The organism is Echinicola strongylocentroti (assembly GCF_003260975.1).
In the GTDB taxonomy this organism is placed as follows: domain Bacteria; phylum Bacteroidota; class Bacteroidia; order Cytophagales; family Cyclobacteriaceae; genus Echinicola; species Echinicola strongylocentroti.
Window position 1 is genome coordinate 2,479,388 of the sequence record NZ_CP030041.1, and the last position, 57,671, is coordinate 2,537,058.

Consider the following 57,671-nt stretch of genomic DNA (forward strand, 5'->3'; position numbering starts at 1 on the left):
ATCATCAGTCAGCTTCATGGCATAATTGTCCAGTTCTAGCTGTAGGTCCTCCGCCAAGAACATCCGGGAAGAATCCTGCTCGATCCCTTCATCTACCGCAAAATTCTCCAAGACCATACTGGCCTTTTCGAAAGAAACGCTGTCTTTGTTGATTTTCAGGTTGTTATTTAAGGTCATATCCCCTTCGATCAGCTCTAGGCGGTCGATATAGATGGCCCGCAAAAAATTCTTGGTCAATTCCTGAATCGTCTGCCCCTTTAACTCTCCTTGTTTTTTACGAATATTACTGAACTTAACAGTAGGATTGCGAAACACCATATCCTTCACGTCCAGCACATTATGATTGTACACCTTCTTAAGATTGGCATTTTCAAGGTTAAACTCGGGGATTTCTATTTCAAAAAGCGGTATTTGTTCATTGACTTCCCTGAAAGGCTCCACTTTGGCACCTGAAACTTTCAGTTCATCTTCTTTAGAAGACAAAAACACTTGATCACCCGTAATCCAGTGTACTCCATCGGCCAAGACTACTTTCACCTTGGACAGGGTCAAGGCAGCATCATCAGCATAGAAAAACTGATTCTGAGACCGCTCCACATCTGGACCGATATACACCCTGTCCATTTCAAAGTCTATTCTCTCGGCTTCTATCCTGTTCTTGTACTCATCATTTACCCCGCGCTGCAAAAACTGCCCCTCCTCTATCTCTAAATGATCTATGCTGATGGAAGCTAAAATATCCTGAATAAGCGGATATAAACTATAATCCAATAAAGATTGGTCGGCCACATCCGGAGACAGTTCTGAATACACCAAAAAAGAGGGATTGTTTAAGTTAAGGTTGCCGACATTGACATCAGTGGTATAAAACACCTGATTGATATCTGCATCAGTGAGCTTAAGATCAGCCAGTTCCATGTTGTAATAAATTTCCCTTGGCTTATCAAGATCAGGCTTAAGGGCCACTTGCTTGGCCGTGATATGATTGTCCAATGAAGAAACCTCTATCTGTTTGGCGTACAACGTATGGACACTGTCTGCCAAGAGCATCTCGAAATTTTCCAAGGTCAACCCAAACCCTTCTGCATTAAAAGGAGTAGGACTGGGACGTGGATTAAGTAAGCGAACGTCTTTAAGGTAAAAATTGGTATTCTCTGCTTTTATGGATTTTTGGCTGACAAAATTCTCGATCAGCAGGTCGGCATGGTCCAAGTACAGGTTCTTGATGACAATTTCTTCTAAAGGAACTCCCTCCAGTGAATTTTTTATCTCATGCTGTAATTGTTCCAATTTTGATGAGGACCCCAGGCTATCCAGTTTTTGACGGGTCTGGATCATGGGATTGGCAAATCTCAGGCTCCCTACTTCAAGTACTTTTTCCGAAAAATCGTACCCTATTCCTTTTACTGCTATCTCCGGAACTTTGATTTTATATAGTGGTTGCTCATGAGACAAGGAGTCCTCTATAGCCCTGTTCGGACTAAGAACAAAGCCTTCAAAATAGAATCCACGCTGGAAGATAGAAAGGTGAAAACGATCAAATCCTACCTCATACTTTCCAGCGGATGCCTCATTTACTTTATTCTGTACATAACTCCGTAAAAATAGATCAGACCCAAAATAGAGCCCCACCTGTAGCAGTACTAAAAACAAAATACTAATGGCAAAAAACCGGATCAGCCTTCGCTGGGATCGTTTCAGTTTTTTTTTATTTCGGTTCTTTTTCCCCATAGATTAAACCATATAAAGCAAAATAAACTTTATTCTGTATAAAATAAAGTTGAACAAAATAAAGTTGCATATACCCTGAAAAATAGAGTTTGAAAAGCAACGGGAGAGCAATACCTCTAATGTAGACAAAAGAGTTTAACACCCCAATGTTCACTTTGTTAAACAATTTATTTCAAATTTCATGCCCCGAATAATATCAGACGTAAAAAATCACACTATTTAGAAAACTACAAACTAAATTCTCCCTCCGAGAAAAAACCCTTTTTAACCTAGTTCTCTACTGTTTTTTACACCTCCTAAGTCCCAAAGCTGTTTTCCATAAAATTGACATCCATTTACAAAAAAGCTCCTCTTGCATGGGACAAAGATGTCACATTTACCGAAAAAATAAAAAGAGAACGTTCTTATGCATAATGGTTTCCCATTCTCCTTTGCCATAAAAACATTCTCTCCAAATAATTTAACACAAAGCTGTAGGAGAAGGATTCGAACCTCCACGGAGAAGTTAGGCAACACAAGAGCTCTATGTGTGCTTTATCCCATAATCTCCACCCCCGAGACAGGAGGGCTTGTCTGCCAGTTTCAACATCCTACAGTATAATTAGCCTCTTTTTGCTAAATGGTGCTCCAAAGGTAATAAACAGGATCAAATTTTAAAATTTACACAAAGAAAACGATTGAATTTTACACTATTTTTAATTTTCACCTAAAAAACCGCACAAATAAGCAACACAATATATAAAAACAGTATAAATTTTAATAAATCCTTAACAAGCAATTCATACAAGGTACATATCTAAAATTCAAGAAATATAAAATCACTTAATTATAATTTTTCGAAATATAATATCAAATCGCAATCAACTCCACACCCCCTACAAAATAAACACCTAGCAAAAGAAAATGATATTGATCCGACTATTTGCGGATCAAGCGGAAAAGCTGGAGACTCATGGAACGCTGATGACGCAGATGATTATGATTTGCACTGATTTTTTTCTTGAATTGGAATAGCCAAGTAGCATAAAAAAGCTATGAAAGGGCGTAACATCCTTAGCCATGGGCATCGCTCATGGTAAACATCAATAATAAGGTCGTTGTTTTAGCAGTAATTACTTTCCTAGTGCTTATAAATTCACGCTAAAACCCATTGCACACCAATAGCGGATCAAGCGGAAAAGTTGAAGGATAGTGGTTCGTTTTAATGGAACGCTGATGACGCAGATGATTATGATTTGCACTGATTTTTTCTTGAAGTGGAATAGCCAAATAGCATAAAAAAGCCCTGAAAGGGCGTAACACCCTTAGCCATGGGCAACGCCCATGGTGAACAATAAAAATAAGGTCATTGTTTTAGCAGCAATTACTTTCCTAGTGCTTATAAATTCACGCTAAAACCCATTGCACACCAATAGCGCTCTATTCCAATAATCAAGGACCAAGCGTAAAAGTTGGGGACTGCCAGTTTGTTAATGGTAAAACCAAGAATAAATAAAAAGGGCACATAGTCCCAAAGGCAGCAAGTGCAAGCTGAAACCTGTACTGAAAGGGATTTATAGTTGCTTTGTGCCTTGGTGGCGTATCATTGTTCTGATAAAAAAATTATCGTCCCCCAGAAATATTACCTGATCCAAAACATCACTTAATAGGCATAAAAAAAGCTATGAAATAGAATCTCATAGCTTTAGTCAATTAACAATAAACCCAAAATAACCTGTTGTAAGAAAAGGATTCGAACCTTATAGTGTGTTTTCACTTCCCGGGTGCAGTTTATCTGCCTTACAATGACATGACCAAATTCCTGTTCTGGTCATTGATTACTCTACAAAGATACATCGAGATTATTGATCTCAAAAATTTCGCAAAAGGTTTAACATATTTTTACATTTTTTTTAATGGTAACGTTTACTATTTGAAAATATTACCTATCAAACCTATCAATCTAAGCGATTTATTGAAAACTCGATAATGAATTTTGGGTTTCCTTTTGAAATCCCTTCAATGTTCATGTAGTAAAGTTAACGTATAGGTAAGTATAAAGTTTATTTTTTAACATTTTTTTAAATTTCATTTTTACAGATCAAAATTGACGTAATTTTCCCATTTGTCCAAAACACCTTGCATATCTTCTGGAAGGCTGGAGTCAAACTGCATAAATTCTTTGCTTACAGGATGGACAAAACCCAATGATTTGGCATGCAAAGCCTGACGAGGAAGTGCCTTAAAACAATTACTGACAAAAGCCTTGTACTTCGAAAACTGCGTTCCCTTCCGGATTTTATCCCCTCCATAAACGGCATCATTAAACAAAGGATGCCCTAAAAACTTCATGTGTGCGCGAATTTGATGTGTCCTTCCTGTTTCCAGATTACATTGGACCAAAGATACATAGCGGAGCCGCTTGAGCACCTTCCAATGGGTAATGGCATTTTTTCCCTGATCACCATCCGGAAACACATCCATGACCTTCCTATCTCGAGCACTTCGCCCGACATGCGCATTGATGATCCCCGCATCCTCTTTGGGCTCACCCCATACGAGGGCAAAGTAAGTACGCTCTATGGAATGATCAAAAAACTGCCTTGCCAACCCAGTCATGACCATCTCCGACTTAGCGATCACCAACAGACCACTCGTATCTTTATCTATCCGGTGAACCAATCCTGGCCTACCGCTATTTCCCGGCATTTCGGGCAATTGGTTAAAGTGGTACACCAAACCATTCACCAAAGTACCTGTCCAATTGCCATATGCAGGGTGGACGACCATTCCCGCCGGCTTGTTCACCACCAAAAGCACATCGTCTTCATATACTATATCCAAATCGATTTTCTCAGGAAGCACCTCTGTTTCCCGGGCTTCTTTTTCCAACACCACTGTGATCACATCCCCTGGCTTGATCTTGTAATTGGACTTGGTATTTTTATCATTGATCTTGACACTTCCATCACCGATGGCCTGCTGCACTTTATTCCTAGTGATATTCGCTACCTTATCGGTCAAGAACCTATCCAACCGGATAGCTGCCTGCCCTTTATCGATCTCTATCCTTAGATGCTCATATAGCAGTGCACCATCTTCTTGTCCGTCGCCAATAGCACCACCGACATCAAACAACTCGTCATCCATTTCATCATTCATTCTGCAAAAATAACGGTCTCTTGACAAATTTTTTGATAATTTTGAATGAATTCAATTCTTATTGTTGTGTCGACACCTGTTTCTCCCCCTTCCCAAGAAGTCCATTTGCCCGAAATCAATGATCACCCCGTACGTCTTTTTGTAAAAAGACTGGACCTCATTCATCCTTTAGCAGGCGGGAATAAATACTATAAACTTAAATACAACCTTGACGCCGCCAAAAAAGCCGGACACAGCACCTTACTCACTTTGGGGGGGGCTTATTCCAATCATATTTTTGCTACGGCAGCAGCAGGACATCTAGCAGGCTTTAAGACCATTGGCGTCATTCGAGGAGAGCAGCCCCAAGAGCTGAACCCCACCTTGGCAAAGGCACACTCCTATGGTATGAAGCTATCTTTTATGGACCGGCCCACCTATCGCAAAAAAAACGAAAAAGCAGTCATCGATGAATTACACAAAAAGTTTGGGGATTTTTACCTCATTCCAGAAGGCGGCACAAACCAACTGGCCATTCAAGGAACCCGTGAAATATTGACTGCTGGAGATAAAACGATGGATTATGTATGCTGTAGCATTGGGACAGGCGGGACGATAGCGGGGATCATCCAATCCGCCATGCCTCATCAAAATATCTTGGGCTATAGCTCATTAAAGGGGGATTTTATCCGTAAGGAGCTACAACAGCTCTTAGGAAAACACCAAATCCCGTTTCCCGCTCGGCATCATATTTTTACCAATTACCATTTTGGCGGCTACGCCAAACATCAACCGGCATTGATCCAATTCATCAAGGACTTCAAGGAAAAAACGGACATTCCGCTGGATCCTATTTACACAGGAAAGCTGGCCTTTGGAGTGATCGATCAGATCAAATCCGGTTATTTCCCAAACGGTAGTAAAATTCTCCTGATCCATTCAGGTGGGCTTCAAGGGATCACTGGTTTCAACCAACGCTTTGGAGAAACATTGGACGTGGAATAAGCCGAGTTTTAACCCGGATTATGCATTAGGAATCGTAGTGAGAGCTGAAATTGCAAGAAAATCAATTAGTTTGGAGGCATTAGCCTAGCACCGCTACGGTTATGCCGAAAACTAAAGTGAAACGGCTGATTTTGAAGCAGTTTAAGGTCGCAACAGATAGGCTAATGCATATTCCGGGTTTAATGCCCCATTTTCGCCAATCCCAAGATATAGCTCAGAGTTTAGGCAAAATTTTATGGGCACGGCTCTTAAAACCTGCGCTTGCATACGGCAGAGATGCTTCGATAATGCCCTTTAGCTCTGGTTTTATTGCTGGATATCTTTCCGAAAGGTTATACACTACTTGCATCGAAAAAACCCTAATGGCAATGGGCTCACGGGTGTCTTCCAATAACTGGAACGTCCTATCCAAGACCCCTCCTTCAAATTCCTCAGGTATTTCCTGGTATTGCAAAACCCGAAGAATATTCCGCTTTATCCCCGGAAGGATTTCAGGCTTTCCCAATAGGGAGATTACTGTTTTATAATAAGGCAAGAGCAAGGCAGGGTATTTCTCCACAGCCAAGGCCATCGGCCAAGATGCTCGCTGGGTAATCCTATATGGGCCAGCCACTAATATTTTCATCAGCTCCTGAAACCGAAGAGGGTCATCACCGATATAAGCAACAATCTTACTCGACACCTCCTTGGAATGCTCTCTTTTTAATTCACTTCTGATGTCCATCCCTCGTCTATTTGCGCACCCTATTGAAAACCCTTGTCGTAAACCGTGGTCTATCCTCCATCACATTAAGGTCATCTTCGCTGATCCTTTTGACACTCTCAATGGTATAAAATGCTTTGTCATTAAGCGATTTGATCTTGGTCACAAAACTTTTTAGGCTCTCTCTTTTCATGACGGTAAACAACAAGTTCACTTTTCCATACCTTCCTTCAGCACCGACGTTGGTAAACCGAAAATCCCGCTCCTTCATGTATTCAATCAGTTCGGGCATCGGCTCTTTGGTAATCACCCTGACCAGCACCCTGCCCAGCGCCAATTTCTCCTCGAAAACCATACCGATATATGTCCCCGCTCCAAACCCACCGGCATAGGCCAAATATGACATGGGGTTATCGATATTCTGAAAAATCTGCCCGATGGCCAGCAACCAAATCAAGGCTTCAAAAAAACCCAAAATGGGAGCCACATTTTTCTTACCGTTGAGGACAAACATGATCCGTAAGGTGTTTATGGACACATCTCCTACCCGGGCCATGAAAATCAACAGGGGCATGATGACATAGGTAAACATATCGTCATCCATTCCCATTCCACTAAAGAACTCCTGCATAATTCAGCTGCTTTAATTTTTTTGGATTAAACTTTTACATTCCTGCCCACCTTCGTCCCTAACCACGCAAAGGAAAGCGCACAAATAACCATCAAAATGATCAGAAGGTTATAATTGTGAAACAAATCGAATAAGGCACCAATCAACAATGGTCCCAAAGCGGCCAAATAATAGCCTGCTGACTGCGCCATACCTGATAGCCTTGCTGTAGTAGCCCCTTCTGTCCTCAGACCGATCAAAGTATAGGCCAAACTGATACTTGCCCCAAGGCAAAAGCCTATCAATGTCAGCGCTATATAAATCACCCAATTATGATCAAAAAACAGTCCAAGAAAACCTACTAAATAGATCATCCCTATCCCAAACGCTATCCTTCGCTGCGTGGTATACTTGACAGCTACCAAAGGCGCAGTAAAGGACCCGATCAGTCCTACTACCTGCATCAGGCTCATCATTAGACCCGCTTGTCCAGCGGTAAATCCTCTATGAATCAGTAAATCCGGCAACCAAGCGATCAGCGTATAGAACATGGTGGATTGGATCCCCATAAAGATACTAATCTGCCAAGCGAGCTTGGATTTCCACACATTTTTACCTCCTGTCAGCCCCTCATCAGGGCCTTTTACTTTGCTGGGCTTCACTTGTGGTAGCCACACTACGATCGCCAGCACTACCAATGCCACCCAAGCCAATAAAGCTCCTCGCCACCCAAGCGACATCCCCACTGCCAATGGCACACTCAAACCAGTCCCTACCGCCGCAAACCCGGACATTCCTGTGGTATAAGAGCTCGTCATGATGCCGATTTTATGGGGAAGTTTTACTTTAATCAATGGGATGAGGAGAACATTACAGATCACGATACCAATCCCTGACACCGCAGTACCAAAAAATAGTAAAAAAGCACCGCCTTGTACACGAACAAAGATGCCAAAAGCAATCAAAACCAGGCCTAACAAAATGGCACGTACATTACCTAGTCTCGCTCCTATGCTGGATGAAAAAAGCGAAAAGGTAGCAAATGACAACAAAGGCAAGGTGGTCAAGAATCCTGCCCAAGCATTGGAAAGGTCAAGGTCTTCGCGAATCATAGGTATCAACGGCCCTACCGATGTAATCGAAGGCCTCAAGCAAAAAGACACCAATATGATCCCCGTAATAAGTAGCCCTTCAGATAATCCTTTGGATGGCGTTGTCATTTTCATAAGCCTACAAATTTCAGCAATAAAGAAGTACCAACAACCATCCGAACGACAAAAAAATTCTGCTTTTGCCAAAAAATTTCTGTTTGGAGTTACTGGCTCATGACATCATCATAAAACCATCATCGCCAACCAATTGAGGTCATTCCATACGATGGGAACAGGTTACTAGCATCACTCTTGCTCTAACACCAACGCTTTCACACAATCCACCCAGGTGTCGTGGGAATTCAAGCAAGGAACCAAATCCCATTGCTGGCCACCCTCTTCTTCAAAAACCTCCTTATATTCCTCTCCCACTTCGACCGTAGTCTCGAGACAGTCTGCCACAAAGGCAGGGGAAAAGGCCAGTACTTTTTTGGCCCCTTTGCGCGCCAACTGCCGGATGGTATCTTCGGTATAAGGCTGTATCCAGGGATCTTTGCCAAGCCGAGACTGAAAAGCTGTATGGACCTTCTCTGCTGGCAATCCCAGTTTATCGACCAATAACCGTGTATTGTAAAAACACTGTGCGCGATAGCAGTATTGATTGGAAGGGGTCTGACGGGCGCAGCACTTATCGCTCAGCTGGCAATACCCTTCACAGGACGCTTTGTGGATTTGCCGTTCGGGAATCCCATGGTAGGAAAACAAATATGCATCATATTCTTGCTTCTCAATATATGCAGCAGAAATATCCTCCCAGGCTTGCAAATAAAGTGGATGATCGACAAACCTTGGCACATAGCTGATCGCAGGAATGACCTGCCATTCCTTCACGATTTCCATGACTTTATCGATTACTGACCCGTTCGTAGCGGAAGCATATTGTGGAAACAAGGGGAGGACGATTATTTTTTTGACACGCGCTTTTTGGAGCGCTCTTAGTCCCCGTTGGATGCTCGGAGACTGATAACGCATCGCTATTTCGACATGATATTTTTCAGTATCCAGTCGTTGTATGAGTTTCTCTTTCAGGTCTTCAGTGTGAAACAGCAATGGAGAACCACGATCTGTCCAGAGCTTCCGATATTCAGCTGCTGATTTCGGCGCCCTAAATGGTGCAATGATACCGTTTACCAACAGCCAACGAGACAAAAAAGGAATATCAATCACCCGTTTATCCATTAAAAATTCCCTTAGGTACTTTCTTACATCTGGTACTGCCGTGCTGTCGGGCGTTCCTAAGTTAACCAGTAATACTCCTGTTTGTGCCTCTTTACGCATAGGTTTTGATCTCTTTACTAGAAATATACGTGGGATTACCTACAATAGGATTTCAAAAATCCCGGGCAATCTCCCTATTCATCCAATTCCCTTTTATGGAAACCAAAAGTACAACCTATTGTTTCAAAATGCCAATGGATTAATTCACCTGCTTATAGACGGAGTCTATGAGTCGGGAGACATTCACCAACAACTACTATTCCTTGGACTGTAGTAGCAAGTGGGAGCTGTAGCGTATTTGATAAAAGTGGCCGTCGATCTCTTCGCTTTTGTCAAGGAATCATTGGTTCTATATGATTTGAGTGACTGGACACCAGCTGACTGCTCCACCTTTTTCATTTAATTCAAAACCTATTGTGATTATAGGTTTTATTGCTCACGAAACGCACAGAACCCCCAGAATGAAATAAGGCTTTTCTGAGATTTCCATGTTTTCTGTGAGCAGCTATTTAATTTCCCTGTGATTACTGGTATCATTGCGGATAATCACAAAACCTATTTACCTTTTGCCTTGAACCAAAAAAAAGCACCCGCCAGGCGGATGCTTTTTCAATCTATAATAAACACGTGATAACTTATTGTTCTTCCATCTTTTCGCTGATCAGCGTATCCACTTTGGCACGTACTTCTTCGCTTTGGTTATAGGCCATGGACATTTGTTGGAATTTTTGCACGGACAAGTCATTTTCTTCAATCAGTCCTTGCGCTTTGGTCTGTACTTCCTTTTGGATGGTCATGACCTGTTGGCCAGCCTTATTGAACTTTCCAATTTCCTCCGGATCATCCGACGCATCTTTCAATGACCCTGACTGTTGGGCCTGCGCCAGTTCCTGAAAGCGCTGTACTTCCAGCCCCTCTGCCTTGATGGCATCCATCATTTTGCCTTGCACTTCCTGCTGTACAGGAATCAATTCGGCATTAATGCTTACAAACTTGTCATACTCCTCATCTGTAAAGTCTGAGGCTTTGGCAGGATTCTGTGGTGCCTGTGGGCTGATTCCTTGAGCATGAAGACTGAATCCCAGCATTACCAATAGCGCGGAGAACAGACTTACCTTTGTCATTTGCTTGAAATTAATCATAATCGGTTGGTTTTTCATTTACGATTTTTTGAAGGTACAAAATTTTCTACCCTTTGCCATAAAAACGAAAATTCTGAAGTTAAATTATCCTAAAAAAATAAAATAATACAAAACTTTCATTTTATCTGAACAAGACACTTGCACTTAAGCCTTTGTCACCCAAATTTACCGCAAGCCGTATGCCAATGGCCAAAGTCAAAAAAGAAATGTCATTTTTTCAGGATCAAAAATCACTCTCACCTAGCATTAAGTCTAAAAATGAAACATTAACTCTAACTAACCACAAAGAACTCAAAGGCCCGCACAGAGTTCACAAGGTTTCTTTGCGCACTTGGTGACTCCTCCGTGACCTCCGTGGTTAAAACCTTAACTAACCACTAAGAACACTAAGGCCCGCACTAAGCTCACAAGGTTTCTTTGCGCACTTTGTGCCTCCTTCGTGACCTCTGTGGTTAAAACCCTAACTAACCACTAAGGAACTCCCCCTAAACAAAGCCTTTCAACTGCTGCAGTAGCTCCCGTTTGGTCATCAAACCGCCCTTTCTCCATAGTATTTTCCCTCGCTTAAAAAGTATATAGTGGGGAATCGACCTCACCGCAAAATGGTAGGCAGCCTGTTGGTTTTTGTCTATGTTTATCTTCACTATCTTAACTTTACCATCCAACTCTTTTACGGCTTCTTCCAGCACGGGGGTCATGGTCTGGCACGGCCCGCACCAATCCGCATAAAAGTCCACCAATACAGGGACATCAGATTGCCGAATGATATCGTTGAATTTTTTCTTTGCCATAACGACCTTAAGTTTGATTTATAACTTTCCCGAAACCTCGTTGATACTTTTGGGGACTAACCGCTGATATACATTTATGATAAAAAAATTTGCTCCGCTCACTATGACGGGTTAAACCCGGAATATGCATTAGCCTATCTATTGCGGTATGAACCTACTTCAAAATCAGTCGCTTCGCTGCTGTTTTCGATTTCACCATAGCGGTGCTATGCCTCAATCTCCAAACAGCCTGATTTTCTTGTAGTTTCAAACCTCATCACGATTCCTAATGCATAAACCGGGTTAAAGAATTGTATAATTACACTTTGCTAACCACTACCTCCACCTCGTTAACATCCATAAACCAAAAAAGCCCGGAAAACCGGGCTTTTCAATAGATTGTTTTTCGCTATTTACTGAGGAAGATCAGCTTCTTCTGGCATCTGCTCAGGAAGCTCGATACCCAATTTAGCAGCCACCAATTCGGTGAATTTATCTGCTTCTTTGGTGTATAGCAGCACGGGAGATTGTCCGGCTGTCTCTGACAAGATATGCGTATAGTTATGCTCGGCAGCTACCGAATTAATAGCATTAAACACTTTGGTTTGTACCGGTTCAAGTAGCTCGCTCAACTTTCTTTGGTAAGAAACCTGCGCATCTTGCTCATATTTTTGAACCTCTTGTTGCAATTTCTGCAACTCTTGTTCTTTAGTAGCTCTCGCTTCTTCCGTCATGGTCTGGGCGGCCTGCTGGTAAGACTGTACTTCTCTTTGGAAGTTTTGTGTTTTTGTCTGTACGTTAGTTTGCAATTGCTTGCCATAATCCTGCATGTCGGCGTCGATCTGCTGCATCTCCGGCATCAGGCTCATCAGTACCTCCACATTCGTATAGCCAATTTTGATATCTTGCTGGGCTTTTGCCGCAAAGCTCAAACAAAATAAAGCAACGGCTGATAAGATAATTCTCACTTTCATAATCTGTTGTTTAATTAAGTTATTTGTTTTCTTCTGTTGTATTTTCAGTTCCTTGCGCTTCTTTTTCCTTATTCACGCTACTTTCATCTATCCCCAATTCATCAATGACAAAATCCGAATAATCATGCACCGGATTGGTATAGATCATGGACAGATCAGCCGCCTTGTCAAACATAATGGCGATGCCATTCCGCTTGGACACACGATCGATAGCATCAAATATCTTGGACTGCAAGGGCTTCATCAGCTCATCCTGCTTCTGATAGTACTCACCATTCATGCCAAAGACCCTGGTATTATAGTTGCTGGCGGCTTTTTCCTTTTGGCGGATATCCTCCATGCGTTCCTTGTACATGTCCTCCGTAAGCAAGACTTCCTCTGCTTTCAGGGCATTGTACATTTCCTTGATCTCTTTCTCCAAATTCTGTGCCTCTTTTTTCCATGCTGTGGCTTGCTTCTTAAGCTCTTCTTGGACTATTTTATAATCCGGATGCTTGTTCAGGATGTATTCCGAGTCCACAAACCCGATTTTTTGGGCCTGTACTGCAGAAGTCACTAACAGCAGAAAAAATACGATTTTAAGACACTTTAACATCTTTTACCTGAATTGTTGTCCAATTGTAAAGTGAAACATTCCTCCACTTGGCTGCACAGTTCCAGGTGCAGCATCAAATCCATAACCCCAGTCGATCCCTAGCAGCCCAAAGGCTGGCATAAAGATCCTAGCACCAAACCCTGCGGATTTTTTCAAATCATACGGGTTAAACTCCGCATAGTCCCCCCAGTTATTTCCTGCCTCGGCAAAGCCCAATAGGAAAATCGTGGCTGATGGATTTGGCGATACCAAGTAACGCAGTTCCATTACGTATTTATTATAGACTATACCACCATATGGATCTGCTCCTTCTATACCCCTTGTATTCCTACCCGGCGTCAACACCTGATTTTCATATCCTCTCAGACCGATAATATCTTGTCCCAAGGAGAAGTTATTGAAGGTCATTCCGTCACCCCCCATCACAAAGCGTTCCACCGGAATCATGCCCACTTTCTTGCTGTAGGATCCCAAGAAGCCCATATGTGTCCTGGCACTGACCACAAATTTACTGGAGCCAAATATAGGTGTATAGAATTTGGCATCAAACATCCATTTATGATATTCCAACCATTTATACTTCTCCTGATCAGGGGAATCTTCTGTGATATTCTTGTTCAACGATGCATACGGCGGCGTGAAGTTTACCCCAAGGGAAATATTGGATCCCATTCTAGGGTAAATCGGGCTATCCACATTGGATCGGGAAACGGTGGTGTTAAAGACAAAACTCTTCAGCCTGCCGGTCGGGAAGCTCAGTCCAAAACTGGTTCCGTATTGATCAAATTCATATACCTGATATTGGAGGGAGTTACTAATACTGAAGTAATCATCTGGCCAGGTCACCCGCTTCGCTAGCCCCACGGTAACGCCGGTAATTTTAAAGAACCCAAGCTCATTACCAAAATTGGATTGATTATAGATATCGATCTGGCGCTGTACAGAGTGATTAAGGCTTACGCTAAGGGCATTGGGTTTCTTGCCACCAAACCAAGGCTCAGTAAAAGAGAAGCTATAGTTCTGAAAACTTTTACCATTGGCCTGTACCCTTAGGCTAAGTTTCTGGCCATCGCCCACCGGAAGTGGTCGCCACTTGGAGAAATCCCCAATGTTACGAACGGAGAAGTTATTGAACACCAGCCCGACCGTACCGACGAAACCATAGAAACCTCCCCAACCACCAGATAATTCGATCTGGTCATTTGGTCTTTCTTCCAGCTGAAACACGATATCCACCGTGGCATCCTCAAAGTTTGGTCTCAAGTCAGGGTTGATCGTTTCAGGATCAAAGTACCCAATCTGCGAGAGTTCCCGAATGGTTCTTACCAGAAGTGATCGATCAAACTTCTGCCCTGGCAGAATCCTGATCTCACGCATCACCACATGGTCAGACGTCCGTTCATTTCCTTCGATAGACACACTGTTCACCGTCACCTGTGGCCCTTCGAAGATCCGCATCTCGATATCGATGCTATCTGCAGCCACATTCACCTCCACTGGATCAATCTGGAAAAACAGGTAACCATCATCTTGATAAAGTGAACTGATGTCATCTCCCTTGGTAGGATCATAATTCAGTCGTTTATCCAGCAATTCCTTATTATAAGTATCCCCTTTCTGTATCCCTAGCTTCGCCAAGAGCTCCGCATCGTCATGGATATAGTTACCCGTAAAAGAAATTTCCCTGTAATAGTATTTCCTCCCTTCTTCTAGGTCAATATCGATATTGACCGTGCGCTCATCAAAGTCATACACAGAATCGGCTAGGATTTCTGCATCACGGTAACCTTTGGTCTGATAGAAGTTGATGATATTATCTTTATCGTTACGGTACTCCTTTTTGTTGAACTTCGAGCTATTGAAGAAATTCAGCTTAAAATTCTTGTTGATGTAGGTTTTCACCTCTTCATCAGTCACAGGATTACGGTGGGCAATGCTATTGCCTACCTTTTCGGCATCTGCATTTTTGATCCTTTCGAAGACATCCTTAAAGATCCATACACGAGCATGCTCGTTGGTCTTTTTCATCTTCTTTTTTATTTTACCATCTGTGATTTCCTCATTTCCAGTAATGGCGATCTCATTGATCTTTACCTTGGACTTCTTGTCCACGTCAAAGCGCAGCTTCACACTATTGGGGAAGGAGGTGTCCCTTTCCTGAACGATCTTGACCTCCGTATTCAGGTAACCTTTCTCCACAAAATAGTTGGTGATTTTTCTTTTGGAGGAATTCAGTACATCTTCACGCACCACACGCCCCCTGATCTGCACTTTGTCACGAAGTTCGCTTTCTTGGGTAGAGCTCACTCCTGTAAACTCCACAATGCTAAACCTTGGACGCTCTGTCAGGTCTAGCAACAGGTGTATTTCATCGCCTTCGATCTTGGTCACCAGGATTTTCACGTCTCCGATAATACCCTGTTGCCATAGTTTTTTCAATGCATCGGAGATGGCATCTCCCGGTACGCTGATCTCATCACCGACTTTCAGGCCGGATAATGAGATAATCGCCGTCTCATCCAAGGTAGAAAGCCCCACCGCTTTGATTTCTGCTATTTTATATTTCTTTGGCTGCGCATAGTTCAGCTCAAGAATATCGACAGGCTTTTGTGCGGAATAACGACTCTGTCCCAGTCTAATCTGGGCCTGCGTGACACCGGTAATCCCGATAAACATCGGGAGGAATAAGCATATTACAAGTAAGCTCCTTCTCATTAATCTCATGATTTTATCTGGGCACCTGTTTTGCCAAAGCGTCTTTCTCTACGTTGATAATCCGCTACGGCTTCCATCAGGTGCTCTTTTCTAAAGTCCGGCCATAATACCTCTGTAAAATACAGTTCAGTATAGGCCAATTGCCAAAGCAGAAAGTTACTGATCCGCAACTCTCCACTGGTCCTGATCAGAAGTTCTGGATCAGGATAATCCTTGGTCAGTAGGTGAGCGGTGATTATATCTTCTGTAATCTCATCTACATCAATTTCTTTGTCAGCTACTTTTTTGGCAATGTCTTTTACGGTATTGGTAATCTCCCATCTTCCACTATAACTCAGCGCCAGGATCAAGGTCAAGCCTGTATTCCCTGAAGTTTGTTTGATGGCTTCTTTTAGTTTTGCTCGTCCCCTGGAAGGGAGCATATCCATATCTCCTACCAAGGTGAGTTTTACATTATCTTCCATCAGGTTGGGCACCTGATCAGTCAAGGTCTTCACCAACAGCTCCATAATGGCTTTCACCTCGAGCTTCGGTCTGGACCAGTTTTCGGTAGAAAATGTATAAAGCGTCAAATACTCCACACCCAAATCATTGGCTCCGGTAATGGTCTCTCTGACGGCTGTAATGGCATTTTTATGGCCAAACACCCGTTTGGCTCCTTTGCCTTGGGCCCAGCGGCCATTACCATCCATGATTACAGCAATGTGCTTGGGAATCCTTTCCTTGTCTATCGCTTCCTTCATTCCAGTTTTATCCGAGCTTAATTTTTTTGGAGGTACAAAAATGCTATTTCTTTTTTAATATTCTATCCCCGATGCCAATTAATTAATAATTAAAGCATTCGATCTTGTGAAAGGAGTAGCTGAGTGTCACACCTAAAAAATAATACCAGTCTTTATCGGCTTTGTTACCGTAGTTAATTCCGTAAGGCACTGTGCTGGCACCTCCCGAACCATCATCTGGATCTACAGGAAAGCGAGGAAGGTGGGTTTCATCCGACTCGATCTTATCCAAAAAGTCGGACAAGGTCGGCCTAAAACCAAACTCCAAAGACAAAAACAAGCGTTCTTGCAGTTGGTACTTTACTCCCAAGCCAAACGGGATAACGGGAGTGGACAAGGAATAATCCCCGTCTTCATCCGGAGCTAGCTCGCCTTGATAGGCTTGGCCCTCTCCGAAAAACATGGTGTAGCCTATCCCAAAGAAGCCGTAAGGTGAATACCTTACAGGCGAATGCGGAGCCAGATAATCGAGAAAATGATACTCCATCATCACGTGGCCTTCTACCAGTAGTCCTTTGAAATAGGCATTACGGGCTTGGGCCACGGCATCCAGCGGACGCACACTGTCAGCGGCATTTAGCCCGGCCAGTGCGATACCATATCGTAAACTCCAGACATTGTCAAATTTTCGTCTGCCAAATAACGTACCTTGAAGGCCGATCTGTGAGGGATCCAATTTCCTGATGATATCACCAGAATAAGTAGCCACTCCAAGACCGAAGCCATATTCTTTTGTCTTTTGCGCATATCCGTTCTGTACTGACATGGACATTAACACCAAAATCAGGAACGAAAAACACAATAACTGAAAATTGACTTTTTTCAAGACGCTGCAATTTATAAAGTACTCAACGAATAAAAAACCCTGCTCAGTATTCTCAGGGTTAATTTATGTTAAAACTAATTTCTCATATCAAAGCCCCAATTCAGCTTTTTGCGCAAGGTATCGAAGAAGCTGTAATCGTGAAACTTAACCAGTCTGGCGACAAATTTTTCCCGTTTTACTTTCAGCTTTACCGATGCATCCACCGCCGTGGATCGAGAGTCCAAGGATATCAAAAATTTCTTGCTCCTTCCTTCTATCGAAAAAGAGATTTCACTCTCATCAGAAACGATCATCGGTCTCACGTTCAAATTGTGCGGACTTACCGGGGTGATCACAAAATTCTTTGCAGACGGGGATATCAAGGGCCCTCCGCAGCTTAGGGAATAGCCCGTAGAACCAGTGGGCGTTGCCACAATCAACCCATCAGCCCAGTAACTGTTCAGGTACTCCCCATCAATGTACGTATGCACAATGATCATAGAGGAAGTATCCCGCTTATGGACCGTAAACTCGTTAAGTCCATAAGGAACACCATTAAACAGCTTCTGGTCTGCTTCCAGGTTTATCAATATCCTATCCTGTATCGTAAACTCTCCATCAAAAAGCACTTGAACTGCCTTTTCGACATCTTCTTTGGCAATCGTCGCCAAGAACCCCATCCTGCCGGTATTGATCCCCACGATCGGTACTTCATACTCTCCCACCAGCGACACCGTATCCAGCAAGGTGCCATCTCCCCCCACCGAAATCACAAAATCCATGTCTTCTAGTGTCTCACGGTCACCCAACACAGTGAATCCGGTAGCCTTAGCCCCGGATTTGTTCAAATATTTTGAAAATGCTTCGGTTAAATATAAATCGGTACCATGACCATGCAGCACATCTATCAACTTCTCTATATATGGCACAAATTCCTTTTGAAAACTTATACCATGGATGGTTATCTTCATTTGTTTTCTGTTAGATATTCAAAAATCGCATCAGGTTGTCCAGTCGGTCTTGTTCCTTGTTTTCATCCATTTCCTCCTGATAATGATCAATGACCTTGTACCCAAACCGCTCTAAGGTGGCCTTAATATGCCTAAGTTCAGTTTTGTCCACTTTTATCACCACCTTGATCTTGCTCTCATCCAATGGGTCGCTGGTCAAAAAACTACTCAGCACCTTGGCATTCTCCGACTCGATCACCCGTGCAATTTCATATAGACTATAATCCGTCATAAACATCGATAGCACCAACACCCCTCCTTGCGCTTGGATCGACAGGGTATCAGCAAAGGCTGCAATCGAATCCTCTAGTGTGACCACGCCATGATAGACATTATCATTGTCTACTACGGCCACCATATTGCTTTGGTATTCCGAAGCCACACGGAGAACGTCGTAGATATGTTTATCCTTCAACACAAAACAGCCTTCCGACTCCAGTGGAACATCGGAAACCAGGATATCTTCTTTATTGATCGTGTAAATCATCTCATCGGTAACCAGCCCCCTGAAATATCCTCCCTCCACTACTGGCAACACATCCGTACGAATCTCCTCCATCCATGACAGTGCCATCCTCACCTTATCCGTGAGTTTCAATGGAGGGATCATGTTGTTGATGAATTCGTACGCCTGCATGTTTTAAAGATATTAAATAGTATCCATTTATTAAAACGTAAAAAGAAGATACCGCGTACAGTTATGGCTTTTTTTGTTTTCTCCTGACTTTAACCCGGTTTAATGGAGTCAGCAACTCTAAACTTGCCAATGCTGGCACAACCCAGTACTTGATACTTAGTAACCTCAGTTCGATTATAAAACCGTTTCCGTACAGTGGTCGGAACATGCACTGCGAGGCTTAGGGGGGAGATTTGAGGAGTGGAAGCCGTGGCAGCTCGCCGCGGCGAGTTGCCACACCCTTTTCCAACCCACATCCTCCTAAAAAGGGTTTGCAATGACGCTTTTTATACTAAAATTAAGTCGAGCTCAGGTTAGTACTTAATACTTCATTTCTCCCTACTTGACACTAATCTTTCTTACGATTTCTCCCCAGTTTTTGATCAATGCCACACCATACTCGCTCAGGTGTGCTTCAGGGTGAAACTGAATACCCACGATAGGGAGGGTTCGGTGGGCCATGGCCATCAACTCCCCATGCTCGGTCTCCAAGAGCGGCAGAAGGCAATATGGCAACTCAGCAAGCTCCAAAGAATGATAACGGGTCACCTTAAACCGATCAGGCAAACCATTCAGCACGGGGTGGTCATTGAGCTTGATGACTGGGTGGACTTTACCATGCACGGGACGTTTGCCTTTTACCAGCGTGGCACCAAAAAACTCCCCTATACACTGATGTCCCAAACAGACCCCCAACACAGGCAATTTGTCATGAAAATAATCGAAAATATCCTTGAGATTGCCTGCCTTGGACGGTGTTTCTGGTCCCGGAGAAAGCACTAGACCATCGTATTTTCTCTCTTTCAGCAATGCCAATGGGGTATCATTCCTAACGATGTCCAACGCAAAACCCGCCTGCCTAAAGTAATCCGCTAGGATATGCGAAAAAGAATCAAAATTATCAATTAGTAACAGCATCCTGCGACTTTTCGACCAGTTCATTAATTCGTCCCACTGCATCCTGAATGACAGGGGTAATGGCTCCCATTGCATCAATCACCAGTGGCGCAAAAGGCTCCAACACACCAAAAAGATAGCTCTTCTCCAGTTCTTCACGTGGCATCTCCACACCAAAGGACATGGCCACCCAGATCAACAGACTAAGCATAAAGCCCCATTTCAGCAATCCTAGGATAGCACCTGCAAAATTATCAAAGGTCCCCAAGATGGTTAGGTCCAAGGTCTTCTTGACCAGATACGCCAATATCCGTATCGTAATCGTCACCAACAAAAAAATGATCAAAAAGGAAATGAAAGGCAGCATAAAGGTCAAGCTCTCCACCCGCTCTGCCAAAAGGTCCGCCCCCCAATGCATAAACTTAAAGGCAAACACTATCCCAATGATAAACGCCACAATAGATAATATACCAATAAACAGCCCTTGTCTATAGCCACTATAAGCCCCAATGGCCAATAATATCAGTATAATTATATCTATTGTGTTCAAATGGGTGATTTGTTAGTACGAAATTATGTGAGAGACCGGCACTTGGCTCTCCACCTTCAGTTTACAAGCTCGACTTCTATGCCAATAGCTGCTTGACTTTCTGTGAGATCAATTTACCATCTGCCTTTCCTGCCAGTTTTTTGGTCGCGGCTCCCATCACTTTGCCCATGTCTTTTGGCCCTTCAGCTCCCACTTCCGCAATGATCGCCTTCAACTCGCCTTCAAGCTCTTCTTCGCTCAATTGTTTCGGAAGAAATTCATTGATGATATCCAACTCTGATTGCTCAGTAGCGGCCAAATCTTCACGTCCCTGCTGCTCGTAAATCTCCAAAGAATCCCTGCGCTGCTTGGCGGCTTTGGTCAAAAGCTTCATTTCTTCATCCTCGGTCATGCCTTTTTCTGCCCCTTTGGTTTCTTCCAACATGATCATGGACTTAATGGACCGCAAAGCCCGCAAACGGTCTTTGTCCTTGGAGCGCATGGCGTTCTTGATCTCGGCTTCTATACTTTGCTTTAAACTCATTATCTTTATCTTTATGTTATTTAAGGTGTAATTTTGAACAAAATTAGAGCATAATTTAATAAAATGACCAAACTCAGCGTAAATATTAACAAGATCGCCACCATCAGAAATGCCCGTGGCGGGAATAATCCAGATGTGATCCAAGTCGCCTTGGATGCTGAAAAATTCGGCTCTCAGGGCATCACTGTACACCCTAGACCAGACGAAAGACACATTCGCTATGACGATGTCATGAAGCTTAAGGATGTAGTCACCACCGAATTTAACATCGAAGGTTATCCTGACAAACGTTTTATGGAAATAATTCGACTGGCACGGCCTGCCCAAGCCACCTTGGTGCCCGATCCACCCCATGTGCTCACCTCCAACACCGGCTGGGACACCATCGCCCACCAAGAGGAGCTGAAGGATATCATTGCTGAATTGCACGAATACGGCACGCGTACTTCTATTTTCATCAACCCTGACAAAAAACACTTCGAACCGGCCAAGCTCACAGGAACCGACAGGGTGGAGCTTTACACGGAGCCTTACGCCAGTAATTTTCATAAAAACAAACAGGAAGCGGTAAAACCGTACGTAGAAGTAGCCAATATCGCCAAAGAACTTGGCCTCGGCCTCAATGCCGGACATGATCTGGACCTGGACAATCTCCGCTTTCTCAAAGAAAGCATTCCCTTCTTGGACGAAGTGTCCATCGGTCATGCGCTGATCTGTGATGCGCTATATTACGGTCTGGAAAACACCATCCAGATGTACCGAAGGCAGTTGGAAATGGAGGAAGAATAATTAGTATTGAGTAATGAGCCGTGAGTCTTGAGTAGTGAGAAACTAAAACAGTTGTACCGAGGGCTGTGCCCCGGTACGCCAAAAAGTGGAGCGTTTGGCTCGACGGTAAAACAATTCAACAAAAAACTATAGCATGAAACTTAACTATAAAAAAGTAGGTCAAGGCAAGCCATTGATTATTCTGCACGGTCTTTTTGGTTCTGCTGACAACTGGCTCAGTATAGCTAAAGAGCTGGAAGAAGAGTATACCATGTACCTTCTGGACCAACGAAACCACGGGGACTCTCCCAAAAGTGATGAGTGGAGCTATAAAGCCATGGTAGATGACCTGGCCACCTTTATGACTTCACAAGGACTGGAGGCTGCCTATATCATGGGGCATTCCATGGGAGGAAAAACGGCCATGAACTTTGCGCTAAGACACCCCGGCAAAGTCAAAAAACTGATCATCGCCGACATCGCTCCACGTTATTATCCGCCCCACCACCAAACCATTCTCGAAGGGCTAAATGCGATCGACATGGACAGTCTCAAATCCAGAAAAGAGGCCGATGAGACCCTTGCCGAACATATCCCCGAAGCAGGAGTCAGGCAATTCCTCATGAAAAGCCTTGGCAGGGATGATGACCGCAAATTCGTATGGAAAATCAACTTGCCCGTCATCACCGAAAAAATCGAAAATGTGGGTGAAGGGCTCGATAGCGACAAGACCTATGATGGGCCGACCCTCTTCATGCGTGGTGCCAATTCTGATTATATCCAAGATAAGGACAAGGAAGACTTGGAGAAGTATTTCCCAGAACACAAACTGATCACAATCAAAAATGCCGGACACTGGCTCCATGCAGAACAGCCTGATGCCGTAGTAGCGACAGTCAAGGCATTTTTGGGATAAAGTCTCAAAAATAGCGAATCTGATAGCAATAAATTGCATAGAACATCAATGGTCTTCCGCAATTCTACCGCTTCCAATTTGCGCATTACCATCCATCTTTATTTGCAATATCCGTAAAAAGCACTCCCTTGATAGCAGTAAGTTGCACCGTTAACCGTCAATTATGAAAAAAGGAAAACTCTATCTGATTCCCAATGTTTTGGCAGAAGGCACAGGCCAGGAAATCATCAGTCCTCAGGTCAAAGAAGTGATCAGCCATACCACTTATTTCTTGGCAGAAAACCTCCGAACGGCCAGGCGATATATCTCCAGCCTGAGACTTGGACTCACGATCGAAGAGCTGCAGTTTGAGGTATTGGACAAAAAGACCAAGGCCACCCAAATGCCACAATTGCTCCAACCGATCTTTGACGGACATGACATGGGCATCATCTCAGAGGCCGGCTGTCCAGGAATCGCAGACCCGGGTGCAGTGGCCGTGGCATTTGCCCACCAAAAAAACATCCAAGTGGTACCACTTTCGGGACCTTCCTCCATGTTCATGGCACTGATGGGAGCAGGCTTCAATGGACAGTCGTTTACCTTTCATGGTTATCTTCCCATTGACAAAAAAGCCCGGGTGCAGGCCATCAAAAGCCTGGAAAGTGAATCCTCCCAATACCGACGGACACAGCTTTTTATGGAAACGCCCTTCCGTAACAACCACCTGCTGGAAGACCTGAAAACCCACCTTCATCCCAATACCAAACTCTGCATCGCCAAAAACCTAACCGCCAAAGACGAATTTATCCAAACCAAGACCATTGCAGAATGGCGCAAGGTGAAAATCGACCTCCACAAAATCCCAACGGTTTTTGTACTGGACACGAATTATTGAGGTGCTAAGGTGCTAAGGTTAACAGGTTTGTAGGTGATAGGTTTTTGGCAAGCCAATGCCTCCACACATCTCTTCAACCAACTAGTCAGCGTCTGGAGACGCAGACTAAGACTACTAAAATCTACTGACTTCTTCTTCAACTCAAAACCAATACCCAAGTTCAACCCGGTTTATGAATTAGGAATCGTTATAACCTGTCTCGATAGCTATCGGGAAGATTTGAAAGTGCAATAAAATCAGTTAGTTTGGAGATGTGAGCGTTGCGGCGGCGGGTCAGGTCGCAATAGATAGGCTAATGTATATTCCGGGCAATGTCGTTTAGTTAAGAAGATTTCCCAATACGGATCGTCCATTGAGAGAATTATGATTTTAATCCATGGTCTTTTTAAACATGTATAAAATGGATCCGCCTTGCAGGTATTGAGCGTTAAGAAATTAAAAAGCGGGCGGGCAATAAGGCAGGCTTGTCTGACGAAATGCTGCCCAAAAAGAATGTTGGCAGCTAAAAAGGAGGAGTTTGCCTGCATGAGGGCAGGTTTTAATTTTAGGCCAATAGATGCACAGCGGCGGGGTTTTTTGGTTACTTTTTTGACCTGAAGCAAAAAAGTAACAAAGGTAAAGAGATGAAAACTATCTTGGGATTTAGCAAGAAAAATAATTAAATCAATATTTCCAGATACACACCAACTAAACGACATTGATAGTCCGGGTTAAAACTATATTCACTATGGCAAATAAATCAACCTTATCAGAAATCGAAAAACGATTTGACAACGACGTGGACCGATTCTCCAATCTCGAAACAGGCCAAGCCTCCACCGTAGATGCACTTTTCAACATGGAATTGATCACAGATGGTATCGCCCAGCTGTATCCGGATTTGACCCAATTACTGGACATTGGGTGTGGAGCGGGAAATTACACGGTAAAGCTCCTATCCAAGCTTAAAGCAGCTCCAAACGTCACCTTGGCAGATCTTAGCCAGCCCATGCTGGAGCGGGCAAAAGAAAGGAGTGCTTCGCTTACTGATGGCGAAGTAACCACCATCAAAGGAGATTTCAGAAAGCTGCCGCTACAGGAAAACACTTACGATGTCATCATTGCCACGGCGGTACTGCACCACCTAAGGGATGATGAAGATTGGGAAACTGCTTTTATGAAGCTGCATCGTCTACTAAAGCCAGGTGGAAGCTTGTGGGTCTTTGATTTGGTCTCCCACGATGAGCCAAAAATCCAGGATTTACTGTACCGGCAAAAATACGGACAGTTTCTGGCCAATCTAAAAGATGAAAATTACCGGGACCATGTGTTCGATTATATCGAAAAGGAAGACAGTCCACGCAGCACACAATACCAAATAGATGTGGCCCAAAAAGCAGGCTTTCGTTCAACAGAGGTTTTGCACAAGCACCTTTGCTTTACCTCATACGTAGCCTTCAAATAAGCCCACCGATATATGGTCATTGAGCATGAGCCCCTTTTGGTCTGAGCCTCCGTTCCCTTTTTTTGGTCTGAGTCTCCAGACTCAGACCAAAACTCACAAAAGTCTCCAGACTTTCACATTTACATCTCCCTAAACCGGGTTAAAAAAGGCTGAAATTCTTCACTTGATCGATAAAGTGCACGGCACTCTCCGGAGACAATACCAAGATAAAACCAATACCAAATAAGGCTCCATACAAATGGGCATCGTGGTTAATGCTGTCATTTCCCTGTTTGCTCTTAATGGCCGAATAGCCTAGGAACAATATCCCCAAAATAAATCCAGGAAGGCACAGCAAGCCGAAAAGGCAAATATCCGCCATTGGCATAAGGATGATACTGGCAAAAACCGCAGCCGAAGTACCCCCTGAAGCCCCTAAGGCTTGGTAATGGGGATTATTTTTGTGTTTTAAATAAGTGGGAATATCAGCAATAACAATGGCCGCCAAGTAAAACGCTACAAAAACGACAATACCCACCATTCCACCGAAACGATAGGTCAAGTATTGCTCCACTAATCTCCCAAAAAAGTAAAAGGTAATCATATTGAACAATAAGTGCATTCCATCTTTATGGATAAAGCCAGAAAGCACAAACCGGTCATATTGGCCCCGCTCATTGACCAAATAGGGATTAAACATGCTCCTGGATAAGAAAGAATAATTCTTCCAGGCATAAAACGAGCTAAGTGCTGTAATAATGATGATCAGTACCGTTGCGGATAATTGCATTTCAAAAACAATAGGAAGGTGAACAATACCGGGGAATTACTTTTCCCGGTCAATTAGGTTTTGGGTCAGGCCTTTCAAGGCTACGAGTACCTCTGGTTTTTTGACTTCTAGGGCGCTCAGCTGTGCAAAACCCTGCTGGAAATAACTTTCCATCTTGGCTTCTGTTATTCGCTTGATCCCTAAACTGTCGTAAATGGCGGTAACTTTTTCCACCTTTTCCACTTTATCAAACTCATCTTTGCCGAGCCATCCTTCCAATTGTCGTTTTTCTTCTCCCGTGGCCAATTCCTTCGCTTTGATCAGCAAAAACGTCTTCTTATTGGCCAGGATGTCTCCACCCACTTGCTTGCCAAATTTCGCTTTGTCCGCATACACATCCAGCAGATCGTCTTTCAGCTGAAAGCCGATTCCCACATTAACACCGAATTCGTACAGGTGCTGGGAATCCTCCAGTGAAGCACCGCCCAAGATCGCACCGTATTGCAATGCAAAGCCCAATAATACGGCGGTCTTTTGTCGGATCATTTCCAAGTATTCCGACTCCGAGACCTGTTCTCGGGTTTCGAAATTCATATCATGTTGCTGCCCTTCGCACACTTCGGAGGCTGTTTGGTTAAAAAGCCGCAGACACACCGCCAACTTGTCCTCTGGAACATGCAGCAACATATCATATACTTTTACCAACATCACATCGCCAGCAAGAATTGCCGTATTGGTGTCCCATTTTTTGTGGACCGTGGCTTCCCCTCTCCTCAGGGGAGCCTCATCCATGATATCATCGTGCACCAAAGTAAAATTGTGAAAGACCTCCACAGCAGCTGCCGGAGTAAGGATCTTTTCATAATCATCCCTATAAAGGGAATACGCCAGCAAGGTCAGCAGCGGCCTGATGCGCTTGCCGCCGAGGCTCATAATATAGGCAATAGGGTCATAAAGCTGTTGTGGGTCATTCCCAAAAGAATACGCCCCTATGTGCTTTTCCAGCTGCTCTACCAGCTCTTGGCTGAGGTTGGTTTTAGTCGTTGTCATCTGCAAATTCCAAATCTATGGTTCTTCTGTCAATATCCGTGTTCGTTACACGGACCCTCACCTGGTCACCCAGTGTGATCATCTTTTTATTTTTTGCTCCAATCAGGCGCATGTTTTTCTCGTCGAACTCGTAATAATCATCCTCCAAATCCTGTAGCCTGATCATCCCCTCACATTTGGTTTCGGTGATTTCCACAAAAATCCCCCATTCCGTCACACCGGAGATAATGCCCTCATAGGCTTTGTCTTCGGCCAAGGACATGAACTCTACCTGTTTGTACTTAATGGAGGCCCTTTCTGCATCAGCGGCCCGCTTCTCACGTTCAGAGGAATGGATACATTTATCCTCCCAAGCTTCCTTATCGGCTGATTTGCCTCCATCCAAATAATGCTGCAACAGACGATGCACCATCATATCTGGATACCTTCTGATCGGAGAGGTAAAATGCGTATAATGCTTAAACGCCAGTCCAAAGTGCCCTTTTGGCTCTGTGGTGTAGCGGGCTTTGGCCATACTCCTGATCGCTAGCTGTTCCAGCAGATTCTGCTCTGGCTTGCCCTCTATTTCTCCCATCAGCTTGTTCAAGGTGGCAGCGACACGAGTCTCTTCCGTCATGGACACCTCATGGCCAAATTTTTTGGCGAAGTTCGCAAAAGTCTCCAAGCGTTCCAAGTCTGGGTGGTCGTGTGTTCTGTAAACAAAGGTATCCTCCCCTTTGTTTTTGCTAAACACAAATTCTGCCACTGCCTTATTGGCCATCAGCATATACTCCTCGATCATTTTGTGGATGTCCTTCCGCTCTTTCACCATTAGGCCAAGGGGGGTTCCTCTATCATCCAACTTAAACTTCACCTCCACGGTTTCGAAGTTAATGGCGCCATTTTGAAAACGACGTTTTCTGACTTTCTTGGCCAAGTTGTTTAGCAAAGTAAGCTCGGAATAAAAATCTCCTTCCTGCTGATCAATATTCTCCTGGGCTTCTTCATAGGCAAACCTTCTGTCCGAATGGATAACAGTTCGGCCAATCCAATGCTTCAGCACTTTTCCGTCCTCATCCATCTCGAATACACAGGAAAAGGTCAGCTTATCCTCATTGGGGCGCAGGGAGCACAGGCCATTGCTAAGCCGCTCTGGCAGCATGGGAATGGTGCGATCCACCAAATACACCGAGGTGGCTCGGTCATACGCCTCCTTCTCCAAGTTGGTATTGGGTTTTACATAATGGGTCACATCGGCGATGTGTACGCCCAATTCGATATTTCCATTGGGCAGGCGCTGGTAGGATATCGCATCGTCAAAGTCCTTGGCATCTGCCGGGTCAATGGTGAAGGTGGTCACCTCCCTATAATCCTTTCTGGATTTGATTTCTGCTTTGGAGATCTTTTCGGGAATGGCCTCAGCCTCCTCCACGATTTCTTCTGGGTATTCGAATGGTAGCCCAAACTCTGCCATGATGGAGTGAATTTCCACTTCATGCTCACCCGCTTCTCCAAGTACTTGGGTCACCTTTCCGGTAGGGTTTTTATCTTCCTCTCTCCATTCGGTGATTTTGACCACTACTTTTTGGTTATGCTGGGCACCATTCAGGTTGGACTTGTGAATGAAAATGTCATGGTGCATCTTTTTGAAATCGGACACCACAAAGGCAAATCGCGGGGAAATCTCCACCCGGCCGACAAATTCCTCTCGCGCTCGCTTGACGACTTCCAGCACCCTGCCTTCTCGTTTTTGGCCAGGATGTTTGGATGGATTTACCATGACACGGACTTTGTCGTCATCAAGGGCATTTTTCATGTCTCGTGCCTTGACCATGATATCTTCCTCATCCTTGCCCTTATTATCAGGCACTACAAATGCAAACCGTGCATTGACGAAATCTACTGTCCCTTCGATAAAATCAGGTGTTCTGGTAGAGGCAAAGTGATTTCGGGGATTTCTCGAAATACTGCCTGCCGCCACCAGCTTGTTCAATACCGGCTCCACACCGCCTTTGGTGATCTTGTCCCTGATGTTCAATTTTCTGATAATCTGCTTTAGCGAATATTCCTCACCATAGTGGCTATCCAAAAAATTGAGAATCCGCTCGGCCAGCTGGGCGGCATTGTCGATTGTGCCTGGTTTGCCCTTGCCTTTTCGTTGTTTTCTTGGTCTTTTGCTCATAAAAATTCTTTGTTTTCTTTAGCAGGCTGTACCTGCTCTAAATCTCTTTTAATGCCAAAACACGATGCTATTTTAATATTTACTGCTTTGGCTTTTTGATTTTCCTGACTGCGTCATTTTAATAGTGACTTTACATCTAAGGTGATTGTTTTTTTTAATGGTTGATAACAGTCAGGTACATTTCTTATTGATGGGTGACTTCACCCTTTTGACGCTTATTTGACGCTTACGCTTCTCTTTCTTCTGCATGAATCACATTGATCTTCATATCCCCTGGAAGCCCTTGATAGGCCAAATAGATTCTCGCCGTCACTTCTACATCCTTTAGGCAATAAATAGCAATGGATTTCAGGTCTTTCTGTTTATAAAATACTTCATTGACCTCGCTGCCATCGATATTGTCCTTAGAACTAGGGATATCAAAGATAGCTGCCAGCAGTTCTAACCTGGTGTAATGCTTATAATCCCCAAACTTCCACAGTTCCAGTGTATCAATATGCCGGATTTCCCAAGGCTTTTTCCCTGCCATTTGGAGCACTTCAGGTAGAGGCACTCTATTGATCAGCATTCTCCTGCAAAGATAGGGAAAGTCAAACTCTTTACCGTTGTGGGCACAGAGGGTCCAGTGTTTTTTCTCGAGGAGTTTTCTCAGTTCTAGCAAGGTATCATGCTCCTCTTCTTGGGCTATGTATTTAGTACGAAACTGCAACTGGTCTTGTTCGGGATCATAGAGGAAATAACCAACACCTACGCAGACCACCTTCCCAAACTCAGCATAAATACCTGCTTTTTCGAAATATAGTTCCTCAACTGACAAATCTCCTTCTTTGGACAGCTGTTTGGCTTTCTTGGCCCACTCTTGCTGCAGCCTTGGTGACAACCCATCCAACCGCTCCGTGAAAGAAGCCGTTTCAATGTCCAAAAATAAGATGTCCTTTAAGTCACTCAAAAAATCTGCCATAGTCCAAATCAAGGATGTAAAACGCCTTCTAGGTCAAGCGCTGGAATATATTGAATGTTCTCTTGGCTTATGCTCCCTTCTACGAAGACAAATTTCTTGTCAAATATCTGATCCAATATATAATAACTTACCCAGAATTCATTGTTCAATGCGAACAATTTGGGGTCAATGGGCTCGATTTTGGCGATGCTTTCAGCGCCCAGTTCTTCGATCATATGCCGTAGTGTCGACGTCTTGGTTTCTTCGCCGTTGAGCACGCCATACCCTTTGGAAGTCACCATCAGGTGATGTAATTCTATCATATTGTGGTTCATGATGTACACGCCCCACTCGGTATTACCTTCCACTTCTTCTTTGGCAATCGCCAGTTTCACTCCGGTCACCGGATGAAAATCAATGTCTTTCTTCATGTTAATACTGGAACATTTAACCCTTATTATTTACCCCAATTAGTCTTCCCACTCCATCTCAAACAAATCGGCCAGATGCTGTCGCACTTTCGCCTTTACCTCATTCTCGTCTACAGGCCTTCCCAACTCTAAGTGCAAAGACGTCACAGCCTTATCAGCGATACCGCAAGGGACGATATTGCCAAAATAGGAAAGGTCAGCGTTGACATTAAACGCAAAGCCGTGCATGGTCACCCACCTGCTGGATTTAACGCCCAAGGCGCAGATTTTCCGGGGATTGATCCGCTCCTTATGGTCCAGCCAGACTCCCGTGAGTCCTTCGATCCTGCCCGCTTCTATGCCATATTCCGCTAAAGTCAAGATGATCGCTTCCTCGAGGTAGCGAAGGTATTTATGGATATCCGTGAAGAAATTATCCAGGTCCAACAGCGGATAGCCGACCAACTGCCCCGGGCCATGGTAGGTGATATCACCTCCTCTGTTGATCTTATAAAACGTAGCCTCCTTCTCAGCTAGCTGCACTTCATCCAAAAGCAAATGGGTCAGCTCACCACTCTTGCCTATTGTATAAACATGAGGGTGCTCCACGAAGAGCAGGTAATTGGAGGTGGATAATTGTTCTTCAAGCCCTTTCTTTCTGTTTTCGATCTTGGCGGCCACGATCTCAGCAAAAAGCAACTCCTGATAATCCCAGGTCTCTTTATAGTCCTTCTTGCCTAAATCGATGAATTTTACTTTCTTATTAATAATATGATTCACAACGGGTTCCTTCCAATGATTTATGGTGATCAACACCATTTTTTGACGATGGGTTCTATTTTTTGGCAATACTAACCTGACTGATCACGGCGCCAAAACTTAACGTTTCACAAAATTAATAAAAAATACCATGGCACAGCACAATACAATGGGAAGCGATGCCGAAGGATTCGCTGCTGACTTTTTGATTTCCAAGCATTACACCCTTCTGGAAAAAATATGGATATCCGTGAAGAAATTATCCAGGTCCAACAGCGGATAGCCGACCAACTGCCCCGGGCCATGGTAGGTGATATCACCTCCTCTGTTGATCTTATAAAACGTAGCCTCCTTCTCAGCTAGCTGCACTTCATCCAAAAGCAAATGGGTCAGCTCACCACTCTTGCCTATTGTATAAACATGAGGGTGCTCCACGAAGAGCAGGTAATTGGAGGTGGATAATTGTTCTTCAAGCCCTTTCTTTCTGTTTTCGATCTTGGCGGCCACGATCTCAGCAAAAAGCAACTCCTGATAATCCCAGGTCTCTTTATAGTCCTTCTTGCCTAAATCGATGAATTTTACTTTCTTATTAATAATATGATTCACAACGGGTTCCTTCCAATGATTTATGGTGATCAACACCATTTTTTGACGATGGGTTCTATTTTTTGGCAATACTAACCTGACTGATCACGGCGCCAAAACTTAACGTTTCACAAAATTAATAAAAAATACCATGGCACAGCACAATACAATGGGAAGCGATGCCGAAGGATTCGCTGCTGACTTTTTGATTTCCAAGCATTACACCCTTCTGGAAAAAAATTACCGCCACAAACACGCTGAAATCGACCTGATTATGGTGCATCGAGGATTATTAATATTCGTGGAAGTAAAGTTCCGTAGCGGAACGGGTTTTGGCTACGCCGAGGAATTTGTCGATTACAAAAAACGCCAACTAATCATCCGGGCTGCCGATCATTATATTCACGAAAAAGACTGGCACAAGGACATCCGCTTTGATATTGTCGGAGTCTACAAGGACAAGGAAGGCACAATCCGATTTAAGCACTTTGAGGACGCTTTCTACTAAGCCTGCTACATTTGTAACGCACCCAAGTTTAAGGGACACAAGCCATTGGCCCTTAGGATTGCTTGATCATAATGCGGCAAATACCCTCTCCTGCATGTCCCTGATTTCACCCTTCGACACGCTCCGGATCATCACCCTCCTCACGTCTCACTTCTCATATCTCAAGTTCAATACTCATAGATCAGCTGACCATCAGCATTCCACTCCGCCTTGATATATGGCCTAAAATTCTTGGTAAAAGGCTGTTCTTGGTATTGGATTTCCCGCTTGCGAATGGTCTTTCCACCATCAGTATTCCAATATTCTGTCCATATTCCGACTTTTTCTCCATAATGGTATTCCCCCATTACAGCCAGTTGGCCATTTTCATAGAAGTGGTAAAAATTCCCTTCTTCAAGTTCATATTCTACTGGAATGACTTGCTCAATTTGCTGCTCACCTTTATTATAATACGTCACCCTGGAATCTTTCGGCCATCCTTCGTAGTAATGCCCCTTGTTCAGCAGGATGTTTTTTTGGTCAAAGGTCATCCACCGCTCATGCTTGGTGCCAAAGTAAAACATCCCCTTCTCCACCACAGCATCATCGATCCGCTTTTCATAAGGGCCATGCAGCAGGTATCCTTCTTCGGGATTAAACCCTTTGGTCCTGATCACATCATCTTTGGTATCCAGCCAATACACATCCCGCACATAGGGATTGACCATTTTATTCCTGGTAGTATAGTGGAATAGCTGATATTGGGTCTTTCCCCTGGCATTCACTCGGATAAAATCCCTACGGGTGCGCTCGCCATAGTAAATGTTTTTCTTCTTCTTTTTCCGCTTCTTTTTCTTTTCTTCTTTTCTCTTCTCATCGTCAAAAAGAAGAATAGGCGCAGTGGTAGGCAATAGCGAGCTCTCTACGACACCGGAGGAATCAGCCGGTACCGATCTGGACAAGGAGTCAAAACTCTGCGCCTTTACCAAACTGGTATTAAACAACAAAAGGAGTATGATTAGTGATTTTTTCATGCCAATAACAGGCTAAGCTCTGCACTATTTTTAATGATAACGTTTTAAATGGAAGAATCTATGTTCTAAATAAAAGAAAGGTTTAGAATTAACAAGCATAATCCTTAATTTTGCCCAATTATGAAAACGTCTGTAATCATTTCGATTACACCTTAGACTAAAAAGAATATTAAAGGTAACAATAAACTGACCATATAAAAACAATTATAAAGCAAATGAGCAGTATTTTATCAGACCGTATTAACAATATGGAAGAGTCAGCTACGCTGGCGATGGCCAAAAAAGCAAGAGAGCTGAAAGGCCAGGGAATCGACATCATCAGTTTGAGTTTGGGAGAGCCTGATTTCAAGACTCCACAGCACATCCAGGATGCGGCCAAGGCTGCCATAGATGAGGGGAAATATTTCTCTTATTCTCCAGTAGCCGGCTACCAAGACCTAAGAGAGGCCATTGCCCAAAAGCTACAGACCCAAAATAAAATCACTGAGGCCAAAGCGGAAAATATCGTCCTTTCTACTGGCGCGAAACATTCCATCGCAAATATCTTCATGTGCCTGCTCAATGAAGGTGATGAAGTGGTGATCTTCTCTCCCTACTGGGTGAGCTACGCCGAAATCATCAAGCTGGCCGGCGGCGTGCCCGTACTGATCGAAGGTACCCTTGAGAACAACTTCAAGGCATCAGCTGATCAACTGGAAGAGGCCATCACAGATAAGACCAAAGCAGTCATCTATTCCTCTCCATGTAACCCAACAGGGTCTGTATTCAGCAAGGAAGAACTCGAAGCCATCGCTGAGGTAATCAAAAAACACAAGGACATCTATATCGTAGCTGATGAGATTTACGAACTGATCAATTATACCGGGCAGCATGCCAGCATCGCGGCACTTCCCGGGATGTTTGACAGAACCATCACGGTCAATGGTTTCTCTAAAGGATACGCCATGACCGGCTGGAGAGTGGGGTATATTTGCGCTCCGCTTTTCATTGCCAAAGCTTGTGAAAAAATCCAAGGACAATTCACTTCTGGTGGTACCGGCATCGCCCAGCGTGCTGCCTTGGCGGCCATCACAGGCGACCAGTCGCCTTCATTGGAAATGGAAAAAGCCTATAAGAAAAGAAGAGAGCTTGTGTTGGAATTGCTCAGAGACATTCCCGGTATCAAGACGCACGTGCCTGAAGGAGCGTTCTACTTCTTCCCTGACGTGACCGCCTTCTTTGGCAAGTCTGCCGGTGAGATCAAGATCGAAAATGCAGATGACTTCTGTCTTTATATCCTGAACACGGCCCACGTTTCTGTAGTGACAGGCGCTGCTTTTGGCGCACCTAACTGCGTGAGACTTTCTTACGCTGCTTCAGAAGAGGAGCTTAAAGAAGCCCTGAAACGTATCAAAGATGCCGTAGCTAATCTTAGCTAGTAAAAGGTAATCCGAGGCTGTCTCATAAGTCCTCGTCATAGCGATTCCAATGGATATCGGAATCGTGATGACGGATGGGTCAATGATGAGACAGCCTCGTTTTTTTTGCCGTGATGAGTCCATCATTTTTTGTATCTTGCCGCTGTTATGGCCAAAGCACTTGTAATCACACCTGTCAAAAACTCGATCGAGACCACGCTGGAAACAGCCGAAGCCATCAAGGCATCATCTGTCCCGGTCATCCATAAAATATTCAATGATTTCAGCACGGCAGAAACCAAGGCCGCTCTGGACAAAAATGCCCCAAAGATCGGCTATGAGCTGGTGCATCTGGAAGAGGTCACGGACACTCCTTCTCCCAACTACAAGCTGGTCCTACAGATGGCCCAAAAGGAAGCCGTCAAAAAGCAACTCCCCCTGCTCGTAATAGAATCTGATGTGACGGTACAAAAGGACACCATCGAAAAAATGCTCCAATTCCTTCAAGATCATCAAAACGCCGGCCTCATCGGAGCCATCACGGTAGGCTATGACCAAAAAGTCAATTTCCCATACCTAAAATTCAAGGATGTCACAGAAACGGTCATTGATACGAAGAGGAGTTTGAGCTTTTGCTGTACACTGTTCAGCCCTGAATTGCTGACGGCTTATGATTTTATGCAGCTGGATCAGTCCAAAGACTGGTACGACACGTTTATCTCCAAAAAAGCCATCGAGTTGGGCTATAGCAACTATGTACTGATGGACACCCCTGTCCTTCACAAACCCCACGGCAGTCGCCCTTGGAAACAACTCAAATACAAGAATCCACTAAAATACTATTTCCTGAAATTTTGGAAAGGGATGGATAAAATCTAAAGCATCCCCAACCATCTCAGCATGGTATTGTAGGGCTTTGACCAGGACCGACGAAAACGAAGGGGGCCATTCAGCTCTCTTGAAAAATACGCTGCATGCCTAGCGTTAAGAAAAGCGATTCGTTTTCTTTTTATGGCAGCATTGGATGTCTTCTTTCGCTTGCTATTTGGCGTAAGACGGTAGTAAAACCCAATAAAGGGCAGCTGCACCACTTCTCCATCATCTTTCAGCATTTTGATCCAAAACTCCCAGTCTTCCCTGCCCATAAAGCGCATTTCTTCCGAATACTTTCCGGCTTTTTGCCAGTCTTCCTTTCTGAACAAGGCAGAGCAAAAAATCATATTGTCCAGCGCCAATTGATGTCGGCTAAAAGGCTTTAAGTTCCAACTCTTCTCCCCTGATTCATCAAACTTCACACCTTGGCTATAGACCACCTTTACGGCTGGTTGAGCCTTTAAAACCTTGACCGCGGCTGTGATGTAGTCCTTAGAAATAAGATCATCTCCATCCAGCGGAAGTATAATACTGCCATTTGCCTCTTCGATACCAATATTTCTCGCTTTAGAAACACCTCCGTTTTCTTGGTCAATGACCCTTACCACAGGAAATTCCTTTTCCACTGCTCTTGCTACCTGAAGGGAATCGTCTTTGGATCCATCGTTTACGATAATCACTTCCAAAGGGTGATAGGTGGAGCCAAGTACTGAAAGAACCGTTTCCCTGAGGTATTCCCCTTGATTATAACATGGGATGACTACACTTACAAGAGTTTCTTGTTCCGAAGAATGCATTGGTGATTGAATTAGTGAAGTTTATTTCAAGAGTCAAATATAAAAGGCATTTTCATTTCTATTGTCTAGAGTTATTAATTTAAATCGCAGTCTAATTCCATACCCATCTATTTTGTCTATAACCCCTCCTATTTTTGATCAATAGTCAACAAATGGAAAATCATTACAGGTAATTAGTATTTACAGTTAAGCTCAATGTAATATTTTTTTTCAAGAAAATTATTTTCCTCTATGCATTGTATAGAGGAAACGTATTGAAAAAAATGTCCCCGTCCCAGTCAACATTTATATCTGCCGTTCCTATGGAACTTAACCTATATATGTATAACAATTTACTATATGATCAATTAGACATAATGCGCAGTCGCTAACTACAAAACCCATAATACCCTTAATGAATCTCCTTAATCTTGCAAGTAGCCAAACTTTATAAGAAAATTGTTTTTGTATTATATTCAGGTGTAAATCGCTTTCAAAAGGTCTTCATGAATGCTACGCATTTTCATTGATGAAAAGAGCCAAAAACCTAGTCCGGTGGTGAGTTCTTTAAATTGGAACAGGTAAGTTTTCCAGCGAGTACGATTCGGACCCCAATTTAATTTCAGAAAACTGCTCCGGCCTGAAAATGAATGGGTCTCGCTGTTCCACGACGCGAGCCAACTCCCTTTCTTAACGGCCTCCACCATCGGCTGGAAAACAGGCATACCAAGGGCCGTAATCAAGGAAGCGATACCTTTTTTGGCTCAGGGGGGCTTATAGTTCTCGCTCAACTTGGTTACTTAAGAAAATATACCACTAAATGGAATAATGATGATAATTTATCCATAAGAAACTTATTAATCGGATCCGCCTTGCAGGTATTGGGCGTTAAGAAATTAAAAAGCGGGTGGGCAAAAAGGCAGGCTTGTTTGACGAAATGCTGCCCAAGGAAAAAATATAGAACCCATATTTTCCAGATACACACTAACTAAACGGCATTGTTTCTGGGTTAAAGTGTCAGCGGCAGGGATGACGCCAAGCCACCTTAACGATCCCCCCAGACTAGACCACAAAAAGGAGGATCTATTTTAGAAGAATTTTCCTAAGGTTTTTAACAAATGGGCAAAACAATCCATAATTACCAAACCTAGGTACAATACATCTATTATTGGTGTATACATCTTTTTTTGTTGAAAAAACACTAGTTAATTTAGTATTTTGTGACTATTCCAGTAATAAACCCGATATTTTATAGATAAATATTTTGCGTTATATAGAAAAAAATTACTACATTTGTCTCGGGTGATTAAGCAACTTTTTCTACTACCGACTTTTAGTGTGTGTAATTGAGTTGGAGGTTATTTTAATAATTATTTTTTATAAACCTCCCTTTTCTTTTCTTTAAAAATATCAAATGATACCAAAGCCATCCCTGCCCCTTCAAGGATGGCTTTGGTATTAATGGCTTTTGAAATAGTTGTGGGCCAAGCATGGATCAAGCCATATTTCTGAGGGGATTTTCGATACACTTTCTTAACATCGCTATTCCCTATGGATCATTGGAATACAGCGCTAGGAAGATAATTGCTGCTAAAACAATTAGGTTATTTTTAGTATTTACCTTGCGCGATGGGTATTGGGCCCTTTCAGGTTTTCTTTGTGCTCCTTGGCTTTTCCAGTTTAAGAAAAAATCAGTGCAAGTCTGTACCATCAGCGTTCTAATCAGAACCAAGCTCCCCTTGCCCACAAGCCCTAACACCACTGTTTATCTGAATATTAACACAAACTTAAAACAGAATCATGATAATTCCCTCAAAAATTGGCGTCCTTGCCACTGCTTAAAAATCGCAAGGAGATCATGATTCAGACCATCGCTACCGTCATCTTACTATTTTCGGCATATTTGCTGGCCACCTTATCTTTCTTTACCTATCACGGCAAGATGAAAACATTTTTTGTCAAAGCTTACTTGGTCTCCGGAACGGTAGCTGGTGCATTGACATTTTTCTTTATGAGACTCTTCATTAATTGACTCCAGCCCCACCTGTCACTATCCCCCGCCAGTAGTATCGTCCTACCCATTACTAAATAGTAATTTGGAGAAATCAGGGTAAACTCCCCTATTTTTGTTATACTTACTAGATACAGGTTTCGGATTTTTCGAAACACCCAATCTTTTAACCTCTCTTTATGCGAAAATGGGCCTTTATTTTAATTATGATATGTGCCTTTCCATCCACCGAACTGCGGGCGCAAATCCAAAATGACACCAGTTATTTTGAAAGATTTCCAGAGATGGTAACCGGCAGGATGTACATGTCCAGAAAATATACGGGTGTGGACATCAATGATCGGCTGGGAGAAATCTCCACGCTTCGCTATCGGCCCAACTCCACACTAAACCTTGGGGTGGGCGCCTCATACAATGTATTTACCTTAAACTTGGCATTAGGATTTGGCTTTTTGAATCCTGAAGTAGGAAAAGGCGACACCAAGTACCTTGACGCCCAAGTGCACGCTTACCCGGACAAGTGGGCGATTGACGGATTTGCTCAAATCTACAACGGCTACCACCTTGTTCCCGAGGGGGATTTTGCCATAGAAAATGAAAATTATTACTACCGTCCAGACATGAAAGTCAGGGAATTTGGGGCTTCTGTAAAATACGTCTTCAATGGCGAGAAATTTTCCTACAAAGCTGCCTTTCTCCAAACAGAATGGCAAAAAAAATCCGCAGGCTCCTTATTGGTCGGAGGCGAAGTATTTGGGGGATTGGCGAAAGGAGACAGCTCTTTGATTCCCTCACAGGCCATGATCGATCCATCAAGGGATTTTGACAAGTTATTTTTCGTGGAAGCAGGGCCCAACATCGGGTATGCCTACACCTTGGTAATTGACCAGCATTACTTTGTAATGGGCTCAGCTACCGGGAATATCGGGGTAGGGTTCACCAATCAATATGGTCTGGAAAAAACGACCAACTGGTCGGTTAATGCAAATTACTTCCTCAAGGCGAGTGTTGGATACAACTCCGAGCGATGGGCTGTCAATGCCAACTATGTTTATAGCAAAGTCCGATTGGCCAAAAACAACGACTTCAACAATAGTATCCTTACTGGAAATTATCGACTCAACCTCATCTATCGCTTCATACCAGGACCTAAAGGGAAAAAAGTCCTTGATGCCATCAACCCCTACCATTACTTGAAATAAGACAATATGAGTCTCCGGAATCATACTCGTAGCCAAACTTAATTGATATTGATAAATTGTTTCCCGTTCTTTTCCATTGATGAAAAGAACCAAAAATCTAGTCCAGTGGTGAGATCTTTAAACCCGGAATATGCATTAGCCTATCTGTTGCGACCTGAAACTGCTTCAAAATCAGCCGTTTCACTTTAGTTTTCGGCATAACCGTAGCGGTGCTACGCTAATGCCTCCAAACTAACTGATTTTCTTGCAATTTCAGCTCTCACTACGATTCCTAATGCATAATCCGGGTTAAATTGGGTAGAACATGCTTTCCTATGAGGGCAATACGGTACCCAATTTAATTTAAGAAAAATGCTCCGGCCTGAAAATGAATGGATCTCGCTGTTCCACGACGCGAGCTAATTCACCTTCTTAACGGCCTGCTCATTTTTCTTAAACCGGTCTCACCAAAGGACCTCCTTAACTTTCGAAATCATATTATGTAATTGTTCCACTATGTGCAAAATCACGGATAGTCATTTAAGACAAAAGGGCTAAATAATTGCAAAATAGTACCGAAAAAAAGAATCACCACTGAAATGTTTCATTGACCACCTGTATTTTATTTGAGGTAAGTTCCTTTTTAATTGACTTACTTTAAGAACCGATTAGGTTTAAACTACTTCGAAACATTTCATTGATTACGATATTTTCATTAGCCCAATGAAGAAACAAACGAAAATACTGCTGATAGCAGCCATCATTTTGGTCATCGCTATCATTTTTCTATTTCCACGTTTCCAAGGAGGAAGCACCTCTAAAGCCCCCGTCCAGACGGCTGAAAGTGCCCCAGAAGAAACTCCCCAACTCCCTGTAAACGTCAAGGAAGTACAGCCAGAACGCTTGGAAAACAACCTGAATATAACAGGCAATGTACTCTCCAATGAATCTGTATCCCTACGAGCAGAAATCACTGGACTCGTGGAGTCCATCAATTTTAAAGAAGGGCAATTTGTCAAAAAAGGCACCCCACTGGTACGCCTAAATGACAATGAGCTGACCGCTCAGCTTGATCGTCTGGAGTACACCAAAAAACTATACGAAGGCCAAGAAAACCGCCAAAAGCAATTATTGGCACGTGAGGCCATTAGCCAAGAGGAATATGACGTTATCCTCAACCAATACAACACCACCCTCTCCGATATCAAACTGGTAAAGGCCCAACTCGACAAAACCGTCATCAAGGCTCCTTTTGACGGTGTGGTAGGGTTACGTCAAATTTCAGCCGGCTCTGTCATCAGCACCACGGACATCATTGCGAATATCGTCAACATCAACCCGATAAAAATCGAGTTTTCCATTCCCGAAAGATACACCAGTGAAGTCCGGATCGGCTCCAGCATTCGTTTTTCCAACAATGCCTCAGACGGCCTAAAAAACGGCAAAGTATATGCGTATGAACCAGTCATCGATGCCAACACGCGTACCCTTACACTCCGCGCCATAAGCTCAAATGACGACCGAAAATTCCTCCCAGGGATGTTCGTCAATATCCACTTTAACCTTGGGGTAGATGAAAATGCCCTCATGGTACCGTCAGAGTCATTGATCCCGGAACTCAACGGCTACAAGCTCTTTCTCGTAAATAAAGAAGGTATCGTAGAAGAAAGAAAGGTCACCATCGGGATCCGTACAGACCGCCAGGTACAAATCACCGACGGACTGACGCCCGGAGACTTGGTACTCACCACCGGTGTACTCCAGGCCAAAGCGGGCATGCAAGTAAAATACAATAAAATCAACTGATATGGCAGGTCTATCTACCGTTAGTATAAAACGCCCCGTTCTGGCCATTGTCTTTTCATTGACCATTTTACTCTTCGGGATCATCGGAATGACCTTCTTGGGCGTAAGAGAATACCCCAGCGTGGACCCACCCATCATCAATGTACGCACCACCTACGTGGGTGCCAATGCCGATGTAATCGAAGCCCAAATCACCGAACCCCTGGAAGAATCCATCAATGGGATTTCTGGTATCAAATCACTCACGTCCACCAGTAATGACGGCACCAGTAACATCACAGTGGAGTTTGACGTGGGGGCGGATATGGAAGCCGCTGCCAATGACGTGAGGGACAAGGTCTCCCGCGCCCAGCGAAACCTGCCCCCCGATGCAGAACCTCCTGTAGTATCCAAGGCTGATGCCGACTCTGAACCCATCGTATTCCTTAATGTCAAGAGTGAGCAAAAAACCCTATTGGAGATTTCGGACATCGCTGACAACATTTTTAAAGAAAGACTACAGACTATCCCAGGAGTGAGCGAAGTTAGAATCTGGGGAGAAAAAGAATACGCCATGCGCCTACGGATGGATCCCATCAGAATGGCCTCTTATGGCGTCACCCCCCTCGATGTCCTCACCAAAGTGCAAAGCGAAAATGTGGAATTGCCCTCTGGTAGAATTGAAGGCAGTACTATTGAACTTTCTGTACGTACCAAGAGTAGACTTTCGACCCCCGATGAATTCAACAATCTCATCATTAAGGAAAGTGAAAACAATATCGTCCGCTTTCAGGATGTGGGAAATGCAGAACTGGCACCACTCAATGAACGAACGGTACTGAAAAGGGAAGGTGTCCCCATGGTGGGAGTGGTCTTGGTACCCCTTCCCGGCTCCAACAGCATTGAGATTGTAGATGAATTTTACAGGAGACTGGAATTTATAAAAAAAGACCTCCCTGACGACATCGAGCTGGGCATAGGCTTTGACTCCACAGAATATATCCGAAACTCCATCAGTGAAGTCCAAGAGACTATCTTACTGGCGTTTCTGCTGGTAGTGGCCATCATTTTCCTTTTCCTAAGAGACTGGAGAACGACCTTTATCCCAGTGATCACGATTCCGATTTCCCTAGTAGGTGTATTTTTTGTCATGTATGTTATGGATTTTTCTATCAATGTACTCACCTTATTGGGAATAGTACTGTCCATTGGCCTGGTGGTGGATGATGCGATCGTGGTACTGGAAAACATCTATGCCAAAATAGAAAAAGGCGAACAACCGGGCAAAGCAGCCGAACAAGGTGCGGAAGAGATCTTCTTTGCGGTCATTGCCACCACTATTGCCCTGGCAGCAGTATTCTTGCCCGTAATATTCCTGACGGGGACCACGGGGAGATTATTTAGGGAATTTGGCGTGGTAGTGGCTGGATCGGTAATCATCTCCTCCTTTGTGGCCTTGACCATGACTCCAATGCTCAGCTCCAAACTCCTGAAGAAACGGGAGAAGCACAATTGGTTTTACAATGTCTCCGAACCGATGTTTGTATGGCTCAACAAAAAATATGAAGCCACATTGGTAGGATTCATGCGGTTTCGCTGGGTGTCTTTTGTGCTTATCTTGGTCATGGGCGGAGGCATTTACCTGTTGTTCAATGCCATTCCATCTGAGCTGGCACCGACCGAAGATCGGGGCGAAATGCGCATCAACATGAGTGGGCCTGAGGGAGCCACTTTTGATTACATGGACAGGGTGATCGACGAATTGCTGTACGAGATGATGACCACGATCCCTGAGGATGTATGGGACAGTTTTATCTCTGTAACCTCTCCAGGGTTTGGCACGGCCAGCACCAATTCCGGCTTTATCCGCGTCCGGCTCGTAGATGCCAGCGAGCGGGCCGAAAGCCAACAAGACGTCTTCGAAGATGTCTCCGAAATTCTACGTAAGAAAACCGACGTGAAGGCATTTGCCTCCCAGCCCCAATCCATCGGTGACCGAAGGGGAGGGCTGCCCGTACAATACGTCCTCCAAGCGCAAAACCTCGAAAAACTGAAGGAGGTCATCCCTACCTTCATGGATAAGGTCAACCAAAGCCCTATTTTCCAGTTTTCGGACATCAACCTGAAGTTTACCAAGCCAGAGATCGAGGTAGAAATCGACAGGGAAAAGGCCAGAAATATCGGCGTATCAGTACAGGAAATAGCAAGAACGCTTCAGCTATCCTACTCTGGACAGCGATTTGATTACTTCATCATGAACGGTAAACAATACCAAGTAGTAGGAGAAATGCAAGAAGAAGACCGAAATGCCCCAATCAACCTACGCATGCTGTATGTAAGGGCAGAAAACGGCCAATTGGTACAACTGGACAACCTGGTAAATATCACCGAAAAAAGCACACCGCCGCAGCTCTATCGATTTAATCGCTTCGTGAGTGCGACGGTATCGGCAGGGCTCGCTCCCAAGCACACCATAGGTGATGGACTGGATGAAATGGACCGCATTGCTGCGGAAGTACTGGATGACAGCTTTACCACCGATGTTGCCGGCGTTTCCAAAGAGTTCAGAGAAAGCTCCAACAGTTTGGTTTTTGCCTTTTTGTTTGCCCTGATCCTGATTTACCTGGTATTGTCAGCCCAATTTGAGAGCTTCATGGATCCACTTACTATCATGATCACCGTGCCTTTGGCCTTATTTGGAGCCTTATTTAGCCTCTGGTTGGGAGATTTCACACTCAACATATTCAGCCAGATCGGGATTATCATGTTGATTGGCCTGGTTACCAAAAACGGTATTCTCATCGTAGAATTTGCCAACCAGCGTAAAGCCCACGGCCTAGAAGTGGACGAAGCTATCATAGGTGCCGCAGTGGCCCGCTTCCGTCCCATTTTGATGACCAGTCTTTCCACTATTCTAGGGATCTTGCCCATTGCTTTGGCCTTGGGAGCTGGTGCGGAAAGCCGTATGCCTATGGGGGTAGCTGTTATCGGGGGACTGGTACTCTCTACCATTTTGACGTTGTTTGTAATCCCCGGCGTTTATACTTATTTGACATCTAAATCAGCAAGATTAGCAAGAATATGAGGAAGCAGTGTTTAGTTGTATTGAGCATGGTGGCGGCTGTATTTTCTGCTTATGGGCAGGATGAACTGTCCTTCGAACAAGCCATCATGATGGGATTGGAAAACAATTATGATGTAAAAATCGCCCTAAAGGACAATGAGCTGACCGAAATCGACAAAAAGTTAGGTGTGGGAGCTTTACTGCCCAGCTTGGACGCCACCTATGGCCGCACCACCAGCACCGAAGATGTAGAGCAGCAATTTGTCAACGAAAGCGTCCCCAAGAACATCGATGGGGCCAAGTCCTCAGGCGAAAACTTCAATATAAATGCCATTTACGGCTTTCGTTACGAAGCTGTAGTGGCCCTGAAACGCTTGGGCAAATTGAACGAAATAGGAGAGCTACAGGCCAAGGTGGTGATAGAAAATACCGTAGCGGCCATTTCGGAAGCCTATTATCGCCTTGCTGCCGAGCTTAAGCGCCACGAGGTCTTGCAAGAGACCTTGGAGCTCTCTCAGCAGCGGCTCGATATTGCCAAATCACAGTACGAACTAGGAGGAAGTTCTAAGACCGAATTTCTTGCCGCACAAGTAGACTACAATACCGATATGTCCCTCTTGGTCTCCCAAGAACAGATTATCCGTACCGCTAGAATCAACCTCAATGAATTGATGGCACTAGATGAGGAAAAAGAATTTGAGGTCACTGACAGTATAAAAATCAACCAAGACCTAAAATTGGGCCCCTTGGTAGACCAAGCCATGGACCAAAACAAAATGCTCCTCATCAACCGGAGGCAGGAAAATGTGGCTTATTTACAGCTAAAGGAAATCCAAGCTCAGCGGCTGCCTTACTTGTCACTTGACGGAAATTACCGCCAATCCGTATCCAATTCCGATGCTGGATTCCTGATCCAGAACAAACGGGAAGGGTATTCCTTCGGAGCGACCATTGGCATCAACCTCTTCAGCGGGTTTACCCTAAATCGCCAAATCCAACGTGCCCGAGTACAGCAGGAAAGTCAAGCCTATCTACTCGACCAATACGAAGTCCAGCTAAAATCAGACATCTATCGGGCATTCAACATCTATGAAAACAGCAAGCGAAGGCTGCACATCGAGCGCCAAAACTATCAGGTGGTAGAAGAAAATACAGCTATAGCTTTTGACCGATTCAAGACAGGGCTGACCAGCTATCTGGAATTCAGGGACGCCCAGGTCAACCGCCTTAACGCCGAAAGCCGGCTGATCGACGCCGTCTTTAGCACCAAAGTGGCCGAAGTAGAACTGATGAGATTGGCGGGTAAGATTTATTATAAAAGCAATGGAGAGGATATTCTGAACTAAGACAGCTATATATGCTACGGCTATAAGCCAGCAGCTTCTATCCCACTGCGATTCCTAATACATAAACCAGGTTAAATACTTGAAAAAACATGCATATATAAAATAAATTATGGATATTCATAAGACATAACCAAGAATCCTTATGAAAGTAAAACGGCACGTTATCGGTTGTTTGCTTTGTACCCTGCTTGTATTTTCCACTTTTTGCCAGGCGATGGCGAGGGAATGGATTGCCCCGGTTGACTCCACTGCCAAGACCACCCTAGCCCAAAAACAACAAGACTCACTTACTGTAGTCAATGCCATCCAGCTATCCAGAGACATTCACCGTAGCCAACATAATGAGGAAACTGAATACCAAGAAGCAGAAAAAGCAGTAAGTCTCTCATTGGAACTAGGAGACACCTTGCTCTATGCCCAATCCTTGGATAACCTAGGACTGATGTACCGCTATCACCAACGTTATGAGGAAGCCATTCCACTTCACACCAAGGCCTTTAACCTCTTAGCAGATGAAGATTCTGCATCCTTATCCAAAATGATATATGCCAATAATGCGGGAGTAGCTAGCCGGTACGCAGAGGACTTTGACAAGGCGGTATTTTACTACTTGGAGGCCCTCAAGATAGCTGAAAGTGAAAATAACCTTAGGAATATCGCCATTGCCTGCAATGGCCTCGGCAACACACTCCTCCATCTCCCTGGCCGTGGAGAGGATGCCATTGCCTATTTTGAACGATCCTTGGAAGCTGAGCGTAAGCGAAACAACACCTTGGGCATAGCGATGAACTATCTCTCCATTGGGGATTATTTTACAGAAATAGGGGAATACCAAATGGCCAGAAACTACCTCAGCAAACTATTGGACATCAACAAAGCTAGGAAAGACACCTTTGGGCTCGGAATTACCTATGAGTATTATGGCCAAAATTATTTCCATGAAGGAAGGGATCTCCAGAAAGCAGCCAATTATTTCTCCCAATCAAAAGCCCTTTTCGAGAAACTGGGAGACCTGCACAAACAAGCCGACATTGCCAAAAAACAAGCTGATGTTTATAGAAAACGGGGAAATTTAAATGAGGCTATCCAGCAGTACAATGCTTCTTGGAAATTGGCAGAACAAGTAAAAAACAAAGGCCTCATCAAAGAATGCTCCTACTGGCTCTCCACCATTTATGAGCAACAAGGGCAATTCAAAAAAGCCCTGGAATACCTCACACTCTCGCAGCAATATAAAGACAGTGTAGCGCTAATGGACCAGCAAACAAGGATCGCTGCCATCGAGAAGCGGTATGCCATTGAGAAAAAAGAATCCCAAATAGAGCTCCTCGAAAAAGACAAGGCCCTCCAAAAATCACAACTGGAAAGCCAACAAGCTGCACTTAAAAGCCATCAGGTGATCCTAGTATTGCTGGTCATACTGCTCGTATCCATCGTGGTGATTGCATTTATGCAATTCCGGAACATCAAAGCCAAGAAAAAAGCCAATGAACTGCTGAGAAAACAAAACGATCAAATCAAAGAGCAACGCGACGAAATCAAAACGGTCAACCAACAACTCGAATCCACTTTTGAAGAGCTGATCCAAGAGCAGAAAAACACGGAAGAAAAACGCATAAAACTTCTCGAAAGTACATTCGAAAACCGCATCCAGTCCTTGGCTATCCAGTCCCTCGAATCACAGATGAACCCCCACTTTTTGTTCAATGGCATGAATGCGGTACGCTGGCTGGTCATGAAAAACAAAAATGAAGAAGCCAAGGAATACATCGATACTTTTGCCCGCCTGCTACGGATGAGCTTGACCAACAACCGCAAAAAATCCATTACCCTGAATGAAGAGCTTCAGTCCACATCCCTCTATCTAAAAATAGAACGCTTGCGGTTTGACAGTGAATTTAACTATCGCATCAATATCTCCCCTAAAGTCTATCCAGAAAGGGTAAAAGTCCCCCCAAAAATCCTACAACCATTAGTAGAAAACGCTATCAAACACGGGCTACTACCTAGCAGAAAATCACCAAAAATACTCGATATAAACGTCACTGAGACGGAAGAAGGCGTACTAGTGGAAGTACTGGACAATGGCACCGGATACAGTATCTCTCAGGAAAACCCCAGTGAACCCAAGCCTGACGGAACACATCTAGGCCTTAAACTAATCGAAGAGCGTCTGGTTATCTTTAACCAACAACATCTTGGGAAGGTCCAATTTAGAATCGTACCAAGAACGGGTCCCACAGGAACCATCAAGGGTACACGAGCAGAGATCTACATTATTCACGAGACCACCTTAGACCTCGCTTAGATTCCAAACCGGATCAGGCATCTTGAATTTTCACCATACAGAGACACAATAAACAATAGAAATTTACTCCCCACACCCCTTAGCGATTAAAACGCAAACCGTATTTTTCGTTAAGTTTTCCTTTTGAATCTCAAAACAGCCAATGCGATTTTTTAAAAGTTAACAAAAAGCTATGCCCCGAAGCTTTGGACGCAGCTCCGGAGCAAGCTTTTATCATACCGATGTTTGTCAAAAAAATAATGGTATAGTCAGTCATAAAATGATAAACAAAAGATAGGACAAAACACTCTTGGTCAAAATAGCCAAAGAGGACATCAACAAAAAGAATGAGTAAGGAAGTGGTTTGGATTATAATTGCCCCTCAACAGGGATGGTTAAAAATTAGGGTTGCATTGATTTTCGCGCTAGATGTTTCCTATATTTATTAGTATAAAAACTAGTTGGTTCACCTTTAACACCCACTGAATGAAAGTAGCTATAATCGATGACGAAACCCACTGTGTGGAAAGCTTGGCCTTGGAGTTGGAGCACTTTAAGGGCGAAATAGAGATAGCCTTCGCTACCTCCAAAGTCGAGGAAGCATTAACCTACCTAAAATCATCCTCCATCGACCTATTGTTCTTGGATATAGAAATGCCACGAGTGAATGGTTTCGAGTTGCTGGACCTAATAGATGAAGTCAATTTCGAAGTAGTTTTTACCACAGCGTACAGCCAGTATGCCCTTAAGGCCTTTCAGTACAAAGCCTTTGATTATTTACTAAAGCCAATAGGTACTGAAGAACTGGCAGAGGTCATCAAAAAATACAACGGCTACCACCAAGGACTAAAAGCTGAACGTGAAGGAGAATTAATGGACTTTATTTCCTCCCTCAAGAAAGATAATATTATAAAATCCAAGATCGCTGTCCCTGTCAGTGAGGGACTGGAATTCATCAAAGTAGATGAAATTATCTATGCACAAAGTCAAAACAATTACACCGTGCTCTATCTTAGCGACCAAAGCACGCTACTATTCAGCAAGACCCTAAAAGAAGTCGAAAAGACATTAAAGAAGTATTTTTTTATAAGGATCCATCAATCCTATCTCATCAATCCCAACTACATGAAAAAGTACTTTCGCCATGATGGCGGAGGTGTGCTGATGGAAAATGGTCAATCCCTCCCCATCAGCCAGCGAAAAAAAGAAGAAATCATCACACTTTTTGAAGCTATTGCAAAAAACAAATCCTTATAAGTCTGTTCCACCAAATAATTATATTAGCTGTCCATCAACAGAAAAACAATGACTTTTATCAATTGGGCAATTTTGTAGAATTGGTGTAATTATGTTATTATTGGTATATGGCTCTTCACCAACAGCTTGCCAAAGCCACACCTAGAAAACATAGGGCGCTATTTTTTGCCGTCTTGTGCTTATGCGCCATGGTTTTTGCGTGTAATGAGGATAAAAAGAAGAAAAAAGCGGCCACTCCCTTTTGGGAAAAGCCCGTACAGCTGGACATAAAAGGCATCAAGAAACGAGGATTTATCAGGGCCATTGTAGATAATTCTTCCACCAGTTACTATATCTACCGTGGCCGTAGGATGGGATATGAATACGAGCTTCTCCGCAACTTGGCCAAACAGCTTGACGTCCAGTTGCGACTGGTCGTCAATGAAGACATCGATAAAGCCTTCCAGATGCTGAATAAAGGCAAGGCTGATATAGTGGCCATCAACCTTTTCATCAATGAGGACAGAAAAAAATATGGTGCTTTTACCAAAGACCTTAACCAGCTCTCCTCCGTTCTTGTGCAAAGGAGAAAGGCACCCGTGCTTGATTCCCTCCATCAACTGGACAACAAAACAGTCCACGTCCGAAAGTCGGCCATATACAAACAGCAACTTATTAATTTAGAAGATAGCTTACAGATCGATATAGATATCGTCGAGTCACCTAAAAACTCTGACGAGCTGGTAGATGAGGTGGTAAGGGAAAAGATCGACTATACACTGGTAGATGAAGATGTGGCCTTGGTAAATTCTACTTATTATAGTGAAATTAACATAGACCTTCACATCAATACACCTTTGCCAGTAGCTTGGCTAGTACGTAAAAATTCTCCTGATTTGCTAACGGCTGTTAACGATTGGGTCGACAAGGGAAAACAATCCACCTACTTTGCAATCTTATATGCCAAATATTTCCTGAACAAAAAAAACAGCTATTATCGAACCAAGAGTGCCTTTTCGTCAATCTCGGGTGACCAAATATCAAAATACGATGACCTTATCAAAAAGGGGGGAGACTATCTGGGATGGGACTGGAGACTCTTGGCCTCTTTGGTCTATAAAGAATCCAGGTTCAATAATGAAGCGACAAGCTACGCTGGAGCTAGAGGATTGTTACAATTAATGCCTGTCACCCTGGAGCGTTTTGGTGTAAACGACCCCAATGACCCTGCACAAAGCCTCATGGGGGGAGTCAAGTACCTTAAATACTTGGATAAATTTTGGCTTGAAAGAGTCCCCGAGACCAATGAGCGTATCAAGTTTATCCTAGCTTCTTACAATGTAGGGCATGGGCACGTTAATGACGCTTGGCGGCTAGCACTGAAATTTGGCAAAGACACCCGAAGATGGAGCAATGTTGCTTACTACCTGGAACGAAAATCCCAACCTAAATACTACCGGGACCCTGTCGTGAGAAGTGGCTATGCCAAAGGCCATCTGGCCGTGGCCTATGTACGGGATATCCTGAGCATTTATGAATCCTACAGGATATTGGTAGATCCCTACCCGAAGGAAATAGAAGACCAACCGCTCGCCAGCAACTGATCTACAATAAAAAAAGCATGGTACTAACAGCACCATGCCCTCTGGTAATCGCTCAAAATCGAGCTTATATTTTATCAAAGATTGATCTAAAGCTCGTTGCCGAAACCAGTTTACCGTGCAGCTCATCGATATGGACACGTTCTTGCTCGGTAGTATCCCGGTGACGAATGGTCACGGTATTATCTTCAAGTGTCTGGTGATCCACTGCGACACAGAATGGCGTTCCGATCAGGTCCTGACGAGTATAACGTTTTCCAATAGATGCGGCTTCTTCATAGACCACATTGAAATCAAACTTCAGCTTGTCAAAAATCTCCCGACCTTTTTCAGGCAAACCGTCTTTTTTGGTCAGTGGCAGAATGGCTGCTTTTACAGGAGCGATAGCCGGATGTAACTTTAGGTAGGTCCTCTTTTTACCTTCCTGCTCTTCTTCCGTAAAGGCATTGCAAAGTGTCATTAAGAACAAGCGGTCGGCACCGATGGAAGTTTCGATCACATAAGGGATATAATTCTGGTTTACCTCAGGATCAAAATACTGCTGCTTCTTCTTGGAGAATTCCTGATGACTCTTCAAGTCAAAGTCCGTTCTAGAGTGGATCCCTTCTACCTCCTTAAAGCCAAATGGAAAATCAAATTCAATATCCATGGCAGCATTGGCGTAATGGGCCAGCTTATCGTGGTCATGTGTTCGGAGTTTCTCTTCAGGGATTCCCAAGGCTTTGTGCCACTTTACACGAGTATCGGCCCATGCCTTGTACCAGTCCAGCTCAGTGCCGGGTCGCACAAAATATTGCATTTCCATCTGCTCAAATTCTCGCATCCGGAAAATAAACTGACGCGCCACAATTTCATTTCTAAAGGCTTTGCCGATCTGTGCAATACCGAAAGGCACCTTCATACGGGCAGTCTTTTGTACATTTAGGAAGTTGACAAAAATCCCTTGGGCTGTCTCTGGTCTGAGGTAGATGGTAGAGGCGTCTTCGGCCACTGAGCCTACCTGCGTCGCAAACATCAAGTTGAATTGACGCACGTCCGTCCAATTAGCCGTACCACTTACAGGACAGGTGATGTTTTCATTTACGATCAGGTCACGCACGCCCTCTAGGTCTTCGGCTTCCAAGAGCCTCCCCATGGTGGCAAGCAATGATTTGGCTTCCTCTTCTTTTCCTGCTTTTTCGAGTTCGGCAGCCTTGTCTTCGATCAATACATCCGCACGGTATCGCTTCTTACTATCCTTATTATCGATCATGGGATCGTTAAAGCTGTCCACGTGTCCAGAAGCTTTCCAAGTGGTTGGGTGCATGAAAATCGCTGCATCGATACCCACGATATTATCATTCAGCCTGGTCATGGACTCCCACCATAGTCGCTTGAGGTTGTTTTTGAGTTCCACTCCATAAGCGCCATAATCGTAAACGGCCTGAAGTCCATCGTATATTTCGGATGAAGGATACACAAAGCCATATTCCTTGGCATGTGAGATAATGTCCTTCAATTGTGTATTTTCGGTTGCTTGTTCTGTCTTTGCCATAGCCGCAAAAATAGGGAAATAGGTGTTAAGATTGAAAGATAAGAAGATTGAAAAATCGGAAAATTGCCGATTTTTAGCTTATCCCTTCCAAATAGTAGCATGGCACAGCTTTACACCTGCCTTTTAGTTCTATAAAACAGGTAACCTGCAGCGAGCGTCGTCAGAAAAAATATCAATGTTGTCCATTCATAGGTTCTTTTACTTGCTGCCACATCAGCGATCTCCTCATCTTTATTGTCCAGGGCCCTTTTCAGTTTGCCGATATCCTGCTCTTGCTTTTGGGCGATGTATTTATAATCATCCTTTTCGTATTTGATCTCCGTAGTTTCGATATTTTTCAGCATTTCCAGTTCATCCATGATCAAATTATCCTTAAGAATAATGCGTTCCATCCACTCATTGGTCTTGATCATGTCCTTTTTGGTACGGTTGCCAAAAATACCGGATTTATCTTTCTCGGAGTCTTTCCATTGTTGATGCAGTCCTTGTCGCTCTTTTACGAGTTTTTCAAACCGATCCTGTGCCGGAGCAATCATCGGAACCAACAGAAAAAACAACAGTAAGTATCTTATCATAGCAGTAATTTTTACGCGCATCAAGATCAAATAACGTGCCGACCAATGCGATTACAACTTGAATTTACTTGGCTTTTTTCGCTTAAACTGTCCCTTGCGGCGTTTATTGTTGGTATAGAAATTATAGAAGTAATTGATCGCAAACGTAATCACAGCCAAAGGGACAAAGAAATCCGGCAACATCCGCTTTATTCCCAAAAGGATGAGAAGTGTGGCAATAATGCCGACCTTAAAGGTGGTATGGCTCTCAGGGTAGGTTTTCCGAATCAAAATAAGGCTTAACACTTCGATGAATACCAAAAAAATAATTAGATAGGAGAGAAGCTTGAGTGCAGAAAGCTCGTCGTAAAATACCGACCAAGCCGCCAGTCCGGCCACAGCAATCAAACTAATCGACTGTAGAGAAGTATTTAATTTTTCTTTCATAGGTTATTGGGTTTCTAACCAAGATAGGTGCTTTTCAGCTAAAAATCAATTTTGAGTATATATTGAAAAAAGTCTCTCACAGTTTTCCCTGAATACACAGAATGAAACAAAATCTATTTTCGTGCATTCGGTAATTTCTGTGAGAGACCAGCCCCATTGCCTTAACTAAACGGCATTAATTCCGGGTTAAAGCTTCTCCTTGATGAAATTGGTCATCAGGTTGTACAGGTGCCAAGTGGTGTTTCCGCCATAAATGCCGTGGTTTCTATTCGGATAGTAAAAGGTCTCAAACTGCTTGTCCGCAGCCACCAGAGCATCCAACAAAGCTACTGAATTTTGGAAATGGACATTATCATCGCCCGTGCCATGGATCAGCAGAAAATTCCCTTTCAGCTTGTCCACATGAGTCAGCGGACTGTAATCATCATATCCAGAAGGATTCAGCTGAGGAGTCTGCAGGTACCTTTCGGTATAGATGGTGTCATAATATCTCCAAGTGGTCACCGGCGCTACTGCGATCGCGGTCTTAAAGACCTCATTGCCCAGCATTAGGGAGAGGGAAGACATATAGCCCCCATAAGACCAACCCCAAATGCCGATTCTAGCACCGTCCACATAAGGAAGAGACGCCAAGTATTTAGCTCCGGCAATCTGGTCCTGCACTTCCAAATTCCCCAACTGGGCATAAGTGGCATGCTTAAAGGCACGGCCTCGGCCACCAGTCCCTCTATTGTCCACACAAACGACGATATAGCCTTCCGATGCCAAATGATGGTGCCAAAAGTCCCTCGTGCCGCCCCAAGAATTCTTTACATTCACGGAACCAGGGCCGCCATAGACGTACATAAGTACGGGATATTCTTTGCCTTCATCAAAGTCAGCGGGCTTGATCATATAGCCGTTGAGCTGGGTGCCGTCCACTGTCTGGAACTGGAAGAATTCTTTTTCACTCAAGGCATATTCTCCCAAGCGGTCATTCAACGCCTTATTGTCTTCCAGCACTTTGATCGCATTCCCTTTGGTATCATTTAAGGTAATATGCAGCGGTTGGTTGGCGGTGCTATAATAGTCGATAAAGTACTTCTGGTCACGGCTCATATTGATGGCATGGGACCCTTGAGCAGGCGTCAGTTCCTTTTTGCCCTTGCCATTAAGCTTGACGGCATAGAGATTCCTCTCCAGTGGGGACTTCTCAGTAGACACGTAGTAGATCTTTTTTGATTTTTCATCTATGCCAACTACTTCGGTTACTTCCCAATCCCCTGAGGTCACCTGTTGGAGCAGCTCACCGTCCATATCATGGTGATAGATGTGCTTATAGCCATCCTGTTCAGAAGTCCTTATAAATCCTTTGCCATCTTCTAAGTAAAGGAGATTGTCATTATAATTGAGGTCCACATAGGTTGCTGCTGTCTCTGTCAAAACCACTTCGCTATCGCCTGTTTCCGTGTTGGCATGAAGAAGGTCAAGTTGGTTTTGCAGCCTGTTGAGACGGATAAAAGCCAAGGTCTGGCTATTGCCTGTCCAGTAGATTCTTGGTAAATAGATGTCTTTTTCAATGCCGGAATCCATGGTTTTGGACTCATCGCTTTCCAAGTCATAAACATGGATACTTACTTCTGCATTTTTCTCACCCGCCTTCGAGTATTTAAACTTATAATCTTGTGGGTACAATGGCCCCCAAAGCTGCATATTGTATTCTGGCACTGCCGATTCATCAAAACGGATAAAAGCGATTTTTTGACCGTCAGGAGACCACTCAAAAGCTTGGGCCATGGAAAATTCCTCTTCGTACACCCAGTCTGCCGACCCGTTAATGACATGGTTCCACTCGCCATCACTGGTGATTTGGTGCACCTCGTTATCTGCTAATGTGATATAATAAAGGTCGTTATCTTTTACAAAGGCCACTTTGGTATTGTCAGGAGAAAGGGTAGCATAGGAAATTTTCTCCCCATCCATCAGCTTTTGGGATACGCCCGTAGCAATATCCACTACGTAAAACACCCCCTTCGAAGACCTTCTGTAGATGCTCTCCACCTCGGTAGCGATCAATGCCTTCGTCTCATCATTATTGAAAGAATAGCTGGAAAATTCGATTCCCAATTTATTGCCATCTATCAGCACGGCTTCTTGCTCTCCGGTGCTGATATTCATTTTGACCACCTTGGAGATACCCTCTTCTTTGACCAATGAGCTGTAATATTGTCCGTCTTTCATCCAGTTGATCCCTCTGACAGACTTCTGGTCAAATACTCCTTCTTTGAATACGGAGGCTAGGGAAACCTCTTTTTGTTGTGCGTAAATTTCTGTACACATACTGATCATTAATGCCGCTAGCGCGAAAATGCTTATTCGGTTCATAAATAGTTATATTGTGGATTTTATTCTGTGCGCTAAATATAATAAAATTGACCTTCAAGGTCACTATCTAGGCTATCGAGTTCTCAGCACAAGTTTCTTTTCAAGGGATTTTTCAAGCATTTGTCTCTTTTGTGCAATTATTATGCACAGACAACAACTAGATTTGGACATATCAAAGGTGTCCCATCCCTTAAGATGGGGTTATTTTAATCACAAACTGTACTTTTATGAAATCTTTTGAACAAAACACATTCGACCTTAAAGAAATGGGCGTAGAAGAAATCTCCGATCTTCAACAAAATGAAATCAATGGAGGTCTGTCCATCGCTCTTCCTTCGCTTTCTTCATTGTCGCTACCATCTGTGGACGCTTCTGCAGGAGCTGGTCTTAACCTCGCAGCAGTGTTGGGCGGCCTGACACTTGGACTTGGCATTAACCTAGGACTATCTGTGAATTCATAACACAGAAAGGGTCTACAAGCCAATATAAAGCAGGAAAACGATCGATTTTCCTGCTTTTTTTTATTTTAACCCGAAATCAATGCCGTTTAGTTAAGAAGATTTTCCAATACGGATCGTCCATTGAGAGCCTTATGATTTTAATCCATGGCCTTTTAAAATATGTACAAAATGGATCCGCCTTGCAGGTATTGGGCGTTAAGAAATTAAAAAGCGGGTGGGCAAGAAGGCAGGCTTGTTTGACGAAATACTAGCCAAAAAGAATGTTGGCTGCTAGAAAAGGAGGAGTTTGCCTGCATGAGGGAAGATTTTAATTTTAGGCCAATAGATGCACAGCGGCGGGGTTTTTTGGTTACTTTTTTGACCTGAAGCAAAAAAGTGACAAAGGTAAAGAGATGAAAACCATCTTGGAATTTAGCAGAAAAACAATAGAACCAATATTTCCAGGTACATACTAACTAAACGGCATTGAACCCGAAATATGCATTAGCCAATCTATTGCGACCTGAAATTGCTTTAAAATCAGCCGCTTTGCTTTAGTTTTCGGTGTAACCGTAGCGGTGCTACGCTCACACCTCCAAACCAACTGCTTTTCTTGCACTCTCAGTCCTCACTACGGTTCCTAATGCATAAATCGGGTTTAACTGTAGTGGGCCACGAAGCCTCAAAGACACAAAGGTCGGTTATTAACTTCCCTCCTGTTGTTCCGACCATAGCCGTCAGTTTAAGCTGCTATCGGCACACCAACTACCACAAATACATGAACTTAGCTGTTCGGGATTTGTAATCGCGAACCGGAATAATGGGGATTTAAAATCCCCCTAGACCATTTGTCAATAGTCCAGACATCAATAAAAACATAGATTTTCAGCAACTTACAGACGTTAGCCTGACGGCTATGGTTGTTCCGACAGCTGTGCTGCGGAACCACGAGCTTTGAGTTTATAACTCAACACCACAAGGTGTGTTCTTTGTGTCTTGGGGACTTGGTGGCAATATTTTCATTAATCCAGAAGAATGTTTAGAAATCATAGCGAAGTCATTTAAATTTACTCCATGAAGAAAAAAATAGCTTTGGTAACCGGGGGCTTTACCGGGGAATCCGTGGTTTCGCTCAAAAGCGCGGCAGTGGTGGAAACCCAGATAGACAGGGACCGCTATGATATCTATAAAATCATCATTGAAAAAGACCATTGGTACTACACTGACCCAAGCGGTCAAAAACAATCCGTGGACCTTAACGACTTTTCGGTACTGACCAATAAGGAAAAGATCACCTTTGATGGTGTATTCAACATCCTTCACGGCTCACCTGGAGAGGACGGCAAGCTGGCGGGATATTTTGATATGATGGAGATTCCCTATACTACCTGTGACCCTCTCACCTCCGCCATTACCATGAACAAGGGCTATACCAAAGCCATCATTCAGGACATCGAAGGCCTCCACGTCGCCAAATCCCTCCAACTCTTCAAAAACACTCCTCAAAACACTCAGCGTGTGATTGAGGAACTTAGCCTTCCCTACTTCGTCAAGCCAAATAATGGCGGCAGCAGCATCGGGATGAGCAAGGTAAAAACCGAAGAAGAGGTTCAAGAAGC

Annotated in this window: 50 protein-coding genes and 1 pseudogene (2 of these 51 running past the window's edge); 18 read left to right on the plus strand and 33 right to left on the minus strand. The window is 43.8% G+C overall.

The genetic code is table 11. The features are described from left to right. Both DN752_RS09545 and DN752_RS09550 read right to left on the minus strand, forming a co-directional pair. On the minus strand, positions 1-1,731 hold the start of the coding sequence (locus DN752_RS09545; protein WP_112783725.1) for a hypothetical protein. The gene continues 2,595 nt to the left of window position 1, outside the view; only the first 1,731 of its 4,326 coding nucleotides appear in the window; it begins with the start codon at positions 1,729-1,731; its stop codon lies beyond the left edge, outside the window. A 2,073-nt stretch (positions 1,732-3,804) separates the two neighbouring features. Further along, entirely contained in the window at positions 3,805-4,872 is a 1,068-nt protein-coding gene (locus DN752_RS09550) for an RluA family pseudouridine synthase (protein WP_112783726.1), read from the minus strand. 45 nt (positions 4,873-4,917) lie between these two features. On the opposite strand from DN752_RS09550, the gene DN752_RS09555 reads away from it, so the two are divergent. Next, complete coding sequence (locus DN752_RS09555) at positions 4,918-5,856, plus strand: 1-aminocyclopropane-1-carboxylate deaminase/D-cysteine desulfhydrase (RefSeq protein ID WP_112783727.1); 939 nt, start codon at positions 4,918-4,920, stop codon at positions 5,854-5,856. A gap of 214 nt (positions 5,857-6,070) precedes the next feature. Here DN752_RS09555 and DN752_RS09560 read toward each other — a convergent pair whose 3' ends face one another. From DN752_RS09560 to DN752_RS09635, 16 genes are all read right to left on the minus strand, one after another. Beyond that, a complete protein-coding gene (locus tag DN752_RS09560; protein ID WP_112783728.1) occupies positions 6,071-6,580 on the minus strand; it encodes a hypothetical protein in 510 nt (169 codons plus the stop codon). A 7-nt stretch (positions 6,581-6,587) separates the two neighbouring features. Next, the gene (locus DN752_RS09565) at positions 6,588-7,190 is read right to left on the minus strand and encodes a DUF2179 domain-containing protein (protein ID WP_112783729.1); all 603 of its coding nucleotides are present in this window, start codon (positions 7,188-7,190) and stop codon (positions 6,588-6,590) included. Positions 7,191-7,216: 26 nt separating this feature from the next. Then, the gene (locus tag DN752_RS09570) at positions 7,217-8,395 is read right to left on the minus strand and encodes a CynX/NimT family MFS transporter (RefSeq protein ID WP_112783730.1); all 1,179 of its coding nucleotides are present in this window, start codon (positions 8,393-8,395) and stop codon (positions 7,217-7,219) included. A gap of 171 nt (positions 8,396-8,566) precedes the next feature. Next, positions 8,567-9,598, minus strand: a complete 1,032-nt coding sequence (gene hemH / locus DN752_RS09575; RefSeq protein WP_112783731.1) for a ferrochelatase — start codon at positions 9,596-9,598, stop codon at positions 8,567-8,569. Between the two features lie 575 nt (positions 9,599-10,173). Continuing rightward, the gene (locus DN752_RS09580; protein ID WP_112786489.1) at positions 10,174-10,680 is read right to left on the minus strand and encodes a DUF4168 domain-containing protein; all 507 of its coding nucleotides are present in this window, start codon (positions 10,678-10,680) and stop codon (positions 10,174-10,176) included. Positions 10,681-11,165: 485 nt separating this feature from the next. Further along, entirely contained in the window at positions 11,166-11,471 is a 306-nt protein-coding gene (gene trxA / locus DN752_RS09585) for a thioredoxin (protein ID WP_112783732.1), read from the minus strand. 392 nt (positions 11,472-11,863) lie between these two features. Further along, on the minus strand, positions 11,864-12,424 hold the full coding sequence (locus DN752_RS09590) for an OmpH family outer membrane protein (RefSeq protein WP_112783733.1): 561 nt from the start codon (positions 12,422-12,424) through the stop codon (positions 11,864-11,866). Positions 12,425-12,443: 19 nt separating this feature from the next. Then, positions 12,444-13,019 carry an OmpH family outer membrane protein gene (locus DN752_RS09595; protein WP_112783734.1) on the minus strand — a complete coding sequence of 192 codons (576 nt, stop codon included), beginning with the start codon at positions 13,017-13,019 and terminating at the stop codon, positions 12,444-12,446. A gap of 3 nt (positions 13,020-13,022) precedes the next feature. Beyond that, the gene (locus DN752_RS09600) at positions 13,023-15,734 is read right to left on the minus strand and encodes a BamA/OMP85 family outer membrane protein (RefSeq protein ID WP_112783735.1); all 2,712 of its coding nucleotides are present in this window, start codon (positions 15,732-15,734) and stop codon (positions 13,023-13,025) included. 5 nt (positions 15,735-15,739) lie between these two features. Continuing rightward, positions 15,740-16,477, minus strand: a complete 738-nt coding sequence (locus DN752_RS09605) for an isoprenyl transferase (RefSeq protein WP_112783736.1) — start codon at positions 16,475-16,477, stop codon at positions 15,740-15,742. 82 nt (positions 16,478-16,559) lie between these two features. Next, positions 16,560-17,342 (minus strand): type IX secretion system protein PorG, encoded by a 783-nt coding sequence (porG, locus tag DN752_RS09610; protein ID WP_112783737.1) that lies wholly within the window; start codon positions 17,340-17,342, stop codon positions 16,560-16,562. Positions 17,343-17,416: 74 nt separating this feature from the next. Beyond that, complete coding sequence (locus tag DN752_RS09615) at positions 17,417-18,292, minus strand: NAD kinase (protein ID WP_112783738.1); 876 nt, start codon at positions 18,290-18,292, stop codon at positions 17,417-17,419. A gap of 10 nt (positions 18,293-18,302) precedes the next feature. Next, positions 18,303-18,968 carry a CBS domain-containing protein gene (locus tag DN752_RS09620; protein WP_112783739.1) on the minus strand — a complete coding sequence of 222 codons (666 nt, stop codon included), beginning with the start codon at positions 18,966-18,968 and terminating at the stop codon, positions 18,303-18,305. Between the two features lie 378 nt (positions 18,969-19,346). Then, positions 19,347-19,925 (minus strand): anthranilate synthase component II, encoded by a 579-nt coding sequence (locus tag DN752_RS09625; protein ID WP_112783740.1) that lies wholly within the window; start codon positions 19,923-19,925, stop codon positions 19,347-19,349. After that, positions 19,909-20,454, minus strand: coding sequence for a CvpA family protein (locus DN752_RS09630; protein ID WP_112783741.1), 546 nt, complete (start codon positions 20,452-20,454; stop codon positions 19,909-19,911). Before DN752_RS09630 ends, DN752_RS09625 begins: the two co-directional genes overlap by 17 nt. A 76-nt stretch (positions 20,455-20,530) precedes the next feature. Then, positions 20,531-20,977 carry a GatB/YqeY domain-containing protein gene (locus tag DN752_RS09635; RefSeq protein ID WP_112783742.1) on the minus strand — a complete coding sequence of 149 codons (447 nt, stop codon included), beginning with the start codon at positions 20,975-20,977 and terminating at the stop codon, positions 20,531-20,533. Positions 20,978-21,040: 63 nt separating this feature from the next. Between DN752_RS09635 and DN752_RS09640 the strand changes: the two genes are divergently transcribed. The 3 genes from DN752_RS09640 to DN752_RS09650 all read left to right on the plus strand — a co-directional run bounded on the left by DN752_RS09640 (position 21,041) and on the right by DN752_RS09650 (position 23,538). Then, on the plus strand, positions 21,041-21,766 hold the full coding sequence (locus tag DN752_RS09640) for a pyridoxine 5'-phosphate synthase (protein ID WP_112783743.1): 726 nt from the start codon (positions 21,041-21,043) through the stop codon (positions 21,764-21,766). 133 nt (positions 21,767-21,899) lie between these two features. Beyond that, positions 21,900-22,661 carry an alpha/beta fold hydrolase gene (locus DN752_RS09645; protein WP_112783744.1) on the plus strand — a complete coding sequence of 254 codons (762 nt, stop codon included), beginning with the start codon at positions 21,900-21,902 and terminating at the stop codon, positions 22,659-22,661. Positions 22,662-22,824: 163 nt separating this feature from the next. After that, positions 22,825-23,538, plus strand: a complete 714-nt coding sequence (locus DN752_RS09650; protein ID WP_112783745.1) for an SAM-dependent methyltransferase — start codon at positions 22,825-22,827, stop codon at positions 23,536-23,538. 236 nt (positions 23,539-23,774) lie between these two features. Here the strand turns inward: DN752_RS09650 and DN752_RS09655 are convergent, their stop codons facing one another. Beyond that, entirely contained in the window at positions 23,775-24,236 is a 462-nt protein-coding gene (locus tag DN752_RS09655; protein ID WP_112783746.1) for a hypothetical protein, read from the minus strand. 29 nt (positions 24,237-24,265) lie between these two features. Between DN752_RS09655 and DN752_RS09660 the strand changes: the two genes are divergently transcribed. Then, positions 24,266-24,982: a class I SAM-dependent methyltransferase gene (locus tag DN752_RS09660; protein WP_112783747.1), complete on the plus strand. Its 717-nt coding sequence runs from the start codon at positions 24,266-24,268 to the stop codon at positions 24,980-24,982. Between the two features lie 139 nt (positions 24,983-25,121). Here DN752_RS09660 and DN752_RS09665 read toward each other — a convergent pair whose 3' ends face one another. The 7 genes and pseudogenes from DN752_RS09665 to DN752_RS09700 all read right to left on the minus strand — a co-directional run. Continuing rightward, positions 25,122-25,751: a rhomboid family intramembrane serine protease gene (locus DN752_RS09665; RefSeq protein ID WP_112783748.1), complete on the minus strand. Its 630-nt coding sequence runs from the start codon at positions 25,749-25,751 to the stop codon at positions 25,122-25,124. 36 nt (positions 25,752-25,787) lie between these two features. Continuing rightward, complete coding sequence (locus tag DN752_RS09670; RefSeq protein WP_112783749.1) at positions 25,788-26,780, minus strand: polyprenyl synthetase family protein; 993 nt, start codon at positions 26,778-26,780, stop codon at positions 25,788-25,790. Further along, the gene (gene rnr, locus DN752_RS09675; protein WP_112783750.1) at positions 26,767-28,941 is read right to left on the minus strand and encodes a ribonuclease R; all 2,175 of its coding nucleotides are present in this window, start codon (positions 28,939-28,941) and stop codon (positions 26,767-26,769) included. The genes DN752_RS09670 and rnr overlap by 14 nt, the downstream gene beginning before the upstream one ends. Positions 28,942-29,167: 226 nt before the next feature. Next, positions 29,168-29,902: a 3'-5' exonuclease gene (locus DN752_RS09680; protein WP_112783751.1), complete on the minus strand. Its 735-nt coding sequence runs from the start codon at positions 29,900-29,902 to the stop codon at positions 29,168-29,170. Positions 29,903-29,910: 8 nt separating this feature from the next. Then, a complete protein-coding gene (locus DN752_RS09685) occupies positions 29,911-30,312 on the minus strand; it encodes a hypothetical protein (RefSeq protein WP_112783752.1) in 402 nt (133 codons plus the stop codon). Between the two features lie 39 nt (positions 30,313-30,351). Next, the gene (lipB, locus tag DN752_RS09690; RefSeq protein ID WP_112786490.1) at positions 30,352-31,071 is read right to left on the minus strand and encodes a lipoyl(octanoyl) transferase LipB; all 720 of its coding nucleotides are present in this window, start codon (positions 31,069-31,071) and stop codon (positions 30,352-30,354) included. 207 nt (positions 31,072-31,278) lie between these two features. Continuing rightward, positions 31,279-31,656 (minus strand): annotated as a pseudogene (locus DN752_RS09700) (lipoyl(octanoyl) transferase LipB); the annotation flags it as partial. A 130-nt stretch (positions 31,657-31,786) separates the two neighbouring features. Between DN752_RS09700 and DN752_RS09705 the strand changes: the two are divergent. Further along, a complete protein-coding gene (locus DN752_RS09705; RefSeq protein ID WP_112783753.1) occupies positions 31,787-32,143 on the plus strand; it encodes a YraN family protein in 357 nt (118 codons plus the stop codon). Positions 32,144-32,310: 167 nt separating this feature from the next. Here DN752_RS09705 and DN752_RS09710 read toward each other — a convergent pair whose 3' ends face one another. Further along, positions 32,311-33,156 carry a toxin-antitoxin system YwqK family antitoxin gene (locus DN752_RS09710; protein ID WP_112783754.1) on the minus strand — a complete coding sequence of 282 codons (846 nt, stop codon included), beginning with the start codon at positions 33,154-33,156 and terminating at the stop codon, positions 32,311-32,313. A 215-nt stretch (positions 33,157-33,371) separates the two neighbouring features. Here DN752_RS09710 and DN752_RS09715 point away from each other — a divergent pair, with 215 nt between their 5' ends. After that, the gene (locus DN752_RS09715; RefSeq protein WP_112783755.1) at positions 33,372-34,574 is read left to right on the plus strand and encodes a pyridoxal phosphate-dependent aminotransferase; all 1,203 of its coding nucleotides are present in this window, start codon (positions 33,372-33,374) and stop codon (positions 34,572-34,574) included. A gap of 147 nt (positions 34,575-34,721) precedes the next feature. After that, positions 34,722-35,432 (plus strand): glycosyltransferase, encoded by a 711-nt coding sequence (locus tag DN752_RS09720; RefSeq protein ID WP_112783756.1) that lies wholly within the window; start codon positions 34,722-34,724, stop codon positions 35,430-35,432. On the opposite strand, the gene DN752_RS09725 is transcribed toward DN752_RS09720, so the two are convergent. Together DN752_RS09725 and DN752_RS24455 are read right to left on the minus strand one after the other, a co-directional pair. After that, positions 35,429-36,223 carry a glycosyltransferase family 2 protein gene (locus tag DN752_RS09725; protein ID WP_112783757.1) on the minus strand — a complete coding sequence of 265 codons (795 nt, stop codon included), beginning with the start codon at positions 36,221-36,223 and terminating at the stop codon, positions 35,429-35,431. The genes DN752_RS09720 and DN752_RS09725 overlap by 4 nt on opposite strands. Before the next feature lie 455 nt (positions 36,224-36,678). Continuing rightward, on the minus strand, positions 36,679-36,927 hold the full coding sequence (locus DN752_RS24455; RefSeq protein ID WP_162633183.1) for a hypothetical protein: 249 nt from the start codon (positions 36,925-36,927) through the stop codon (positions 36,679-36,681). 1,133 nt (positions 36,928-38,060) lie between these two features. Here DN752_RS24455 and DN752_RS24675 point away from each other — a divergent pair. From DN752_RS24675 to DN752_RS09770, 8 genes are all read left to right on the plus strand, one after another. Beyond that, positions 38,061-38,234, plus strand: a complete 174-nt coding sequence (locus DN752_RS24675; protein WP_170134447.1) for a hypothetical protein — start codon at positions 38,061-38,063, stop codon at positions 38,232-38,234. Positions 38,235-38,419: 185 nt separating this feature from the next. Further along, complete coding sequence (locus tag DN752_RS09740; protein ID WP_112786491.1) at positions 38,420-39,415, plus strand: DUF4421 domain-containing protein; 996 nt, start codon at positions 38,420-38,422, stop codon at positions 39,413-39,415. A gap of 702 nt (positions 39,416-40,117) precedes the next feature. Next, positions 40,118-41,200 carry an efflux RND transporter periplasmic adaptor subunit gene (locus tag DN752_RS09745; RefSeq protein ID WP_112783760.1) on the plus strand — a complete coding sequence of 361 codons (1,083 nt, stop codon included), beginning with the start codon at positions 40,118-40,120 and terminating at the stop codon, positions 41,198-41,200. A gap of 1 nt (position 41,201) precedes the next feature. Further along, on the plus strand, positions 41,202-44,264 hold the full coding sequence (locus DN752_RS09750) for an efflux RND transporter permease subunit (RefSeq protein ID WP_112783761.1): 3,063 nt from the start codon (positions 41,202-41,204) through the stop codon (positions 44,262-44,264). Then, a complete protein-coding gene (locus tag DN752_RS09755) occupies positions 44,261-45,589 on the plus strand; it encodes a TolC family protein (protein WP_112783762.1) in 1,329 nt (442 codons plus the stop codon). Before DN752_RS09750 ends, DN752_RS09755 begins: the two co-directional genes overlap by 4 nt. A gap of 142 nt (positions 45,590-45,731) precedes the next feature. Beyond that, positions 45,732-47,897, plus strand: a complete 2,166-nt coding sequence (locus DN752_RS09760) for a tetratricopeptide repeat protein (protein WP_112783763.1) — start codon at positions 45,732-45,734, stop codon at positions 47,895-47,897. A gap of 465 nt (positions 47,898-48,362) precedes the next feature. Then, positions 48,363-49,133: a LytR/AlgR family response regulator transcription factor gene (locus DN752_RS09765; RefSeq protein WP_112783764.1), complete on the plus strand. Its 771-nt coding sequence runs from the start codon at positions 48,363-48,365 to the stop codon at positions 49,131-49,133. 107 nt (positions 49,134-49,240) lie between these two features. Beyond that, complete coding sequence (locus tag DN752_RS09770) at positions 49,241-50,716, plus strand: MltF family protein (protein ID WP_245949498.1); 1,476 nt, start codon at positions 49,241-49,243, stop codon at positions 50,714-50,716. A 64-nt stretch (positions 50,717-50,780) separates the two neighbouring features. On the opposite strand, the gene DN752_RS09775 is transcribed toward DN752_RS09770, so the two are convergent. The 4 genes from DN752_RS09775 to DN752_RS09790 all read right to left on the minus strand — a co-directional run bounded on the left by DN752_RS09775 (position 50,781) and on the right by DN752_RS09790 (position 55,612). Continuing rightward, a complete protein-coding gene (locus DN752_RS09775; protein WP_112783766.1) occupies positions 50,781-52,247 on the minus strand; it encodes a glycine--tRNA ligase in 1,467 nt (488 codons plus the stop codon). 110 nt (positions 52,248-52,357) lie between these two features. After that, positions 52,358-52,822: a Clp protease ClpB gene (locus DN752_RS09780; RefSeq protein WP_112783767.1), complete on the minus strand. Its 465-nt coding sequence runs from the start codon at positions 52,820-52,822 to the stop codon at positions 52,358-52,360. Between the two features lie 51 nt (positions 52,823-52,873). Next, positions 52,874-53,248 carry a hypothetical protein gene (locus DN752_RS09785; protein WP_112783768.1) on the minus strand — a complete coding sequence of 125 codons (375 nt, stop codon included), beginning with the start codon at positions 53,246-53,248 and terminating at the stop codon, positions 52,874-52,876. A gap of 186 nt (positions 53,249-53,434) precedes the next feature. Then, on the minus strand, positions 53,435-55,612 hold the full coding sequence (locus DN752_RS09790; RefSeq protein ID WP_112783769.1) for a S9 family peptidase: 2,178 nt from the start codon (positions 55,610-55,612) through the stop codon (positions 53,435-53,437). Positions 55,613-55,839: 227 nt separating this feature from the next. On the opposite strand from DN752_RS09790, the gene DN752_RS09795 reads away from it, so the two are divergent. Both DN752_RS09795 and DN752_RS09800 read left to right on the plus strand, forming a co-directional pair. Further along, positions 55,840-56,073, plus strand: coding sequence for a hypothetical protein (locus tag DN752_RS09795; RefSeq protein WP_112783770.1), 234 nt, complete (start codon positions 55,840-55,842; stop codon positions 56,071-56,073). Between the two features lie 1,053 nt (positions 56,074-57,126). Next, positions 57,127-57,671 carry the 5' portion of a D-alanine--D-alanine ligase gene (locus DN752_RS09800; RefSeq protein ID WP_112783771.1) on the plus strand. The gene runs 442 nt beyond the window's last position, so 545 of the gene's 987 nt are visible here — the first part of the coding sequence; the start codon lies at positions 57,127-57,129; its stop codon lies beyond the right edge, outside the window.

What these genes read in the sequence shown, in the direction of transcription:
- DN752_RS09665 (WP_112783748.1), bottom strand. Translation starts at nt 25,751, where the DNA reads ATGCAATTATCCGCAACGGTACTGATCATCATTATTACAGCACTTAGC.
- DN752_RS09725 (WP_112783757.1), bottom strand. Translation starts at nt 36,223, where the DNA reads ATGCATTCTTCGGAACAAGAAACTCTTGTAAGTGTAGTCATCCCATGT.
- DN752_RS09715 (WP_112783755.1), top strand. Translation starts at nt 33,372, where the DNA reads ATGAGCAGTATTTTATCAGACCGTATTAACAATATGGAAGAGTCAGCT.
- DN752_RS09680 (WP_112783751.1), bottom strand. Translation starts at nt 29,902, where the DNA reads ATGGCAGATTTTTTGAGTGACTTAAAGGACATCTTATTTTTGGACATT.
- DN752_RS09750 (WP_112783761.1), top strand. Translation starts at nt 41,202, where the DNA reads ATGGCAGGTCTATCTACCGTTAGTATAAAACGCCCCGTTCTGGCCATT.
- DN752_RS09770 (WP_245949498.1), top strand. Translation starts at nt 49,241, where the DNA reads ATGGCTCTTCACCAACAGCTTGCCAAAGCCACACCTAGAAAACATAGG.
- DN752_RS09600 (WP_112783735.1), bottom strand. Translation starts at nt 15,734, where the DNA reads ATGAGAAGGAGCTTACTTGTAATATGCTTATTCCTCCCGATGTTTATC.
- DN752_RS09620 (WP_112783739.1), bottom strand. Translation starts at nt 18,968, where the DNA reads ATGCAGGCGTACGAATTCATCAACAACATGATCCCTCCATTGAAACTC.
- DN752_RS09780 (WP_112783767.1), bottom strand. Translation starts at nt 52,822, where the DNA reads ATGATAAGATACTTACTGTTGTTTTTTCTGTTGGTTCCGATGATTGCT.
- DN752_RS09650 (WP_112783745.1), top strand. Translation starts at nt 22,825, where the DNA reads ATGAAAAAAGGAAAACTCTATCTGATTCCCAATGTTTTGGCAGAAGGC.
- DN752_RS09685 (WP_112783752.1), bottom strand. Translation starts at nt 30,312, where the DNA reads ATGAAGAAAGACATTGATTTTCATCCGGTGACCGGAGTGAAACTGGCG.
- DN752_RS09570 (WP_112783730.1), bottom strand. Translation starts at nt 8,395, where the DNA reads ATGAAAATGACAACGCCATCCAAAGGATTATCTGAAGGGCTACTTATT.
- DN752_RS09775 (WP_112783766.1), bottom strand. Translation starts at nt 52,247, where the DNA reads ATGGCAAAGACAGAACAAGCAACCGAAAATACACAATTGAAGGACATT.
- hemH (WP_112783731.1), bottom strand. Translation starts at nt 9,598, where the DNA reads ATGCGTAAAGAGGCACAAACAGGAGTATTACTGGTTAACTTAGGAACG.
- DN752_RS09785 (WP_112783768.1), bottom strand. Translation starts at nt 53,248, where the DNA reads ATGAAAGAAAAATTAAATACTTCTCTACAGTCGATTAGTTTGATTGCT.
- DN752_RS09660 (WP_112783747.1), top strand. Translation starts at nt 24,266, where the DNA reads ATGGCAAATAAATCAACCTTATCAGAAATCGAAAAACGATTTGACAAC.
- DN752_RS09645 (WP_112783744.1), top strand. Translation starts at nt 21,900, where the DNA reads ATGAAACTTAACTATAAAAAAGTAGGTCAAGGCAAGCCATTGATTATT.
- rnr (WP_112783750.1), bottom strand. Translation starts at nt 28,941, where the DNA reads ATGAGCAAAAGACCAAGAAAACAACGAAAAGGCAAGGGCAAACCAGGC.
- DN752_RS24675 (WP_170134447.1), top strand. Translation starts at nt 38,061, where the DNA reads ATGATTCAGACCATCGCTACCGTCATCTTACTATTTTCGGCATATTTG.
- DN752_RS09565 (WP_112783729.1), bottom strand. Translation starts at nt 7,190, where the DNA reads ATGCAGGAGTTCTTTAGTGGAATGGGAATGGATGACGATATGTTTACC.
- DN752_RS09745 (WP_112783760.1), top strand. Translation starts at nt 40,118, where the DNA reads ATGAAGAAACAAACGAAAATACTGCTGATAGCAGCCATCATTTTGGTC.
- DN752_RS09755 (WP_112783762.1), top strand. Translation starts at nt 44,261, where the DNA reads ATGAGGAAGCAGTGTTTAGTTGTATTGAGCATGGTGGCGGCTGTATTT.
- DN752_RS09615 (WP_112783738.1), bottom strand. Translation starts at nt 18,292, where the DNA reads ATGAAGATAACCATCCATGGTATAAGTTTTCAAAAGGAATTTGTGCCA.
- DN752_RS09580 (WP_112786489.1), bottom strand. Translation starts at nt 10,680, where the DNA reads ATGATTAATTTCAAGCAAATGACAAAGGTAAGTCTGTTCTCCGCGCTA.
- DN752_RS09760 (WP_112783763.1), top strand. Translation starts at nt 45,732, where the DNA reads ATGAAAGTAAAACGGCACGTTATCGGTTGTTTGCTTTGTACCCTGCTT.
- DN752_RS09595 (WP_112783734.1), bottom strand. Translation starts at nt 13,019, where the DNA reads ATGTTAAAGTGTCTTAAAATCGTATTTTTTCTGCTGTTAGTGACTTCT.
- DN752_RS09605 (WP_112783736.1), bottom strand. Translation starts at nt 16,477, where the DNA reads ATGAAGGAAGCGATAGACAAGGAAAGGATTCCCAAGCACATTGCTGTA.
- DN752_RS09640 (WP_112783743.1), top strand. Translation starts at nt 21,041, where the DNA reads ATGACCAAACTCAGCGTAAATATTAACAAGATCGCCACCATCAGAAAT.
- DN752_RS09655 (WP_112783746.1), bottom strand. Translation starts at nt 24,236, where the DNA reads ATGTCGTTTAGTTGGTGTGTATCTGGAAATATTGATTTAATTATTTTT.
- DN752_RS24455 (WP_162633183.1), bottom strand. Translation starts at nt 36,927, where the DNA reads ATGCCTGTTTTCCAGCCGATGGTGGAGGCCGTTAAGAAAGGGAGTTGG.
- DN752_RS09795 (WP_112783770.1), top strand. Translation starts at nt 55,840, where the DNA reads ATGAAATCTTTTGAACAAAACACATTCGACCTTAAAGAAATGGGCGTA.
- DN752_RS09555 (WP_112783727.1), top strand. Translation starts at nt 4,918, where the DNA reads ATGAATTCAATTCTTATTGTTGTGTCGACACCTGTTTCTCCCCCTTCC.
- DN752_RS09720 (WP_112783756.1), top strand. Translation starts at nt 34,722, where the DNA reads ATGGCCAAAGCACTTGTAATCACACCTGTCAAAAACTCGATCGAGACC.
- DN752_RS09765 (WP_112783764.1), top strand. Translation starts at nt 48,363, where the DNA reads ATGAAAGTAGCTATAATCGATGACGAAACCCACTGTGTGGAAAGCTTG.
- DN752_RS09790 (WP_112783769.1), bottom strand. Translation starts at nt 55,612, where the DNA reads ATGAACCGAATAAGCATTTTCGCGCTAGCGGCATTAATGATCAGTATG.
- DN752_RS09590 (WP_112783733.1), bottom strand. Translation starts at nt 12,424, where the DNA reads ATGAAAGTGAGAATTATCTTATCAGCCGTTGCTTTATTTTGTTTGAGC.
- DN752_RS09635 (WP_112783742.1), bottom strand. Translation starts at nt 20,977, where the DNA reads ATGAGTTTAAAGCAAAGTATAGAAGCCGAGATCAAGAACGCCATGCGC.
- DN752_RS09670 (WP_112783749.1), bottom strand. Translation starts at nt 26,780, where the DNA reads ATGACAACGACTAAAACCAACCTCAGCCAAGAGCTGGTAGAGCAGCTG.
- DN752_RS09550 (WP_112783726.1), bottom strand. Translation starts at nt 4,872, where the DNA reads ATGAATGATGAAATGGATGACGAGTTGTTTGATGTCGGTGGTGCTATT.
- DN752_RS09740 (WP_112786491.1), top strand. Translation starts at nt 38,420, where the DNA reads ATGATATGTGCCTTTCCATCCACCGAACTGCGGGCGCAAATCCAAAAT.
- DN752_RS09625 (WP_112783740.1), bottom strand. Translation starts at nt 19,925, where the DNA reads ATGCTGTTACTAATTGATAATTTTGATTCTTTTTCGCATATCCTAGCG.
- DN752_RS09560 (WP_112783728.1), bottom strand. Translation starts at nt 6,580, where the DNA reads ATGGACATCAGAAGTGAATTAAAAAGAGAGCATTCCAAGGAGGTGTCG.
- DN752_RS09705 (WP_112783753.1), top strand. Translation starts at nt 31,787, where the DNA reads ATGGCACAGCACAATACAATGGGAAGCGATGCCGAAGGATTCGCTGCT.
- DN752_RS09710 (WP_112783754.1), bottom strand. Translation starts at nt 33,156, where the DNA reads ATGAAAAAATCACTAATCATACTCCTTTTGTTGTTTAATACCAGTTTG.
- trxA (WP_112783732.1), bottom strand. Translation starts at nt 11,471, where the DNA reads ATGGCAAAGAAAAAATTCAACGATATCATTCGGCAATCTGATGTCCCT.